Annotated in this window: 51 protein-coding genes (2 of these 51 only partly in view); 22 read left to right on the top strand and 29 right to left on the bottom strand. The window is 69.6% G+C overall.

Translation table 11 applies throughout. From position 1 onward, the window contains the following. Together EER30_RS23995 and EER30_RS23990 are read left to right on the top strand one after the other, a co-directional pair. Window positions 1-597, top strand: partial view of a YjaG family protein gene (locus tag EER30_RS23995; protein WP_127502756.1) — the 3' portion only. Its footprint begins 15 nt before the window's first position; 597 of the gene's 612 nt are visible here — the last part of the coding sequence; its start codon lies off the left edge, out of view; the stop codon is at window positions 595-597. A gap of 389 nt (window positions 598-986) precedes the next feature. Further along, window positions 987-1,250 carry a hypothetical protein gene (locus tag EER30_RS23990; RefSeq protein WP_127502755.1) on the top strand — a complete coding sequence of 88 codons (264 nt, stop codon included), beginning with the start codon at window positions 987-989 and terminating at the stop codon, window positions 1,248-1,250. Window positions 1,251-1,326: 76 nt separating this feature from the next. Here EER30_RS23990 and EER30_RS23985 read toward each other — a convergent pair whose 3' ends face one another. The 3 genes from EER30_RS23985 to EER30_RS23975 all read right to left on the bottom strand — a co-directional run bounded on the left by EER30_RS23985 (window position 1,327) and on the right by EER30_RS23975 (window position 4,924). Next, a complete protein-coding gene (locus EER30_RS23985; RefSeq protein ID WP_127502754.1) occupies window positions 1,327-3,285 on the bottom strand; it encodes a LysM peptidoglycan-binding domain-containing protein in 1,959 nt (652 codons plus the stop codon). 157 nt (window positions 3,286-3,442) lie between these two features. Further along, on the bottom strand, window positions 3,443-4,183 hold the full coding sequence (locus EER30_RS23980) for an esterase family protein (RefSeq protein ID WP_127502753.1): 741 nt from the start codon (window positions 4,181-4,183) through the stop codon (window positions 3,443-3,445). 27 nt (window positions 4,184-4,210) lie between these two features. Further along, window positions 4,211-4,924 (bottom strand): tetratricopeptide repeat protein, encoded by a 714-nt coding sequence (locus EER30_RS23975; protein WP_127502752.1) that lies wholly within the window; start codon window positions 4,922-4,924, stop codon window positions 4,211-4,213. A gap of 281 nt (window positions 4,925-5,205) precedes the next feature. Between EER30_RS23975 and EER30_RS23970 the strand changes: the two genes are divergently transcribed. The 3 genes from EER30_RS23970 to EER30_RS23960 all read left to right on the top strand — a co-directional run bounded on the left by EER30_RS23970 (window position 5,206) and on the right by EER30_RS23960 (window position 9,964). Further along, window positions 5,206-7,293, top strand: coding sequence for a transglycosylase domain-containing protein (locus EER30_RS23970; protein ID WP_432417563.1), 2,088 nt, complete (start codon window positions 5,206-5,208; stop codon window positions 7,291-7,293). A gap of 60 nt (window positions 7,294-7,353) precedes the next feature. Next, window positions 7,354-9,177 (top strand): alpha-amylase family glycosyl hydrolase, encoded by a 1,824-nt coding sequence (locus tag EER30_RS23965; protein ID WP_127502751.1) that lies wholly within the window; start codon window positions 7,354-7,356, stop codon window positions 9,175-9,177. Between the two features lie 124 nt (window positions 9,178-9,301). Next, window positions 9,302-9,964, top strand: a complete 663-nt coding sequence (locus EER30_RS23960) for a haloacid dehalogenase-like hydrolase (protein WP_127502750.1) — start codon at window positions 9,302-9,304, stop codon at window positions 9,962-9,964. Between the two features lie 168 nt (window positions 9,965-10,132). Here the strand turns inward: EER30_RS23960 and EER30_RS23955 are convergent, their stop codons facing one another. Both EER30_RS23955 and EER30_RS23950 read right to left on the bottom strand, forming a co-directional pair. Continuing rightward, the gene (locus EER30_RS23955) at window positions 10,133-10,642 is read right to left on the bottom strand and encodes a mycothiol transferase (RefSeq protein ID WP_127502749.1); all 510 of its coding nucleotides are present in this window, start codon (window positions 10,640-10,642) and stop codon (window positions 10,133-10,135) included. Window positions 10,643-10,872: 230 nt separating this feature from the next. After that, window positions 10,873-12,252 carry a GGDEF domain-containing protein gene (locus EER30_RS23950; protein ID WP_164842461.1) on the bottom strand — a complete coding sequence of 460 codons (1,380 nt, stop codon included), beginning with the start codon at window positions 12,250-12,252 and terminating at the stop codon, window positions 10,873-10,875. 156 nt (window positions 12,253-12,408) lie between these two features. On the opposite strand from EER30_RS23950, the gene EER30_RS23945 reads away from it, so the two are divergent. Then, complete coding sequence (locus EER30_RS23945) at window positions 12,409-14,025, top strand: RecQ family ATP-dependent DNA helicase (protein WP_127502747.1); 1,617 nt, start codon at window positions 12,409-12,411, stop codon at window positions 14,023-14,025. Window positions 14,026-14,072: 47 nt separating this feature from the next. Next, on the top strand, window positions 14,073-15,557 hold the full coding sequence (locus EER30_RS23940; protein WP_127502746.1) for a DHA2 family efflux MFS transporter permease subunit: 1,485 nt from the start codon (window positions 14,073-14,075) through the stop codon (window positions 15,555-15,557). 1 nt (window position 15,558) lies between these two features. On the opposite strand, the gene EER30_RS23935 is transcribed toward EER30_RS23940, so the two are convergent. The 5 genes from EER30_RS23935 to EER30_RS23915 all read right to left on the bottom strand — a co-directional run bounded on the left by EER30_RS23935 (window position 15,559) and on the right by EER30_RS23915 (window position 19,815). Continuing rightward, window positions 15,559-16,500, bottom strand: a complete 942-nt coding sequence (locus tag EER30_RS23935) for an ABC transporter substrate-binding protein (protein ID WP_127502745.1) — start codon at window positions 16,498-16,500, stop codon at window positions 15,559-15,561. A gap of 12 nt (window positions 16,501-16,512) precedes the next feature. Beyond that, on the bottom strand, window positions 16,513-17,280 hold the full coding sequence (locus EER30_RS23930) for an ABC transporter ATP-binding protein (protein ID WP_127502744.1): 768 nt from the start codon (window positions 17,278-17,280) through the stop codon (window positions 16,513-16,515). After that, window positions 17,277-18,254 carry a FecCD family ABC transporter permease gene (locus tag EER30_RS23925; protein ID WP_127502743.1) on the bottom strand — a complete coding sequence of 326 codons (978 nt, stop codon included), beginning with the start codon at window positions 18,252-18,254 and terminating at the stop codon, window positions 17,277-17,279. The genes EER30_RS23930 and EER30_RS23925 overlap by 4 nt, the downstream gene beginning before the upstream one ends. Further along, entirely contained in the window at window positions 18,251-19,240 is a 990-nt protein-coding gene (locus EER30_RS23920) for a FecCD family ABC transporter permease (protein ID WP_205650383.1), read from the bottom strand. Before EER30_RS23920 ends, EER30_RS23925 begins: the two co-directional genes overlap by 4 nt. A 203-nt stretch (window positions 19,241-19,443) precedes the next feature. Continuing rightward, window positions 19,444-19,815, bottom strand: coding sequence for a hypothetical protein (locus tag EER30_RS23915; protein ID WP_127502742.1), 372 nt, complete (start codon window positions 19,813-19,815; stop codon window positions 19,444-19,446). A gap of 244 nt (window positions 19,816-20,059) precedes the next feature. Here EER30_RS23915 and EER30_RS23910 point away from each other — a divergent pair, with 244 nt between their 5' ends. Together EER30_RS23910 and EER30_RS23905 are read left to right on the top strand one after the other, a co-directional pair. After that, window positions 20,060-20,536, top strand: coding sequence for a hypothetical protein (locus EER30_RS23910; RefSeq protein WP_127502741.1), 477 nt, complete (start codon window positions 20,060-20,062; stop codon window positions 20,534-20,536). 149 nt (window positions 20,537-20,685) lie between these two features. Next, window positions 20,686-21,504, top strand: a complete 819-nt coding sequence (locus EER30_RS23905; protein ID WP_127502740.1) for a hypothetical protein — start codon at window positions 20,686-20,688, stop codon at window positions 21,502-21,504. A 96-nt stretch (window positions 21,505-21,600) separates the two neighbouring features. Here the strand turns inward: EER30_RS23905 and EER30_RS23900 are convergent, their stop codons facing one another. Then, complete coding sequence (locus EER30_RS23900) at window positions 21,601-21,942, bottom strand: DUF1330 domain-containing protein (RefSeq protein WP_127502739.1); 342 nt, start codon at window positions 21,940-21,942, stop codon at window positions 21,601-21,603. 145 nt (window positions 21,943-22,087) lie between these two features. On the opposite strand from EER30_RS23900, the gene EER30_RS23895 reads away from it, so the two are divergent. The 4 genes from EER30_RS23895 (at window position 22,088) to EER30_RS23880 (ending at window position 26,875) form a co-directional block, all read left to right on the top strand. Further along, window positions 22,088-23,425, top strand: coding sequence for a TrkH family potassium uptake protein (locus EER30_RS23895; RefSeq protein WP_127502738.1), 1,338 nt, complete (start codon window positions 22,088-22,090; stop codon window positions 23,423-23,425). Beyond that, window positions 23,418-24,089 (top strand): potassium channel family protein, encoded by a 672-nt coding sequence (locus tag EER30_RS23890; protein WP_127502737.1) that lies wholly within the window; start codon window positions 23,418-23,420, stop codon window positions 24,087-24,089. The genes EER30_RS23895 and EER30_RS23890 overlap by 8 nt, the downstream gene beginning before the upstream one ends. 54 nt (window positions 24,090-24,143) lie before the next feature. Continuing rightward, window positions 24,144-25,538, top strand: a complete 1,395-nt coding sequence (locus EER30_RS23885) for a DHA2 family efflux MFS transporter permease subunit (RefSeq protein WP_127502736.1) — start codon at window positions 24,144-24,146, stop codon at window positions 25,536-25,538. A 143-nt stretch (window positions 25,539-25,681) separates the two neighbouring features. Beyond that, window positions 25,682-26,875: an epoxide hydrolase family protein gene (locus EER30_RS23880; RefSeq protein ID WP_127502735.1), complete on the top strand. Its 1,194-nt coding sequence runs from the start codon at window positions 25,682-25,684 to the stop codon at window positions 26,873-26,875. A gap of 72 nt (window positions 26,876-26,947) precedes the next feature. On the opposite strand, the gene EER30_RS23875 is transcribed toward EER30_RS23880, so the two are convergent. The 9 genes from EER30_RS23875 to EER30_RS23835 form a co-directional block, all read right to left on the bottom strand. Further along, window positions 26,948-29,341: a GAF domain-containing protein gene (locus EER30_RS23875; protein WP_127502734.1), complete on the bottom strand. Its 2,394-nt coding sequence runs from the start codon at window positions 29,339-29,341 to the stop codon at window positions 26,948-26,950. 240 nt (window positions 29,342-29,581) lie between these two features. Continuing rightward, complete coding sequence (locus tag EER30_RS23870; RefSeq protein WP_127502733.1) at window positions 29,582-32,626, bottom strand: TIM-barrel domain-containing protein; 3,045 nt, start codon at window positions 32,624-32,626, stop codon at window positions 29,582-29,584. Between the two features lie 257 nt (window positions 32,627-32,883). After that, a complete protein-coding gene (locus EER30_RS23865) occupies window positions 32,884-33,408 on the bottom strand; it encodes a hypothetical protein (protein WP_127502732.1) in 525 nt (174 codons plus the stop codon). A gap of 33 nt (window positions 33,409-33,441) precedes the next feature. After that, a complete protein-coding gene (gene manD, locus EER30_RS23860) occupies window positions 33,442-34,650 on the bottom strand; it encodes a D-mannonate dehydratase ManD (protein ID WP_127502731.1) in 1,209 nt (402 codons plus the stop codon). Further along, window positions 34,647-35,510, bottom strand: a complete 864-nt coding sequence (locus EER30_RS23855; RefSeq protein WP_127502730.1) for an ABC transporter permease — start codon at window positions 35,508-35,510, stop codon at window positions 34,647-34,649. The genes manD and EER30_RS23855 overlap by 4 nt, the downstream gene beginning before the upstream one ends. Further along, on the bottom strand, window positions 35,507-36,385 hold the full coding sequence (locus EER30_RS23850; RefSeq protein WP_127502729.1) for an ABC transporter permease: 879 nt from the start codon (window positions 36,383-36,385) through the stop codon (window positions 35,507-35,509). Before EER30_RS23850 ends, EER30_RS23855 begins: the two co-directional genes overlap by 4 nt. Next, window positions 36,382-37,437 carry an ABC transporter ATP-binding protein gene (locus EER30_RS23845; protein WP_127502728.1) on the bottom strand — a complete coding sequence of 352 codons (1,056 nt, stop codon included), beginning with the start codon at window positions 37,435-37,437 and terminating at the stop codon, window positions 36,382-36,384. Before EER30_RS23845 ends, EER30_RS23850 begins: the two co-directional genes overlap by 4 nt. Then, window positions 37,434-38,615, bottom strand: coding sequence for an ABC transporter substrate-binding protein (locus EER30_RS23840; protein WP_240670265.1), 1,182 nt, complete (start codon window positions 38,613-38,615; stop codon window positions 37,434-37,436). Before EER30_RS23840 ends, EER30_RS23845 begins: the two co-directional genes overlap by 4 nt. Before the next feature lie 37 nt (window positions 38,616-38,652). After that, window positions 38,653-39,624: a LacI family DNA-binding transcriptional regulator gene (locus EER30_RS23835; protein ID WP_240670264.1), complete on the bottom strand. Its 972-nt coding sequence runs from the start codon at window positions 39,622-39,624 to the stop codon at window positions 38,653-38,655. Window positions 39,625-40,315: 691 nt separating this feature from the next. Between EER30_RS23835 and fdhA the strand changes: the two genes are divergently transcribed. After that, complete coding sequence (gene fdhA, locus EER30_RS23830) at window positions 40,316-41,551, top strand: formaldehyde dehydrogenase, glutathione-independent (RefSeq protein ID WP_127502725.1); 1,236 nt, start codon at window positions 40,316-40,318, stop codon at window positions 41,549-41,551. Window positions 41,552-41,605: 54 nt separating this feature from the next. Here the strand turns inward: fdhA and EER30_RS23825 are convergent, their stop codons facing one another. After that, window positions 41,606-42,670, bottom strand: coding sequence for a M48 family metallopeptidase (locus EER30_RS23825; RefSeq protein ID WP_127502724.1), 1,065 nt, complete (start codon window positions 42,668-42,670; stop codon window positions 41,606-41,608). A gap of 47 nt (window positions 42,671-42,717) precedes the next feature. Here EER30_RS23825 and EER30_RS23820 point away from each other — a divergent pair, with 47 nt between their 5' ends. Next, the gene (locus EER30_RS23820; protein ID WP_127502723.1) at window positions 42,718-43,137 is read left to right on the top strand and encodes an ankyrin repeat domain-containing protein; all 420 of its coding nucleotides are present in this window, start codon (window positions 42,718-42,720) and stop codon (window positions 43,135-43,137) included. 7 nt (window positions 43,138-43,144) lie between these two features. On the opposite strand, the gene EER30_RS23815 is transcribed toward EER30_RS23820, so the two are convergent. Next, window positions 43,145-46,069 (bottom strand): ATP-binding protein, encoded by a 2,925-nt coding sequence (locus EER30_RS23815; protein WP_127502722.1) that lies wholly within the window; start codon window positions 46,067-46,069, stop codon window positions 43,145-43,147. A gap of 116 nt (window positions 46,070-46,185) precedes the next feature. Next, entirely contained in the window at window positions 46,186-46,914 is a 729-nt protein-coding gene (locus EER30_RS23810) for an alpha/beta fold hydrolase (RefSeq protein ID WP_127502721.1), read from the bottom strand. A gap of 107 nt (window positions 46,915-47,021) precedes the next feature. Between EER30_RS23810 and EER30_RS23805 the strand changes: the two genes are divergently transcribed. Next, complete coding sequence (locus tag EER30_RS23805; protein ID WP_240670263.1) at window positions 47,022-47,975, top strand: pectate lyase; 954 nt, start codon at window positions 47,022-47,024, stop codon at window positions 47,973-47,975. A 6-nt stretch (window positions 47,976-47,981) separates the two neighbouring features. Here EER30_RS23805 and EER30_RS23800 read toward each other — a convergent pair whose 3' ends face one another. After that, a complete protein-coding gene (locus EER30_RS23800) occupies window positions 47,982-49,325 on the bottom strand; it encodes a radical SAM protein (protein ID WP_240670262.1) in 1,344 nt (447 codons plus the stop codon). A gap of 113 nt (window positions 49,326-49,438) precedes the next feature. Here EER30_RS23800 and EER30_RS23795 point away from each other — a divergent pair, with 113 nt between their 5' ends. Next, window positions 49,439-49,777: a hypothetical protein gene (locus tag EER30_RS23795; RefSeq protein WP_127502719.1), complete on the top strand. Its 339-nt coding sequence runs from the start codon at window positions 49,439-49,441 to the stop codon at window positions 49,775-49,777. A 22-nt stretch (window positions 49,778-49,799) separates the two neighbouring features. Here the strand turns inward: EER30_RS23795 and EER30_RS23790 are convergent, their stop codons facing one another. After that, window positions 49,800-50,300, bottom strand: coding sequence for a hypothetical protein (locus tag EER30_RS23790; RefSeq protein ID WP_127502718.1), 501 nt, complete (start codon window positions 50,298-50,300; stop codon window positions 49,800-49,802). A gap of 119 nt (window positions 50,301-50,419) precedes the next feature. Between EER30_RS23790 and EER30_RS23785 the strand changes: the two genes are divergently transcribed. Continuing rightward, window positions 50,420-50,710, top strand: coding sequence for a hypothetical protein (locus tag EER30_RS23785; protein ID WP_127502717.1), 291 nt, complete (start codon window positions 50,420-50,422; stop codon window positions 50,708-50,710). Here the strand turns inward: EER30_RS23785 and EER30_RS23780 are convergent. Both EER30_RS23780 and EER30_RS23775 read right to left on the bottom strand, forming a co-directional pair. Next, a complete protein-coding gene (locus tag EER30_RS23780) occupies window positions 50,700-51,434 on the bottom strand; it encodes an SDR family oxidoreductase (protein WP_127502716.1) in 735 nt (244 codons plus the stop codon). The two genes, EER30_RS23785 and EER30_RS23780, sit on opposite strands and share 11 nt — an antisense overlap. A 12-nt stretch (window positions 51,435-51,446) precedes the next feature. After that, window positions 51,447-52,316: a universal stress protein gene (locus EER30_RS23775; RefSeq protein ID WP_127502715.1), complete on the bottom strand. Its 870-nt coding sequence runs from the start codon at window positions 52,314-52,316 to the stop codon at window positions 51,447-51,449. A 137-nt stretch (window positions 52,317-52,453) separates the two neighbouring features. Between EER30_RS23775 and EER30_RS23770 the strand changes: the two genes are divergently transcribed. From EER30_RS23770 to EER30_RS23760, 3 genes are all read left to right on the top strand, one after another. Beyond that, window positions 52,454-53,584, top strand: a complete 1,131-nt coding sequence (locus EER30_RS23770) for a baeRF2 domain-containing protein (protein ID WP_127502714.1) — start codon at window positions 52,454-52,456, stop codon at window positions 53,582-53,584. A gap of 65 nt (window positions 53,585-53,649) precedes the next feature. Next, complete coding sequence (locus EER30_RS23765) at window positions 53,650-54,534, top strand: serine/threonine-protein kinase (protein ID WP_127502713.1); 885 nt, start codon at window positions 53,650-53,652, stop codon at window positions 54,532-54,534. Further along, entirely contained in the window at window positions 54,531-55,823 is a 1,293-nt protein-coding gene (locus tag EER30_RS23760) for a VanW family protein (protein WP_127502712.1), read from the top strand. Before EER30_RS23765 ends, EER30_RS23760 begins: the two co-directional genes overlap by 4 nt. A gap of 34 nt (window positions 55,824-55,857) precedes the next feature. On the opposite strand, the gene EER30_RS23755 is transcribed toward EER30_RS23760, so the two are convergent. Continuing rightward, window positions 55,858-56,151 (bottom strand): hotdog fold thioesterase, encoded by a 294-nt coding sequence (locus EER30_RS23755; protein WP_127502711.1) that lies wholly within the window; start codon window positions 56,149-56,151, stop codon window positions 55,858-55,860. 215 nt (window positions 56,152-56,366) lie between these two features. On the opposite strand from EER30_RS23755, the gene EER30_RS23750 reads away from it, so the two are divergent. Further along, entirely contained in the window at window positions 56,367-56,993 is a 627-nt protein-coding gene (locus tag EER30_RS23750) for a dihydrofolate reductase family protein (protein WP_127502710.1), read from the top strand. 268 nt (window positions 56,994-57,261) lie between these two features. On the opposite strand, the gene EER30_RS48855 is transcribed toward EER30_RS23750, so the two are convergent. Next, on the bottom strand, window positions 57,262-57,671 hold the end of the coding sequence (locus tag EER30_RS48855; RefSeq protein WP_127502709.1) for a M28 family peptidase. It continues 1,195 nt past the right edge of the window; the window shows 410 of its 1,605 coding nt (coding positions 1,196-1,605); the start codon falls outside the window, past its right edge; the stop codon is at window positions 57,262-57,264.

Below are 57,671 nucleotides of genomic sequence, written 5' to 3'. Positions count from 1 at the left end.
CAGGAGATCGAGGGCCGTGACTCAGTTCGGGCCGTCGTTGTGTTCGCCCTGTGCTGTGGCGAGCGATCCTTGCCGGTGTGTCGGCTGGGTGTGAGTGACCCGGCCTGGCTCAGGGCCTGTTTGGACAGGTCCTGGGCCGCGCTGGCTGACGGTTCCAAGGTCGACCTGCAAGAGTTGTCCAGTGTCGGGAGTGACATTCGCGATAGTCTGGAGGACGCAGACTACGGGCGCTACCACATGGCTGTTTTCGATGCGATAACTGTTATCGGGCATGCCGTCTCGTGCGCTGGCCAGGCGACGCCCGGAATATCGCGGGAGGAAGCCAAGATGGCCTCTGCTGGGATGCTCCGTATGCTTCAAGGCGTGCATTTCGAGCAGTACGGAAGGTTCGATGGCTGGCAACTCCATGAATCCGTCAGCCGTGAACTGGCGTGGCAGAAACAGGACTTGGCGCTAAGCAGCGCAGAAACCGGTGCGAGGTCCGTCGAGGCGACCCGCATCAGAGCGTCGCGGCAAGGCCAGATGCTCGTGGACGGCGTGGTCAGCGGTGAGTGGTCTGGCTTCGTTCCGCCGGACGATTGGCCGACGCTATTTTAGCTTGTGTTATTTATCGGGGCCGAAGGTCAGGAGTCTGGCCGCCGACGTTCACCTGTAGTTGTCGGCCATCCGGTGAAGTGATTTTAGCGAGTCCTGGTAGCGGTCTGTTGTAGACACGGGCATTACCGGGTCAGTCCTGATGGTGCTGGATATAGGCGTGGAGCCATCGATAGACAAGTTCTTGCGACGGAATCGGTGGGCGGCATGCGAATGAGAATCGGGATCGCCCTGGGGGCGGTAGCCCTGGCCGGTGCGGGTGTCAGCTACGCGTACGGGCGAGGACCTAAGCCGCTGGCTCGGGTCGCCCCGGTCACAACTTCGCGTACGAGGTCACCTCGCGCGGTTGCGGGGCCACGCTCCGCGGCGCGAACCCCAAGGGTTACTTCTGCGTGGTCGGCGTAGCTGTTCGCAACCTCAGCGGCACCCCGCGAAAGCCCGGCATATCCTTTGCCCGGACCGTCGACTCCTCCGGTGCGACCCACCTGGCCGACGCCGTGGCCCAGATCGGCAGCAGCTCGGGCTTGCTTGACGACCTCGCCCGGGGTGGCCGCGTCATCGACCGCCTCTACTTCGACGTCCCCGCCTCCGCGACCCTCACGTCGGTCGTCCTGCGCGAGTCAGCGAACTCGGAGCCGACCACCGTCTCCCTGTAGTTCCGCGGTGGCAGCGCAACGCGTGTCCAGCATGGTCGCCCGGCTGGACACGCGTTCCTCGCAACGGACAGGAGGTCTATGCCGGGAGGATCAGCACCTGGCCCGGGATGATGCGGTCGGGGTTGGTGATGATCGCGCGGTTCAGGGCGAAGATCTCGGGCCACCGGTTCGCGGCGCCGAGCTGGGCGGCTGCGATGCCGCTCAGGGTGTCGCCGGGCTGCACGGTGTGCAGGCGCGGGATCGGGCCGACCGGGGTCTGCGGCGGCAGCACGAAGACCTGCCCGGGGAAGATCCGGTTCGGGTCGCGGATCAGCGCCTGGTTCAGCGCGTAGATCTGCGGCCACCGGTTGGCCGCGCCGAGCTGCGATGCCGCGATGCTGATCAGTGTGTCGCCGGCCTTCACCGTGTACGTCTTGGGCTCGACCACGCCGCCGCCCAGCACCCCGGCGAGCCGCAGCAGGTCGGCCAGCTCGAATTTCCCGGGCTTGGCCGACGGCAGCGACGGCGTCCAGCCGGGCTGCGCGAGGATCGAGTCGGTGCTGCGCCGCACGAGCCCGATGAGAACCTCGGCGACCAGCGTGCTGCCGACCGGCCCGAGGTGCGCGCCGTTGTTCCCCAGCGCCTTGGCTTCGGCCAGAACATAGAACCAGAGGGGCGTACGCGTCTCGAAGCCCCCGGCCTCAAGGGCGGCTCGCTGCTGGTCGTTGCCCGCGGCGGCCAGCACCTCGTCCTTGGTGAGCACCCGCAGTCCGAGGTGGTCGGCGAGGGCCTGACCGGTGGGCAGCCGCAGCCGGTAGCCGCGCAGCAGGTTGCGGACGGCCAGCCGGGCGGCCAGGTCGGGCGTCTCGGTCTCGCCGTTGAGCTGCTTGAGGGCGAACAGCGCCTTCAGCTCGCCGGCCTTGAGCGAGGCCAGGTTCGGGTCGAGGCGGCGGGCCTTCCCGACCGACGGTCCGTCGCCGATGATGTTGTCCCACTGGATGATCCAGTTGTCCGGGAGGGTCGGGGTGCCGCCGAGCTCGCCGCTGAGCGCGGTGAAGGTGAACAGCCGCTCCAGCGAGGCGTCGAACGGCGTACCGATGCGGAAGTTGACGTTGAAGTTGTACTCGGCCCGGACCATCGTGTGGCCGAACCGGTAGCCCGCGACCGAGAACTCGAGGGGCATGAAGGTCGGGTCGGACAGGGCGTCGAACCACCGGTTGCCGTTGGTGACGATGTCGTCGACGATCACCGGGTCGGCGACGCGCTTGAGGAAGTCCTCGACGACGACGTGCTGGTAGTGCTGGCGCAGAACCCGCCGGGCCTCCTCGAACGACAGGCCCTTGTCGACCAGCGCGTTGTGCGCCCGCAGGAATGCCACGTGCAGCTGAGCGATGATCAGGTTCTCGTCGTTGCGGGGGTCGCCGATGACCGCGGCCCGGTCGTGCTCGATGTTGCCGGGGTTGGCCGGCTCGCGGGGCAGGTCGTGGAAGTCGTCGCCCTCGGTGCCCGGCGGCCGCAGCGTCGGAACCCGCGTGCCGTTGAGCCGGGTGACCTTGCCGAGCTGCATCTTCTTGCCGTCGGCCGGGTCGTGCGGCGCGGGCAGGCCATAGACGCTGTCCAGGTCGAGAGTGGGCGTGCGCTGGTTGAGCAGCGCGTTGCGGATCGCCGTCACCGCCAGCGGGGCCATCTCGGGGTCGAGAAGCTGCTCCATCGTGGCCGAGCCGAAGCCCTGCCCGATCTCCAGGGTGATGTCGTGGTCGACGAACTGCCCGAAGTAGGTGTAGGCCGCCGGGATCGGGCTGTCGTCACCGGCCACATCGGTGTCGACCATGGCCGAGCCGAGCGCCTTGAGCTGCGTGAGCGTGCCGGCCGTCTGCGGCAGCAGGTTGGCCTCGTCGTCCTGCAGGGCCGGGAACAGGAAGTCGAAGCTATGGCTTTCCACCGGCTGCACGAGCGCGAAGGCGGCCCGGCTCTCGGTGGCGGCGCCGGCGAGCTGCTGCTCGGCCTGGTCGAGGTCTTTCTGAGTGATGGTCCGTCCGTGTCCAAGACGCGGCATGCGTGCTCCCCCGTGACAGATGAGTGGCCGGGCGTGCGACGGCGTCGGCGATCCGGCCGATTTCAGATACGGTCACAATAGGTAACGGCGTCAACCCTGTGCAGGCAAGTACCCGACAGTGCGTCACCCGCTGGTGATCACTCTGCGTCGTACCGCCTCAGCTGAAACGTGGCAGGTGGTGGGCGAGTTGAGCCCGCCAGGACGGCCAGTCGTGCGGCACGTCGGCGCCCCACATGTCGAGCTCGTGCCGGATGCCCCGGTCGCGCAGGATCGCGGCCATGTGCGGGGTCGAGGCGAGGGCGCCGGTCGTGTCCTCCCACTGGCCCTGACCGCACACCAGCAGCACGGACAGCCTCGACCGCAGCCAGTCGAGATGGTCGCCGTGCAGGTTGGCCACATAGTCGGCCGGGCTGTTGAAATAGGTGGCCTCGCCGCGCTCGCCCCACCCGTTCCAGGCGCTCGGGTCATAGTTGCCCGAGAAACAGAGCGCCAGCGGGAACAGGTCGGCCCGCCGGAACGCGAAGTTCAGGGCGTGGAAGGCCCCCAGTGAACAGCCGGCAGTCGCGATCTCGACACTTTCGCCGGAGTCGGCACGGATGTGCGGCACGACCGCGTCGGAAATCCACGACTCGTAGGCCGCGTGCCGCCGGGCCCGCTCCTCCAGCGGCAGGTGTTGGGCCGACCACGTGCCCTCGTCGAACGAGTCGACGCAGTAGAGCTTCACCCGCCCGGCCTCGATCAGCGGATCGATGGTGGCGACCATGCCGTTCTTCGCCCACTCCCAGGCGTCGCCCTTCTCGGTGGGGAACACCAGCAGCGGCCGCCCCCAGTGCCCATAGGCAGCCAGCGTCCCGCTTGCGCCGTCCGGCGACTGCAGGCGTACGGAGTAATGGCGCATCGCCGTACGATAATCGCACTCGACTGATCAGAAGGCCTCGTCGGGCGTCCAGGCCTTTCCGTCCTCGTACGCCCCGGCGAAGCGCTCGGCACCCAGGGCGGCCCCGGCCGACGCGCGGATCGCGTTCAGTTCGGCGGCGTCGTCCGGATCGGGCACCTGACCCAGGGCCGCGAACGCGGCGTCACTGAACCCGGCCATCGCCGCGGCGCGGGGAGCATCGTTCTCCGCCGTCGCGATCGCCGCCGCGGCCACTCCGACGTACGGGAGAAGGGTCTTGTCGTTCTTGCCGAGGACCCACTCGCGTACGGTCGCCGACAGTTCGCGGGCCTGGTCGACGTCGCCGAGGCGCAGGGCGGTCATAGCCAGGTTGTGCTTCTCGGTGATGACCGTCTCATCGTGACCCAGCTCGGCGTTGAGCTCGATGCTGGCCAGATAGCGGTCCCGGGCCAGCGGATAGTCGCCCGCCAGACGCGCGACGGCGGCCAACACGTGGCGCGGCCGTTCCTCCAGCAGCCGCGAACCCGAGCCGATCGCCACGTCGAGGGCCTCGCCGGCCAGCTCTGAACCGCGGGTGAGATCACCGCCGCGGATCGCGACGCGCGACATCGCGTACAGGGCCTCGACCTCGCCGGCCGCGTCGCCCGCACCCCTCGCCCGCGCCAACTCGGCCGAAGCCATTCGCAACACTGCGTCACTGTCGCCGCGCCGGAACGTGCTGCGGACGTCGTCCTGGAAACTCATCCCGAAACCCTACGGGGAGATCGAGTCGGTTTCCCCAGCGTGGATCAAGGGCATGGATCACACGTCCGGGAGGGACGAAAAGGGATCGATCGGCGAAGCCTAGGCTTGACGCCGGGGCACATCATGATCACGTACGCTTCCCGGGCGTTCCGGACGGCGCTCGGCGCTCCCGGACGTCCCGCCCTCGCGGCGACGAAGGCTGCAACCCGTCGAGAAAGGTGGTCTGGAGCTCCGTGACTATGGGTAACCGGACGAAGGATCGATCGCTCAGCCGCAAGGCCGTGCTTCTGCTTACGTGTGGCCTGCTGACCGGGGTCGTGGTCTCGGCCGCCTCGTTCCCCGCGGTCGCCCTCGGCGGCCTCGTGGCCAAGGCCGGCTCGGAGGGCTTCGCGGCGCTGCCGAGCACGATCGAGCAGCAGTCCGCCCCGCAGGTGACGCGGGTCTTCGCCAGCGACGGCAAGACACAGATCGCGGTCCTCTACGACGAGTTCCGCAGCGACGTGCCGAACAGCCAGATCTCGAAGAACATGCAGGACGCGATCGTCGCCGCCGAGGACCACAAGTTCTACGAACACAACGGCGTCGACTTCAAAGGCATCGCCCGCGCGGTCGTCAACAATCACCAGGGCGGCTCCCAGCAGGGCGCGTCGACCCTGACCATGCAGTACGTACGCATGGCGCAGGCCTACGGGGCGAAGACGCCGCAGGAGGCGATCGACGCCACCAAGGACAGCCCCGAGCGCAAGGTCAGCGAGATCAAGTACGCGCTGCAGGTGGAGAAGGACCTCGACAAGAAAGAGATCCTGACCCGGTACCTGAACCTCGCGCCGTTCGGCAACGGGGCGTACGGGATCTACGCCGGCAGCCAGGTCTACTTCAAGAAGAAGCCCAAGGACCTCACGATCGCCGAGTCGGCGCTGCTGGCCGGCATGGTGAAGGCGCCGACCGCGTTCGACCCGACGACCAAGACCGGGTACCCGCAGGCCCTGGACCGGCGCAACTACATCATCGACAACATGGTGGCGCTCAAGCAGATCACCAAGGAGCAGGGCGACGCGGCCAAGAAGGTCAAGCTCGCCCGCACCACGAACCGGCCCGGCAACGGCTGCACGTCGGTCGCGAACAACAGCTGGGGCTTCTTCTGCGACTACGTCTACCGCTGGTGGATGCAGCAGAAGGCCTTCGGCAACAACGCGTACGAGCGGGAACGCCAGCTCAAGACCGGCGGCTACACGATCGTCACGTCGATGGACGTCAAAGCGCAGAACGCGGCCCGCAAAGAGATCACGAAGAAGATCAAGGACAAGGACAAGAACGCCGTCCTGATCGCCGGGATCGAACCGGGCACCGGGCAGGTCAAGGCGCTGGCGGCGAACCGCAAGTTCAAGCTCGACGACGGCAAGAACCCGAAGAGCTCAAACCCGCAGACCCGCAAGTACGGGGCCCGCGCGACCTACCCGAACACCACGAACCCGATCATCACCGGTGGCGGCGACATCAACGGCTACCAGGCCGGCTCGGTGTTCAAGATGTTCACGATGGTCGCCGCGCTCGAGAACGGCCTCGAACTGAGCCACAACATCACCTCGGGCTCGACGTACCACTCGAACTACCCGATCGCGGCCGGAGCACCCGCGGCCTGCCCGGGCACGACCGACTACTGCCCGAGCAACGCGTCACCGAACGAGAAGGGCACGTTCAACATGTGGACCGGCTTCGGCAAGTCGGTGAACACATACTTCGTGCCGCTGCAGGAACAGATCGGCGCCGAGAAGGTGGTGGACGTCGCGAAGCGGTTCGGCATGACGTTCCGCTCGCAGGCCGAGCACGACCTGGTGGCGACCCCCGAGGCAGCGCACAACTTCGGTGCGTTCACCCTGGGTGTGACCACGTCGACCCCGCTGGACATCGCGAACGCGTACGCCACCCTGGCCGGCGACGGCATGTTCTGCGCGCCGACGCCGATCAAGCAGATCACGGCGGCGAACGGCTCCAAGGTCAAGGCGGGTCAGCCGTTGTGCAAGCGCGTGACGGACAAGGACGTGGCCCGCAAGGCCCTCGACGCGGCGCGCTGCCCCGTCGGCGACCACGCCCAGCTCGGCAACTGCGCCGGATCGACCGAACCCAACGCGTACGGCACCATCAAGCACCCGATCTTCGGCAAGACCGGCACGACCGACGCCGACAAGACGGCGTCGCTGGTGGTGGGGTCGCGCAACATGGTGGTGGCGGGCTACATGGTGAACCCGGACTGGGCGAACCACACCGACCACATGCCGCACGGCATCGTGAACCCGGTCGTATACCGCACCCTGGCCGACTACATGAAGGGCCAGGACAAAGAGGAATTCCCGAAGCCGGGCGAGTAGAAGTCAGATCTCGGATGCAACAGAGCCAATCCTCGTACGGTGGGGGTTGGCTCTGTTGCTATGAGCTTCCGAGAAGTCGCTGAAATCAACTTCCTGCAGTTGGTCGCCGGCCGCGACTTTCATCCGTCGCCGGCCGCCTGGGAGGACGAAGTCCTCTACTTCCTGATGCTCGACCGTTTCTCGGACGGCAACGAGCAGGGCTACCGGGACAATTCGGGCGCGGTGGTCACGTCAGGGTCGACCCCGTTGCTGTCCCCGGCTGATCATGACGCGGCCGACGACCCGATGTGGCACGAGGCGGGCGCCACCTGGGCCGGCGGAACCCTGTCCGGGCTGCGCGGCAAGCTCGGCTATCTGCACCGGCTCGGCGTGACGGCGGTCTGGGTCAGCCCCGTCCTGAAACAGACCAGCGGCCACAGTTACCACGGGTACGCCACCCAGAACTTCCTCGACGTCGACCCGCACTTCGGGACGGCATCCGACCTTCGTGACCTGGTCACTGAAGCCCACTCGCTCGGCGTCCGCGTCATCCTCGACGTGGTGCTCAACCACGCGGGCGACGTTTTCGGGTACGACCCCGACCGGTATCCGACGGCGTCGGGCTTCGACGCCCGCTGGGACGGTCGGCCCTATCGCGTGGCCGGCTTCCGCGACGCTTCCGGGCGAGCATCCCTGCCGTTCGGTTCTCCTGTGGCCGATCTCGACGCGGCCGTGTGGCCGGCCGAACTGCAGCGCCCCGACACGTTCTCGGCCAAGGGGCGCATCGACAACTGGGACTGGTATCCCGAATACCTCGAGGGCGACTTCATCGGGCTGAAAGACATCTCGCTGGGAGCCGGGACAACCGAGGGCTACCGGCCGTCGCCGGCCCTGCGAACGCTGACCCGCGTCTACCAGTACTGGATCGCGTACGCCGACCTGGACGGCTTCCGGGTCGACACGGTCAAACACATGGACCCGGGCGCGGCCCGCTACTTCGCGTCGGCCGTCCACGAATTCGCGCAGTCGCTCGGCAAGGAGAACTTCTACCTGATCGCCGAGATCACCGGCCCGCGCGACTTCGCGTACCGAACCCTCGAAGAAGTCGGCATGAACGCGGCGCTGGGCATAGCCGACGTCCAGGACCAGATGGAATGGCTCGTGAAGGGCCGCCGCGACCCGCGCGACTACTTCGGCCTGTTCCGAGACGCGCTGCAGCTGGGCAAGGACTCGCACACCTGGTTCCGCAATCGCGTGGTGACAGCCTTCGACGACCACGACCAGGTGCGCAAGGGCGAGAACAAGGCCCGCTTCGCCGCCGACGAGGCCGGCAAGAAACTGGGGGTGGCGGCGATCGCGCTGAACGCCCTGACCCTGGGCATCCCGTGCCTGTACTACGGCGGCGAGCAGGGCTTCGACGGCCACGGACCGAACGACCGCTACCTGCGCGAGGCAATGTTCGGCGGTTCGTTCGGGCCGTTCCGCAGCCGGGGAGCACACGCCTTCGACGAGGACAACGAGACCTACCGCCAGGTGTCCCGAATCCTGTCCCTGCGCCGAACGCAGCCGGCGTTGCGCCGCGGCCGCCAGTATCTACGCCAGATCTCGGGCGACGGCGTGAACTTCGGCTACCCGCAGCTCTTCGGCGGTGAGATGCGCTCGGTGGTCGCCTGGTCGCGGCTCTTCGCGGGAACCGAGGCCGTGGCGGCCATCAACACCGACCCCGACAACGCCCGGACGGCGTGGGTCACGATCGACGACGAGCTGCATCCGCTCGGGGCGAAGCTGACGTGCTTGTTCAGCACCGACCGGGGGCAGGAGGGGCAGACGCTGGACGTGGAACCGCGCAACGGCAAAGCGGTCGAACTGACGGTTCCTGCTGGTGGGTGCGTCATCTACAGCTGACTGACGGTGGTTGCGCTGGGACTACCGTCACCCGGGCGCAGCCGAGTGGTGGGTCAGGCGTTCGAACCAGGCCGCTTGCGGCTGGCGCTGCGTGCCTTCGCGGTCAGGTACTTTGGCGATCCTGATGAGAACCGTGTTGTTCGACTTCGATGGCGTTCTGGTCCGCGGAGACTCGTTCGCCCTGTTCCTTCGGCGCCGTGCGCTGCGCGGCTGGAGAGCCGTGCTTGCTGTCCTGGCGCTGCCGGCCGTCATCTTCCTCGCGCTGCTTCCGGGTCAGTGGGCCCGGGCGGCCCGGCTGGTGACCAGGATCGGAACGTTCGGCCTTCGCTCCGAGGTACTGCACCAGCGACTCGCCGACTTCGGACCGGCTTTGGCCCACGAGCCCGGACGTATCATCGCAGCCGGCGTGAACGCGCTTCAGCAACACCTCGCCGACGGCGACCGAGTCGTTGTCGTCACCGCGTCCGAAGAGACCTTGGCGCGCTCCGTACTCGACCAACTCAGGTTGTCCACGGCGGAACTCATCGGGTCCCGTCTGCTGAGCCCGAGCGGAAGCGTTCACAACCGCGGGGCCGAGAAGCTGCGACAACTCGCCGCTCGGGGCATCATCGCGCCCTGGGACATCGCGTACAGCGACTCTCCGGTCGATCTCCCCCTCCTGAGCGGCGCACGCCGTCCAATCTTGGTCAACGGACGCCCGGCCGACATCGCGAAACTCAACGCAGCGCTCGGCGGAAAGTTGGAGGCAGTCGTCTGGCCCGCGCAAGCAGCCAACACCGACGACTGAGACCATCCAGATGCGTAACTATGTTGATCCGCTTCCGCCCTGTATCACCCCAGACGCGGGCCGGGAGGTCGGGCAGCGGTCGGGGGCCCATCATGGGTAAAGGTCTTGCAGCGCGGCGTCGCCTCTGGTTTCGACCCGGAAGAGTTCTCGTCAGGTCGACGGAATGCGCTACTCGCCGACCGGCCCATCGGCGAGTTCAGCAACGATGTCGAGGTGCCCGAGATGACGGGCGTACTCCTGCACGAGGTGGAAGAGCACGCGCTCCAGCGTCGGTGGCGCCGCTCCGTCCCATCTCGGACCGGGAGCTCCGACCGTCTCAAGGTCGTTGCTCGTGACTACGGACGCGGTGTGTCGTCCTTGAGCACGGAGTGACGATGTCAGGCTGTCGCGTGTCTCGTCGGGCTCCACGTACCAGCGATCCTCGCGCCGGTCGGCCCATGGCTTGTCTATGTCGATGCCCTCGAAGCCCCACTCGATCCAGCGGAGCTCGACGTAGCGCAGATGTTTGATCAGCTCGAGGGGAGTCCACCCGGAAGGAAGCCGGCTGCGCCGCAACGCGTCGTCAGGTAGTGCGGACACCTTGGACAGCAGTGTCTCCCGAAAGTATTCGAGGTAGCCCAGGAAGATCTCGGCACGTCCTGATGCGGGGGTCGTCGGCGAGGGGAACGGCAATGTCATCTCCCCATTGTCCGGGAGTCGACTGGGGGTTGAGCGTCGTGTCCGTCGTGCCGGCGCGCCGGGGCCTCTGTACCGTGCCTGCGGCAGCTCGCAGTGGGGTAACCCCTTCGGCGTCTGGCGACTGAGTGCCGAGGGAGGCGTCGCCGAGAAGCGGGGCGAACTGAAACCCGCGTTCATCCCACCGCTGGTCGCGATCCTGTCCGAGCTGGCCTGGGCGAAGTGGCAGGTTGTCAGGCGCTGAGGGCGTACTCGACGATTTTAGTGCCGCCGCCGTCTCGCTTGGCCTCGTACATCGCGGCGTCGGCCGTACGCAGTAGGTCGCTGATCAGGTCGTCGGCGGCGGAGGGATCGGCGGCGGTGTGCGGCAGGGTCAGGATGCCGATCGAGGAACCGACGGTTACCGGGCCGCCGTCGCCAGCGATCGGCGAAGACAGGGTGCGTTCGATGCGGGCGGCCAGGGCGGTTACCTCGTCGGGGCCCAGGCCTGTGCAGACCACGACGAACTCGTCGCCGCCCAGGCGGGCCACGCTGTCGGTGCTGCGGACGATGCTGGTGAGGCGTTCGGCCACTGCCTTCAGCACTATGTCGCCGGTGTGGTGGCCTCGGGTGTCGTTGATCGCCTTGAAGCCGTCCAGGTCGACGAAGAACAGGGTCGGGGACTTGGTGACGGCGTGGCGCATCTCGTCCATCAGGCGGGCTCGGTTGGCGACGCCGGTCAGCTGGTCGTGGGTCGCCTGGTGGCGCATGGTCTGTTCGGCGCTGGCCAGGTCGGCGACGGCGCGCTGGAGCCGGGAGAGGATCACCGCGATCATGATGAGCATCGCCGCCGCGGTCTGCAGCCGGTTCCAGCCGGAGTGCGGCATCAGGATCACGCTGAGGCCGACGGCGCTGAGCGCGCTGCCGAGCAGGATCATCCGCCAGCCGCGCATGCCGGGGGTCGCGCCGGCCTGCAGCACCGGCCCGGTCACGCGGCTGCGGCTCGGGTGCAGCACGGCGGCGGCCATCAAGCCGTTGATGATCATGTAGCTGGGGATGTACCAGGCGAAGCCGGCGTCGGGGGCGACCATCGGCAGCACCACCTGCGTGATGTCGACCGTAAGGCAGCCGGCGAAGCTCCACAGCATCAGCCGTTCGGCGGTCGACGGCCGTCCGGGGGTGAGCAGCAGGGTCAGGCCGAGCACCAGGACGGTGATGTCGCCCAGGGGATAGCAGAACGCGGCGATCAGCGCCCACTCGTCCGCTGTCACGTTGCCGTCCAACGCCGGCTCGATCAGCACGTGCCAGGCGAAGACGGTCGCGGCGGCGACGACCACACCGACGTCCTTGGCCAGCGCGATGCGCTCGGAGCGCGGCAGCGCCCGCTGCTTGATCATGCAGACGATGGCCACGGCCAGCCAGAAGTAGACGCCGGCCCAGAGGGGGACCGCCAGGTTGCCGATGGTGGCCGACATGCCGAGCAGGCTCGTGGCGGCCCACGGCAGGTAGCCGATCAGGGCGCAGCTGACGCCGATGATCCACGGCACCCAGGCGCCGCGTTCGCCGGGTTTCAGCGATCGGGCGCCGGTGGTCAGACCGGCCGCCAGCACGACGGCGCCGGTCAGGAAGGCCACCGCGGACGGGACGCCTGGGGCAGCACCAGGACCGGAATCGCCAGCAGGGTGATGGCACCGAGAACGACTTGCCATGATCGAACGCGTGGACGCGGCACACCACACGTATCGGCATTGCCGTGGCGATTTTGAGGGCACCGAGCCAGACTCGGACAGGTGCCGGACATCAACAGCATCGCGCAGTCGGTTCTCGGCTTCACCCTGCGGCCCGCCCAGCAGGAGCCGGCAGCCGCGGTCGCCGGGGGTCGCGACACCCTGGCCGTGCTGCCGACGGGCAGCGGCAAGAGCGCGATCTACCAGGTGGCCGGTCTCGCCCGGGGCGGGACGACGGTCGTCGTGTCGCCGCTGCTGGCCCTGCAGCGCGATCAGTTGCGCTCGCTGACCGCGCGGCAGATCAAGGCCCGCATGGTCAACTCGGCGCTGCACCGGGCCGAACGCACCGAGGCGCTGACGGCGATTCGGGACGGCGAGGCCGATTTCGTGCTTCTCGGGCCGGAACAGCTCGCGAACGCCGAGACGGTCGCGGCGATCTCCGACGGCGTACGCCCGATCACGCTGGTCGCCGTCGACGAGGCGCACCTGATCAGCCAGTGGGGGCACGACTTCCGGCCCGACTACCTGCGGCTGGCCGACGTCGTCGACGGTCTGGGCCGTCCGCCGGTGCTGGCCCTGACCGCGACCGCCGCCCCGCCCGTGCAGGCCGACATCACCCGCCGGCTGCGCATGAGCGATCCCAAGGTCGTGGTGGCCGGGTTCGACCGGCCCAACCTGAGCCTGGCCGTGCGGCTCACGCGTCAAGACGTACCGGAGGCTCAGGCTCTTGAGGACCGCACGGTCGAGGTGATGCTCGCCCAGCAGACCCCGGCCCTGGTGTACGCCCTCACGCACGCCCACTGTGAGGAACTGGCCGACCGTCTGTGCCTGGACGCGTACAAGGTCGCCGCCTATCACGCGGGAGTGCCGTCGGCCGAGCGTGCGCGGATTCAGGACGCCTTCTTCGCGGGCGAGCTCGACGTCGTGGTCGCCACGAGCGCCTTCGGCATGGGCATCGACAAACCAGACATCCGTACGGTGGTGCACGCGGGCGTCCCGGGCAGCCTCGACGAGTACTACCAGGAGATCGGGCGCGGCGGACGGGACGGGCAGCCGGCCGCCGTCGTGCTGATCCACGACGCCCGGGCCGTACGCATCCCGCGTCTGCTGGCGTCGCGGGCGCGTACGCCGGTGGGAACGGTGACGGCCGTTGTCGACCATCTGGAACGCGCGCACGGCCGGGTCGAGCTGGGCGGGCTCGCGAAGGCGGCGGGGGTCAGCCGCACGGCGGTGCAGCGCGTGGTCGAGGAGCTGATCGAGCTGCACTTCCTGACCCCGGACGGGCACGACGGCGTGGTCATCGGCACCCCGGTCCCGGCGACCGCGGCCGACTCGGTGCTGGCCTCGGGCGACCGCCGCCAGACCATCCTGTCGAGCCAGATCGACGCGGCCCGCCACTACGCCGAGACCGTGCAGTGCCGCCGGGCCGAGCTGCTGGCCTACTTCGGCGAGCACTACCCGGCCCCGTGCGGCCACTGCGACAACGACGCGGCCGCGCCCTCACCGGCCCGCACGTGGACTCCGACGGGCGGTGAGGGCGTGCGCGTGGAACACAAGTTGTGGGGTCCGGGCGTGCTGCTGACCCGCGACGAACACGAGCTGACGGTACTGTTCGACTCGGTTGGCTACCGCCACCTGACCCCGGCCGTCCTCACGAACGGCCTGCTGGCGATGGTCTGACCTCGGCCGGATTGTCACGAGTGCGGATCGTGTCCGGTCGTTACCGCGTGAAACAAACTTCCCCTGCGTTGACCTTCGGCAGCAGTCAGGGCCGCTGGGTGCTGGCCGCGACGGTGGGTGGCTCGGCGATCGCCTCCATCAGCACCACCGTCGTCGGCATCGCCCTGCCGGCCATCGGCCGCGACTTCGGCACCGGCCTGGCCACCCTGCAGTGGGTGGTCACCGCCTACACCCTGACGTTGGCCGGCCTCCTGCTGGTGGCCGGAGCCCTGGGTGACCGGTACGGTCGCCGGCGCGTCTTCACTGTCGGTGTCGTCTGGTTCGCCGTCGCCTCCCTGCTGTGCTGCGTGGCGTGGGACCCGTCGACGCTGATCGGGGCACGGGCGCTGCAAGGAGTCGGCGCGGCGCTGCTGACACCGGGCAGCCTGGCCATCCTGGAGGCCGTTTTCGTGCCGGCCGACCGCGGCAAGGCCATCGGCGCCTGGTCCGGCCTGAGCGGGGTGGCCGGCGCCATCGGGCCGTTCCTCGGTGGATGGCTCGTCCAGGCGGCGTCCTGGCGATGGATCTTCGCGATCAACCTGCCGATCGCCGTGGCCGTGGTTCTCGTGGCCCGCAGATACGTCCCGGAGTCGCGGGACGCGGCAACCACGGGACGCGTCGATCTGGTCGGTGGCCTGGCCGCCACGCTGGGTCTGGTCGGGCTCACCTACGGACTCATCCAAGGGTCCGCCCACGGCTGGAGCAGCGGTCCGGTGCTCGCCGCGGTGGTCCTGGGCGGCGCCCTGCTGGTCGCTTTCATCGGGTGGGAACGGCGCGCCCGGACGCCGATCCTGCCGCTGCACCTGTTCTCGTCGGCCCAGTTCAGCGCGACCAACGTGGTGACCTTCATCGTCTACGGGGCGCTCGGCGGAGCCCTCTTTCTGCTGCCGCTGGAGCTGCAACAGGTCTCCGGCTACACGCCGCTGCAGGCCGGGCTCTCCCTGCTTCCGGTAACCGCCGCCATGCTTGCGCTGTCCGCCCGCTCCGGTGCCCTGGCCGCCCGCATCGGGCCGAGACTGCAGATGAGCCTCGGCCCCGTCCTCATCGGGCTCGGCCTGATCCTGTTCACCCGGATCGGATCGGCCGGGTCCTACCTGACCGAGGTGTTGCCGGCCGTCACCGTCCTGGGGATCGGGCTGGCCGTCACCGTGTCGCCGCTGACCTCCACCGTTCTGGCCGCCGTCCCGGCGCGGCACGCGGGCGTGGCGTCAGCGGTGAACAACGACGTCGCCCGCGCCGCCGGCCTGATCGCGGTCGCCGTGCTACCGGCCGCGGCCGGCATCACCGAAGCCGCCTACGCCCGTCCCGCGCAGTTCGTGACCGGTTTTCACACGGCCGCCGTCATTTGCGCCGCCCTGTGCGTGGTGGCCGGCCTGCTCGCCGCCGTAACGGTCAGGAACGGCGTCAGGCCGGCCGGGCAACGAGTGCATCCACCGCACGGCGACCTCGACGTCCCGGCGCCGCGCAGTGTCCACGCCCAGCTTCACCCGTAGGTCAGGCCTTCGGCAGGTTCTTCTCGACGTCGTCGAGGATCTGGCCGGCCGCGGTCACGCCGATGCCGGTCATCCACACCTCGGCCGGGACGTCGTACGCCTGGCCCGCCTTGACGGCCGACAGCTCCTTCCACAGGTTGCCGTCGACGACCTTCTTCTTCTGCGCCTCGGCCGTCGGGCCCTGCGCGGTCACGAAGATGACGTCGCCGTCGAGGTCGGCGATCCGTTCGGGGCTGACCTTGTCGAACCGCTTGTCGTCCTTGTTCGCGAGCTTCTGGCGCTCGGGGCGGCCCAGGCCGACGTCGCCGATCACGATGCCGCTGAAGCCCTCCGGCCCGTAGACACGGATCTCCGACGGCATGAACCGTACGATGGAGACCTTGACGTTCGCGGCGTCCGGGATCGTCTTGCCCAGGTCCTTGGCGCGGGTCTCGTACGTGTTGAGCAGGTCCTTGGCCTTCTGCTCCTGGCCGAGAGCCTTGCCGTCGAGCAGGAAGTTCTCCTTCCAGGTGATGCCGACGCGCTCGGTGAAGACGGTCGGCGCGATGGCCGACAGCTCGTCGTAGAACTTCTCCTGCCGGAACTTGCTGCCCAGGATCAGATCGGGCTTGAGCGCGGCGATCGCCTCGAGGTCGGGCTCGGAGATCTCGCCGACGTTCTTCACGCTGGAGAGGTCACCGAGGTACGCCGGGAAGGTGTCGACCTCCGGCGGCTGGGTGGCGCCGACCAGGGGCACGCCGAGGCTGACCGCGGTGTCGACCTTGTCGGTGTCGAGGACGACGACCCTCTTCGGGTGCGCGGGGACGGCGGTGGTGCCCATCGCGTGGGTGATCTGCTGGGTCTCGCCGCCGGCCGATTCGGCGACGGGGTCACTGGAGCACGCGGCCAGGGCGGTGGTCGCGGCGAGAGCCGCCGCGACCAGGAGGGTGGCGCTACGGCGCACAGGGTTTTCCTTTCAGGCGGGCACCACGAGGGGCGCACCGGTTACGGGGCACGGCACGACCACACAGTCGAGCCCGAAGACATTCCGTACGAGTTCCGCGGTGACGATCTCGCGCGGCGCACCGGAGGCCACGACCCGGCCGTCGCGCATCGCGACCAGGTGGTCGGCGTAGCGGGCGGCCTGGTTGAGGTCGTGCAGCACGGCGACCACGGTGCGGCCGTCGTCGCGCATGCGGCCGAGCAGGTCGAGCACCTCCACCTGGTGGGCCAGGTCGAGGAAGGTGGTGGGCTCGTCGAGCAGCAGCGCCTCGGTCTGCTGGGCGAGCGTCATCGCGATCCAGACCCGCTGCCGCTGACCGCCGGAGAGCTGGTCGACCGCCCGGGTCGCGAGGTCGCCGACGCCGGCCTGCCCCATCGCCTCGTGAACGGCGGCGCTGTCCTGGTCGGACCACTGCCGCCACCAGCTCTGGTGCGGCTGACGACCCCGCCCGACCAGGTCGCGCACGGTGACGCCCTCGGGCACCAGCGGGCTCTGCGGCAGCACGCCCAGTCGCCGGGCGACCTCACGCGTGGGCAGCGAGTGGATGTCGGCGCCGTCCAGCAACACGCTGCCGTGGCGCACCGGGAGCAGGCGGGCCAGCGTACGCAGCAGGGTCGACTTGCCGCAGGCGTTGGGCCCGACGATCACCGTGAACGCCCCGGCCGGCAGTTCGACGCCGAGGTTCTCGAAGACGGAGCGGGGGCCGTAACCGGCGGACAGATCCCGGGCGATCAGCTTCACGACTTCCTCCGGACCAGCAGGAACAGCAGGTAGGGGCCGCCGATCGCGGCGGTGATCACGCCGGCCGGCAGTTGGGTCGGCGCGAACAGCAGACGCCCGGCCAGGTCGGCCAGCACGACCAGCAGCGATCCGGTCAGCGCGGCGGCGATCAGCGGCGGACGTTCGGCCCGCACGAGGCGACGGGCCACCTGCGGCGCGACGAGCGCGACGAAGTCGACCGCACCGACCTGGGCGGTCACCATCGCGGCGAGCAGCACGCCGACCGCTGCGAGACCCGCCCGGCGAGCCACCGGCCGTACGCCCAGGCCTTTGGCGGTGTCGTCGTCGAGCGCGCTCGTTCTCAAGGCCCAGCCCGCCCAGGCCAGCACGGGCAGCAGCACCAGCAGGGTGATCGCGAGCCAGGACGTCTCGGTCCAGCCGCGCCCAGCGAGCGTGCCGACCAGCCAGATGTGCGCCCGCTGCCCGTCGATCGGCTCGGCGGTGAGCATGACGATCTCGGTGAGGGCGCGCAGCGCGATGGCGACCGCGACCCCGGCCAGCACGAACCGTTGAGCGGCCAGCCCGTGCCGCGCACCGAGCCCGAGCACGACCGCCGCGGCGAGCAGGCCACCACCCAGAGCCGCCGGGGCGATGACGACCGCCGCCGCCCCGCTGGTCAGCGCGATCGTGGCGGCCAGGCCCGCACCTTGCGTGATGCCGACGACGTCCGGGCTGGCCAGGGGGTTGCGGGCGACGCTCTGGATCAGCGCACCGGCCACCCCGAAACACGCACCCACGACGACGGCCAGCACCACGCGCGGCAGCCTCAACCGTTGAACCACCACGTCGTACGGCGTCACCTCGCCGAACAGGGAGCGCAGCACATCACCCGGCGCCACGTACGGCTTGCCCAGGCACAACGCGACCACGAAGGCGACGACCAGCAGCACCAGGATGATCGCCGAGACGGCCACGGTCCGGCCCTTGACTCTCACGCGGCGACCACCTTGGCCCGGGTGACCAGCAGGGCGAGCAGCGGCGCGCCGACCAGCGCGGTGATGATGCCGGCGGAGACCTCGCCGGGCGGCGCGACCACGCGCCCGATCACGTCGGCGGCGAGCAGCAGCACCGGCCCGAGCAGCACCGACACGGCCAGCACCCAGCGCTGATCGACGCCGACCAGCGCCCGCGCGAGATGCGGCACCGCGAGCCCGACGAACGCGATCGGCCCGGCGGCGGCAACGCCCGCGCCCGTGAGCACGACCGCGGCAAGCCCGGCGCCGACGCGTACGAGACCGACCCGGGTTCCCAGACCGCGGGCCACGTCGTCGCCCAGGGAAAGAGCATCCAGCCCCCGCGCGACCACGGCCGCGAGCAGCAGCCCGGCCAGCAGGAACGGCGCTACCTGGGCGGCGATGTCGGCGTCGCGTCCGGACAGTCCGCCGACCACCCAGTAACGGAACTCCTCGAACGTACGGGCGTTCACGCTGAGAATGCCCGCGGTGATCGCCCCGAGGCTGGCGTCGAGGGCCGCCCCGACCAGGGCGAGCGTGACCGGTGAGTTGCCCTGGCCGGCGCGGGCCGCGATGCCGGTGACCAGCAGGCCCGCGCCGAACGCTCCCGCGATGCCGAACCAGACGTAGCCGGTCAGGCTGCCCACCCCGAACAGGGTGATCGCGGCGACGACGCCGAGGGATGCGCCGGCGCTGATCCCGAGAATGCGCGGCTCGGCGAGCGGATTGCGGGTGAGAGCCTGCAGCAGCACCCCGGCGGCGGCCAGCGCCGCGCCGACGGTGAGGCCGAGCAGCGTACGGGGAACTCGCAGATCCCAGACGATGGTCGAGGTCTCCCCGCCGTCCGGTGAGACCAGCGCGTGCCAGACCTTCACCGGCCCGATCGGGTTGCTGCCGACCGCGAGACTGGCCACCACCACCAGAACGAGCAGGATCACCCCGCCCAGCACCACAACCCGCCGCCGCACCCGAACCTCAACTTAGGCTTACCTAATAGACCGGGGAGACTGTAGCGGCCTACCCGGCTCTCGCGGCGGTTCTCGTGACACAGAGCACTCAGGCAGCGTCCTTCCTCAACAGGACCGTCGAATCGGGCAGGTAGGCCGCCTGGTCTCCTCGGCCTGCCATACCGTCGTGCGCTCCGTACAAGGAGCGCCGTGGGCCGGTCGTTTCACCGGCCAGTTCGTCGAGAGCCCGGTCGCCGACCGCCACGCGCGGGCCCGGAACTGCGGGGTCGCGACGGCTGATCTGACGGGCCGTCCACGGCGCCGGGGCTGGAGAACGACACCGAAGGCGCCGCAGGCCGGGAGGACGTGCGTGGCGGCCATTGCGACGCTGTGAGCTGCGCTGCGGTGACCGGCAGCGGGGGCGAGATCTGGTCGAGCAAGCGCTGCGCCAAAGCGGCGTCGATCTCGAGGTCAGCGCTGATACGAACATCAGCGGCGGTCGCCAGGTCGACGACGTCGCCACTGGTGAACGCGTCAGCTCCGAGATAGCTCAGTCGCCGCGCGAACTCCTGCATATCAATCATCTGCAGCCTCATCCTCGGATTACTGATGATCCACCGTAACCCCTGCATTGCTCGGCAGTTGCTGCGGCCACCGCCTGAGCTCCTGCGGCCGACAGCGATGCCGGCTGCTCGGGGTCTCCATCTTTTCAGTGAGCTGATCGCCGCCGCTATCGGTGCAACCCGTGCCGGCCCGCGACGCGCTGAACTGCCCATGAGCGGGCATCCGCCGGCCATGTCCTCCGCGCGAGATGGCGCCGCAGGTGAATATCATCGCCGCGTGGACGACGACAGCCTCGTGGTCGCGGCCCGAGACCTGGTCACGCGGCCGGTCCCCACTGATGGTCCCAGCAGCGGGGCGTGGCTCGTCGGCGAGACCGAGTCCGTGCCGGGCGGCCACTTCCTGCCGATCGCCTCGAGCCCGAGTCTGTACGAGACGCCGGCCGACGACGATGGCACGATCGGCGACATCTACGAGCGGGTGTACGCCGACCTCGAGAGTCGGCGCCGGCGGGCAGCCGACGCGCTGGCGGCGATCTGGGGTCCGCCCCGACCGTACTCGTTCTCGGCGGAGCTCGAACGGTTCTGGGCAGATCACGAAAGCCTCTCGCCGTTCGAGTACGACTTGGCCCTGTTCGCCGGCGACGAGCCATTCCCGTCCTGGCGACGCCACGACCGGCTGGTGGTACTACTCCTGGGGCAGATGGACAAGGAGTTCCCCATCGTCCTGACGCTGGCCGTCATCGCCCGCCCGTGACGCCACGCGGTGTGACGCCAGGCGAACTGTTTGGTACGCACCCTTTCTTCGTATTGGCTCGTGAGGAAGCCCGCTATCGTGTCGGTCGTGTGCCACCCAGAGTCGCTGTGGAACGGTCGGATGGATCGTGGTGTGCTGAACTGGTTGGCATGCAGATGCGTCCCGCGGAGCTGGCGGCGATCCGGGCCGGTGATGTCGATGTGGCGTTCCGCCGGTGGGAGCGCCCTCGGCTCAGGGTCGGCACCCGCATGCGCACCGCGGTGGGCCTGATCGAGGTCACGTCCGTCGACCGCGTGCCGGTGAGCTCGTTGACCGCCGCCGATGCCCGCCGGGCCGGCGCGGCTTCGTTGGTCGCGCTGCGGCAGGGCCTGTACCGCCTGCACGCCGACCGCCCGGTCTACCGGATCGGCCTGCGGTACGCCGGCGCCGACCCACGCCAGGCGCTGCGCGAGGCGATCCCCGACGCCCAGGAGCTCGACGCGATCGGAGCCTGGCTCGACCGCCTCGACCGCGCCTCACCGACCGGCCCGTGGACCCGCCCGACCCTGCTGCTGATCGACGAACTCCCCGCCACCCGAGCCCCTGACCTCGCCCAGCGGATGGACCGCGACACCCCGTCGTTCAAGCAGAACGTACGAAAGCTCAAGGAACGAGGACTGACCGAGTCCCTGGACATCGGCTACCGGCTCTCACCGCGCGGTGCCGCCCTGCTCGACCACGAGGGCCTTCCACGCCCCGACGGCCCTCGGCCGGCACCGGAACCAGGCACCCCACTGCCCCACCTCGGCGCCCCCGCGACCCGAGCGTTGACCGCCCGCGGCGTCCTCCGCCTGGAACAGGTAGCCGGCCTCACCGCCGGCGAGGTGCGGGCACTGCACGGCGTCGGCCCGTACGCGCTTCGAAACCTCCGCGCAGCATTGGACGCAGCAGGCCTGACTTTCCGCGACGACCCAGCCGATTCCCCCTGACAGGCGCGCAGCGCCGACCGCAGGCGGCACGGTTCGAACGCATGACCCACCCCGGCCTGGGGCACCTCGGCCGTGGCCGTCCCACCGCAACCACCGTCAGGCGGCGGCCGCCCGAAGCCGCCCCGCGGTGACCCGCGCCGAGTACCCCGAAGGAACCCCCTCGACGATCAGGGTGTCCCCGTCGATGTGCCGGGTCCGCAACGGCAGGATCTCCTGATAGGCAGGCGACGCATACCAGCCACGGGCTGCCTCCACGTCAGGGAAGGACAGGATCACGACCGTCCCTGGCCACGCCCCTTCGAGGACCTCGACCTCCGCCCCGTGAACCAGGAAGACCCCTCCATACGGATCCATCGTCTCCTGGATCCTCTCGATGTAGGTGAAGACGTCCTCGTGGGCTGTAGGGGTCCGCAGGTGGGCGATCGCGTAAGCAGTCATGCCCCGATCGTGCTAGCCGGCGCGGCGCGCGGCGATTACCTCTGAGGTAATCGGTCGTGGGACGCGTAGGGCCAGTTTCCCGGCAGTGGATGTGACGAGAGCGCCAATTCGAAGAGCAAGATCGGGCCTGCGGTATAACTGCCTGATGCGATCGGCCCGTCCGCGTCCGGCGCGAACCGTGACGGTGGCGTTCGTGGGGGCCGTCGTGGTCGGGACCGCGCTGCTGTCGTTACCCGCCTCCCGCGCCGAGCCCGGCGCCGCGCCCCTGCATACCGCCCTGTTCACCGCCACCTCGGCCATCACCACGTCGGGCATGTCGACGGTCGACACCGCCACCTACTGGTCCGGCCTCGGTCACGTGCTGATCGCCGTTCTGACCCAGACCGGCGGCTTCGGCATCACCACGATCGCGACCCTGCTCGGCCTGCTCGTCTCTCAGCGGCTCGGCCTGCGCGGCCGGATCATGGCCGGCGTCGAGACCAGCAGCGGCCTGGCCCACGGCGACCTGCGGCAGGTGCTCATCCTCGCGGCCGCCGTCATGTTCGCGACCGAGACCGTGATCGCCGCGATCGTCACCGCCCGTCTCACGCTGTTCTACGACGTACCCCTCGGAAGTGCCCTCTGGCAGGGCGTGTTCAACGCTGTCCAGGCGTTCAACAACTGCGGCTTCTCCCTGCGCAGCGACGGTTTGACCAGCTTCGTCAGCGACTGGTGGATCTGCGTCCCGCTGACCCTCGGCGTGATCGTCGGCGGCATCGGTGTGCCCGTGCTCTACGAGGTCGGCCGTCGCATGCGCCGCCCCGCCTCCTGGTCGACCCACACCCGCCTCACCGTGTGGGGTTCGCTCGTTCTGCTGGCGCTGGGCTTCGCCACCGTGCTCGCGCTCGAGTGGAACAACGACGGCACGCTCGGCCCCCTCGGCGTACCCGGAAAGATCCTGGCCGCCTTCGTCCAGGGCACCATCCCTCGCTCGGGCGGCTTCAACACCGTCGACTACGGCGCGATGAACGAGGACACCCTCGCGATCACCATCGGGCTCATGTTCGTCGGCGGTGGCAGCGCGAGCACGGCCGGCGGCATCAAGGTCACCACCTTTTTCCTTCTCGCGTACGTCATCTGGACCGAGGTGCGCGGCGAACGTGACGTCGTCATCGGGCGCCGCCGCATCGCCGAGTCGACCCAGCGCCAGGCCACCGCCGTCGCCCTGCTCGGTGTCGCCACCGTCGCGATCGGCACCCTGCTCGTCCTCGGCATCACCTCGGGGGTGGCGTTCGACCGCGCTCTGTTCGAGGTGATGTCGGCGTTCAGCACCGCCGGCCTGACCACCGGGCTCGCCGCCGAACTGCCGCAGTCGAGTCAGTTGGTTCTCAGTGCGATGATGTTCATCGGCCGGGTCGGGACGATCGCCGTCGCCTCCGCGCTGGCGCTCAGCACCCGCCACCGGCGATACCGCTACCCGGAGGAGCGACCCCTCGTTGGCTGAGAAAGACATCGCGCGCGACGAGAACGTCGTCGTCATCGGCCTGGGCCGCTTCGGTGGGCAGGTCGCCGAGTCGCTGCTGGCGCTCGGCCACGAGGTGCTCGGCATCGACGAGAACGCCGACATCGTGCAGCGCTGGTCCGACCAGCTGACCCACGTCGTGCAGGCCGACTCGACCGACGAGGACGCGCTGCTGCAGGTCGGCATCAAGGAGTTCACCCGGGCCGTGGTCGGCATCGGCAACGACATCGAGGCCAGCGTGCTGACCGTGCTCACCCTCAGCGAGCTGGGCCTGCGCGACATCTGGGCCAAGGCGGTCTCGGCCAAGCACGGCCGCATCCTGCGCTCGGTCGGCGCGCATCACGTCATCTACCCCGAGGCGACGATGGGGGAGCGGGTGGCCCACCTGATCGCCAGCCGCATGCTCGACTTCATCGAGTTCGACGACGGCTTCGCGATCGCCAAGACCCGGGCGCCGCGCGACTCCGCCGGGCGTACGCTGACCGACCTCGCGCTGCGCTCCAAGCACGGCGTGACCGTCGTCGGCATCAAGACGCACGGATCCGATTTCGTCTATGCCGCGCCGGAGGCCGTCGTCCCCGAGAACTCCGAGCTCGTCGTCGCCGGCCCCACCGAAATGGTGCAACGCTTCGCCGCCACGACCTGACCCCGTGACTGCGATCACCGTGTAAGCACGCCGTCGCGGTGGAACGTTCCGCGGGTGAGCAACCGGCGTTACACGGTCCTGGCGGTCTGTTGCAGCAGTCTGTTCCTCGTCTCGCTGGACAGCACCATCGTGAACGTCGCGCTGCCCTCGATCGCCCGCGAGCTCGACTCGAGCGTCTCGAAACTCCAGTGGACGGTCGACGCCTACCTGCTCGTCCTGGCCTCGTTGCTGCTGCTCTCGGGCTCGCTGGCCGACCGGATCGGCCGCAAACGTGTCTTCGCCGCCGGGCTGGCCGTCTTCACCAGCGGCTCACTGCTGTGCAGCGTGGCCCCCAGCGACAACTGGCTGATCGTGTTCCGCATGTTCCAGGCGGTCGGCGGTTCGGCGATGACCCCGGTGGCGCTGGCCATCATCACCAACGTGTTCGTGGCCCCGGCCGAACGTGCCCGTGTCATCGGCATCTGGGCCGCGGTCAGCGGCGCGGGCATCGCCGCCGGACCACTGCTCGGCGGCTTCCTCATCGACTCGATCGGCTGGCGTTCGATCTTCTGGATCAACGTGCCCACGGGCATCGCGGCGTTCGTGCTGACCCTTCTGCTGGTGCCCGAATCCCGCGCCGCCAAGCCTCGGCCGCTCGACCCGCCCGGTCAGATCGCCGTGATCGTCCTCCTGTCCACGCTGATCTTCGCCATCATCGAGACCCCGCGCTTCGGTCTGGTGTCCCTGCCCGTTCTGGGCTGCTTGGTCGTCGCCGTCGTGGCGCTGCTGTTCCTGCTCTTCGCCGAACGTCGCCGGCCCCAGCCGCTGGTTCCGCTGCCGTTGTTCAAGGTCCGCTCGTTCACGGTCGCGTTCGTCATCGCCGTGCTCGGGTTCCTGGCGTTCGGCGGCCTGCTCTTCGCCAACACCCTCTACCTTCAGGAGGTACGCGGCCTGGCCGCCTCGATGGCCGGCGTGCTGACCCTGCCGTTGGCCGTGGCGACCGTGATCGCGGCACCCCTCTCGGGCCGCATGATGGGCAGCGTCGGCGCCCGTTCCCCGCTGCTGATCGCGGGCACGTCGATGGCCGTGGGGTCGCTGCTGCTCGTGCTGCTGACCCCGACCGCGCCCGTCCTGCTACTGCTCATTCCGTACGCCGTCTTCGGGGTCGGGTATGGCATGTTGAACGCGCCGGTGAACGACACGGCCATCTCCGACCTGCCCGACGACCGGGCCGGGGTGGCCGCCAGCCTGATCTCGACCGCGAAACAGGTCGGCTCGGCGTTCGGCGTGGCGATCGTCGGGACCGTCATCGCCGCCCGGCCCGGCGACCCGCTTCCCGCAGCCTTCGACGCCCGCGGCTGGATGGCCTGGCTGCTCCTCGCGGCGTGCGGCGCCGGGATCGTCGCGCTCGCTTTTCCGCGGGGCGCCACCGCCGCGGCCGCGCCCCGGACCCCGGCCTCGGCGAACTAGCGCGTCCTCGAATCACCAGGTCGGCCCGCAGGACCAGTCACTTCACGGGCGCGACCGGCGTGGCCGGCGCGCGACCATGACCGGGGACCGACCAAGGTCGCCGGAACCCCGGCGCCGGTCGCCCTACCGTGAGGTGGGAAGAGATGGCCGACAACGAGATTCGTCCCTTCCGGCTCGACACGCCGGAGGAAACGATCGCAGACTTGCGCCGCCGGATAGCGGCCACCCGCTGGCCGACCCGGGAACTGGTCGACGACCGCTCCCAGGGCGTGCAGCTCGCGACGATCCAGGAGCTGGCCCGCTATTGGTCGAGCGAGCACGACTGGCGCGCCTTCGAGGCGAAGTTCAACGCCCTGCCGCAGTTCACGACCACGATCGACGGCGTCGACATCCACTTCATCCACGTACGCTCCCCGCACGAGGACGCCCTCCCACTGATCATGACGCACGGCTGGCCCGGCTCGGTCGCCGAACTGCTCGGCGTCGTCGGCCCGCTCACCGACCCCACCGCGCACGGCGGCCAGGCATCCGACGCGTTCCACCTCGTGCTGCCGTCACTGCCCGGGTACGGCTTCTCGGGCCAGCCGACCGAGCTCGGCTGGGAGAACGGCCGCATCGGCCAGGCCTGGAACGAACTGATGAACCGACTCGGGTACCCGCGCTACGTCGCGCAGGGCGGTGACGTCGGGGCCGCGGTCACCGACGCGATGGGCCGCATGGGCCTGCCCGGTCTGCTCGGCATCCACGTCAACCTGCTTGCGAACGCGATAGGGATCAAGGACATCCTGCCCGCGAACACGGAGGCGGAGAAGGCGGCGCTGGCCAAGCTCAACGAGTTCACCACGGACGGCTTCGCCTATTTCCTCGAGCAGTCGACCCGGCCGCAGACGATCGGCTATTCCCTGCTCGACTCACCGATCGGCCTGGCCGCCTGGATGCTCGACCACGACACCGACAGCTACTACAAGATCGCTCGCGCGTTCGTCGACAAGGAGCCGGTCGGCGGTCTCACCCGCTCCAGCGTCGTCGACAACATCACGCTCTACTGGCTGACCGGCACGGGCGCGTCGGCCGCCCGCTGGTACTGGGAGTTCGGCCGTTTCGTCGCCGCGGCCACGGCGTCCGGCCAGGCACCCCCGCCGGTCACGGTCCCGGTCGGCTTCACGACCTTCCCCGGCGAGATCTGGGCCGCCCCGCGAAGCTGGGTCGAGACGGTCTACCCCGGCGCCGCCTACTTCAACGAGGTCGGCAGCGGCGGCCACTTCGCCGCCTGGGAAGAGCCCGCGATCTTCGCCGACGAGGTGCGCGCCTGCTTCCGCCCACTGCGCACGGCCTGAACGCGTATGGCCTGAACGCGTACGGCCTGAACGCGCGCCACAGATCGGCGGCGGCGGCCAGGTCGGCGCGGTTCAGGAACTCGCCGCGTGAGTCTCCTCGTGGCTCGGGGACGATCGCCGGGCCGGCAGGTGGGCGGTCAACGTGGTTCCCGAGCCGCGCGGGCTGGTGACGGACAGGTGGCCGCCGAAGGCCTCCACCCGGTCGGCTATGCCGAGGAGCCCGGTGCCCTGGGCCGGGGAGACGCCCCCGATGCCGTTGTCGCTGACGGTGATCGTGATGCCGCTGTCGTCGAGTTCGAGCGCGACGTCGGCCTCGGTGGCGCGGGCGTGTTTGGCGATGTTGGTGAGGGCTTCGGCCGCCACGTAGTAGCAGGCGGTCTCGGCCTCCTCGTCGGCGCCGGTCCAGGTGGGCGGGGTGGACAGCCGCACCGGCGTGGGGCACCGGCGGACGAGCAGCCGCAGGGCAGGCAGGAGTCCGCCCTGGGACAGCGCGACGGGGTGAAGTCCGCGGGAGAGTTCGCGCAGGTCGGTGAGGATGGCATCGAGCTCGTCGGCGACGGCACCGCGGTCGGGGCCGTCGACGTCGGTGAGGGTACGAAGCTCGAGGGTCAGGGCGACGAGGCGTTGCTGTGCGCCGTCGTGCAGGTTGCGTTCGAAGGTGCGGCGGGCCTGGTCGGTGGCGGTGACGATGCGCTGTCGGGAGGCGCGCACATGTTCGTCCGCCTCGGCCTTGCGCACGGCGGTGGCGACGAGGTCGACGGCGTCGGAAAGCGGTGGCAGGGCCCGCTCAGGGATCGGCCCGGGTTGCACCGACCCCGCGATGAGAGCGCCCCACAGGCGGTCGCCGAGTCGTACGGGTGTGGCGATGACGCATTTCAGGTGGGCGTCGCCGGTGATCGTCGGGTCGTCGAGGCGGATGATCCGGTGTTCGCGGTGCACCCGGGCGACGGTGACGTCACCGGTGACGCTGTGGGTGGATCCGACGGGGTAGCGGCCGGCGAGTATGCCGTGGCTGCCGAGCACGGTCATCCGGTCGCCGGGATCGAAGCGGAAGAGCCGGACGTCCTCGATGTCGAACAGCTCGGCGAGCTCCTCGGTGACCGTCTGGCAGATCTCGTCCAGGGCCGCTTGCCGCGCGACCTTGGTGGCGATGCGGCGAATGCTGGCTTGTTCGTCGGCGAGACGCCGTACCTCCGCGCGGGCGGTGGCGTGGGCCAGGGAGGTGCCGACCAGTTCCGCGAAGGCGGTGAGACGCCGGTCGGTGTCTTCGGCGAGAGCGGTGCCTCGGGGCGAGTGCGCGGTCAGCCCGCCCCACAGCTCTCCCTGGGCGTACACCGGCGCCATGATCGACGTGCCGAGGGTCGTCTGCTCGCGGATGTATCGGCCGACCTCGCCCTCGACCTCGGACCAGTCGATGCGGGCGACCGCGCCGGTGGCGGCCATCCGGCTCGACAGTGTGTCGCCGGTCACCGGCCACCGGGTTCGAGGAGCCTCGATGGCGGCACCGTTCTTCGACCACACGGCGACGACGTTCGCGGAACCTGAGGCGTCGTACTGGGACAGGCTCGTATGGTAGGCGCCGCAGAGCTCGCCCAGTTCCGCCGCGACGGTCTTCCAGACCTGCTCGGGTTGGGCGCCGTTGGCCACCAGCACGGCGACCCGGCGCATGGCGGCGTGCTCGTCGACCAGCCGCCCCACCTGCTCGCGCCGTTGCGCGCTGGAGATCGCCGTGGAGGCCAGCGCGGCGAACTGCGCGACCTGCGACTCGGTGTTTGCCGGCAGGGGCTCGGCCCAGTCGGCGACCACCACGGCCGAACCCCACAGTTCGCCGTGCACGGTGATCGGCACGGACAGCGACGACGTCGCCTCAATGGTGTTCAACAGGCGGGAGATCGATCCGGTGAGCGGGATGCCGCCCTCCAGGCGGGCCGGTCTTCCGGTCCGGTACACCCGGGCGTTGGCGCTGTCACCGTCCAGCGGCCACCGGGTTCCGAGCAGGGCACTCCAGTCGAAGCGGCCGCCCGAGCCGGCGACCAACGTCGCCTCTTTGTCCGGGTGGAACTGCCAGACACTCGCCACGGCCTGCCGGGCCAGGCCTGTCTCGGTGTCGACGATGCGGCCGAGCTCCTCGGCCATGGCGTCGAACAGCTCCTGTATCGGCGCGTCGACGGCGAGTTCCCCCAGCCGCAGCAGGGCATTGCGCTCGGCTTCGAGGCCCCTTCGATCGGTGCTTCGCCCCGGCAGCCAGCGGCCGAGCACTGCCGCCCGTGCCGACGGTTCCCTCCAGAACCGGCCGCGCCGCATCAGGCGTTGCACGAAGATCGGCATCGGGGCGACAAGCTTGCCGAGCATGAACTCGCCGGCCTGGAGCTCGGCCAGAATCTCGCTGATCGACCGTCCGGACCTGTCCTGGCGGATCGGCGATCGGCCGGGCGAGCCCGAGTCGTTCTGTGTGCCGTCGGTCAACTGCCGCTTCCCTCCAAGGCGTTCGAGTTACCGCCTGTCACCGCGCTGTGACGCGCGGCCCGCTTCTCTGTCAAAGTCGAACTGACTGGGACTGTAGCCCGCGGCAGGGCAGTCAACTATGTCGGCAGAATCTCGTTTGCCGGGCGCGTGGCCACCGGGCAACCGGTCGAGCGCCGGGCGCAAAGACGCCGCGCCCGCCACCGGCCGTGAGGCGGGTGGCGGGCGCGGCGGTTGCGGTGGTCAGAACGTGACCGTTGCCGGGCCACGGGCCGAGACCGTCAGGGTGCCGGCCGTGTAGGTCCACTTCGAGGTGGGGCGGCCGTCAACTCGTACGGTGTGGGGCTTGGTGGTGTTGGTGATCTTGATGGTCCAGGACCGGTGGGCCTTGTCGGCGATCTTCACGCGGTGGGTGCGGTAGGTCACCGAGGTGCCGTCGGTCAGGGACGCGTTGCCGTTCGCGCCGGCGTAGATCGTTGCCGTGGCGTCGGTCAGCGCGGTGTCCTTGCTGATGTCGGCGGTGTGGGTGATGACGACCCCGCCCGAGCGGACGAAGACCGGCATCGTGTCCAGCGTCGTCGTGATCTGCTGGGTGGTGCCGCCCTGATAGACGTGACCGGTGAAGTAGTCGGTCCACGTGTTGCCGGGCGGGAACCAGACCGTCGTGGTGGCGGTCGGGCCGGGGGTCGTCACGGGGGCGACCAGCAGGTCAGGGCCGTACATGTACTGCGAACCCGCGGTAGCGTACGCCTCCTGCTCGCCCGGATAGGCCAGGTAGAGCGGCCGCGTGATCGGCGTGCCCGTGCGGGTCGCCTCGGCCGCGGCGGCGTACGTGTAGGGCAGCAGCTTCTCGCGCAGGTTCAGGAACTTCTTGGCCGACGCGTTCGCCTCCGGACCGTACTGCCAGGGCAGCCGGTCGCTGTGGTTCGAGTGCAGCCGGTCGATCGGCTGGAACGTGCCGAGCTGCACCCAGCGGGCGTACAGGTCGTCGGGCAGCTTGGTGCTGTCCGGCTCGGCGCCCTTCTCGGTCGACAGGCCGCCGGTGTGGCCGCCGATGTCGTGGCTGACCGCCGCGAGACCGGTCGCCGCCGACTCGCCGGGCGTGTAGCCGACCTGCGCCTGCAACGTCTCCCAGGTCGAGACCGTGTCACCGGTGAAGTGCAGCGTGGTGCGCTTGTCGGCCCACGGCCCGGTCGGCACGGCGGTCGGGCTGCTGTAGCCGCCGGCCTGCAAGCCACCGTATGCCCGGGAGAACGCGAAGCCATCCCGGTCGGCGTACTGCTGGTTGATCCACGCGTCCGGCGTGACCTGCGCCTTCGTCGAGCGTGACGCGTCACAGCACCAGTCGAGCCACCAGAAGTCTGGTTGCGCGCCCATCTGCGAGTGCAGGTCGAAGTACGCCTTGAGCTGGTTCGGGTCGCCCCAGTCAAACGTGTAGCAGTCCGGGCCGCTGTTGCAACCCGTACGCTGCAATTTGCCCTTGGCGGTGGCCTGCGCCTGCGCGAAGGCCGGGTCGTCGCCGCGGATGCTCGGGTGGATGTTCAGGCTCGTGTGCAGGCCCTGCTGGCGAGCCCACGCGAAGAAGGCCTTCGGGTCGGCGATGCGGGTCGGGTCGATGCCCCAGCCGTTCCACTTGTCGGTCGACTTGAAGTCGGTGTCCACCACGAGCACGTCCAGCGGGACGCCCTCGCTGCGGAAACGGTTCACGATGGCCTGGAACTCGGTGTCCTTGCGGTCGTAGTACTCCGAATACCAGACGCCGTACGCCCACTTCGGCAGCAGCTTCGTCGGGCCGGTCAGCGTGGCCAGCTCGTTCAGGGCGTGGGTGTAGTCCTGGCCGTACGCGAAGACGTAGCCGTCCTGGGTGCTGGCGCCGGACGCGGTGTCGTCGAGCAGCGACCAACCGTCCTGGTAGAGCAGGCCCGGCTCGGTCAGCGCCGCGCCGTTCACGCCGTCGAGGCCGCGCCGATATCCGCCGAGAGCGGCGTGCGGGGCGAGCATCGGAGCGTTGGCCGGGGCGACCGCGATCGTGTCCACGTTGACGTTGCAGCTGTCATCGGTCGGGCACCCGAGGGCCACCGTGTTGACGCCCTTGTCGAGAGACACCGGCACAGCGACCGTACGCCAGTAGTCCCAGCCACTCGTGGGCTCCAGCGTGGCGGTCTTCCCGTTGACGGTGATCGTGCGCGACCGTAGCGGCTGCGCGCCCGCCTTGCCGTTGGCATAGCGCAACTGCACGGCGTACGTCCCCCGCGCGGGCACGTCCGTCACGGTGATCGCGGCACCCGCGCCGGTGCGCTCGAGCCGGGCCAGGAAGCCGGCACCCGAGGCGCCGTTGTGGTCGGAAGCGCTGGTCGCGCCGCCGGACAGCGTGCCCTGGTCGGCCTCGCACACGGTGTCGAAGGCGCACGGCTGCGGCGCGGGCGGCGTCGGAGCCGGATAGGCGGCACCGGGCTGCACGAGCGCCAGGCTGTCGACGTTCACGTTGCCAGAGTCGGTCGCGGTGCGCACGACGCTGACCTCGTGACGGCCGGCGCTGAGCGTCACCGGCACGCGGGCGACGCCCCAGGTGTCCCAGTTGGTCGTGGGCGGCAACGACAGGGTGCTGGTCTTGCCGTCGGCGACGACCGAGAGCGTACGGGTGGTGTTCTGCCCGTCCCCGCCGGTGCTGTTCGCATAGCGGAGGGCCAGCTCGAAAGTGCCCCCGCTCGTGGCGGTGAAGACCAGGCCGTCGCCGGTGTTCGCGAAGCCCGCGGCGAAACCCCGGCCGGTGAAGTCGCGGTGGTCGGTGGCCAGGCCCGGTCCGCGCAGGTCGAGGGCCTCGGCCTCACAGAGCACGCCGGCGGCGCAGTCGGGCGGGTAGTGCCCGGCCCACGGGGCGGCGGTGACCGTCTGACGGCCGTTGCGTAGCTTGACGTCGAGGTTGTCCGCGGTGAACGGGCCCGACCCGACTTTGTAGCGCAGCGTGACCGCGCCGGTGTCGATCGTGAGCCAGCCCTTGGCCGTACGCTTCGTGAAACGCGCGGGCCCGAAGTCTTCGCGGCCGATCACGTTGAACGTCGACGCATCCACGAAATGGCGGTCGTTGGCGTACTCCGTGCGGATCAGCGTCGGCGACAGCACCTGGAAGCGGGCGTTGCCGGAGACCACCGTGGAGTTTTCGGGATGCGCCTGGGCCGGCGCTGTTGCAGCCAGGACGAGACCGCTTGTCACGGCCGCCCCGGCAACGACGGCAAGACTCCGTCGCAGGGTGAATCGACTGAGCACGTCACTCCTCGTGTCGATCATGACTTGAACGTGACAACGTTGTCACCGCCCAGAAACAAAGTCAAGATCACGGATGTGCTCGTTCCGCAATCGACAAACGGTCCTACTTAGACGAATTTCAAGAGCTCGATGCGTCCTCTCCCCGGTTGGTCAGCGTGGCGCCACGCAGTCGCGGCACGGAAAGAACCCGAACGGAGAGCACCGGAACGGATCTCTGACCGGGGTCCTGCGCGGCGTGGCCGCCGGGGAACGACGTGCGCCGGTGAAGGGCGACGCGGTCAGGCGGTGAAGAGTCGTTCGTACACGTTGCCCTCCGGGGTGAAGACCAGCGTGTAGTCGTCGCCGACCTCGGCCGTCGCGGCGCGCAGCCGGGTCACGACCTCGGCCTCGGTGGGGAGCTCGAGGCCGAGCGCGGCGGCGGCCCGGTCGCGGCGTTCGTCGAGGTCTGGTATGTCCGCGCGATATTCAGCGGCCAGTTCGGAGCGTTCCCGCTCGCTGAAGTCGTAGTAGCTCGTCCACCAGGGCGCGACCATAATGAGCTGCAGCAGCTGTTCCAGGCCGAAGGCGACCAGGGCCGCGCCGCCCTCGGAGTCGGCGTAGAGGACCGGGCGTTCCTCGCCGCCGGGGCCGCAGAAGAAGAACGTGCCGCCGGAACCGTCGCCCGCGAAGCCCTCCAGCAGAGCGCCCGACGCCAGGTGCACCTCTTCGACATGGTCTTTGCGGTCGAGCTCGAAATCCCCCGGCCAGCACAGGTAGTCGGCCGTCTCGGCGTGAGAGGCGATGGCAGCGAGAAGCGATGACATGCGAAGCACGATAGCGGCCACCACCGACAGGTTTCACCAGCTGTGAAGCGTCCCGTCCTCGAGGCGGTTGACCGGCAGCGACGCCGGCCGGTACGGGTATCGGGCCGCCAGTTCCTCGTCGATGTCGACGCCGAGCCCGGGCTCCTCCGACGGGTGCAGCAGGCCGTCGGCGAAGTGGTAGCCGTGCGGGAAGACGCGGTCGGTCTCAGCGGTGTGGGGCATGTGTTCCTGCAAGCCGAAGTTCGGGATGGCCAGGTCGAGATGCAGCGCCGCGGCCATGCAGATCGGCGAGAGGTCGGTCGCCCCGTGCGAGCCGCTGCGCACATGATGAAGCGCGGCCAGGTCGAAGATGCGCCGCAGGTGGGTGATGCCACCGGCGTGGACGACCGAGCAGCGTACGTAGTCGATCAGCTGCGACTGGATCAGGTCCGCGCAGTCCCAGATCGAGTTGAACACCTCACCGACGGCGAGCGGGGTCGTCGTGTGCGAGCGGATCAGCCGGTAGCCGTCCTGCAGTTCGGCCGGCACCGGATCTTCGAGCCACGTCAGGGCGTACGGCTCCAGGCTGCGCCCCAACCGAGCCGCCTCGATCGGGGTGAGCCGGTGGTGGACGTCGTGCAACAGCTGCAGATCCGGCCCGAACTCGGAACGCACGCGCTCGAAGACCGTCGGCACGAAGGCCAGATAGCGCGAAGTGGACCAGCTCTCGACGGACGGCACCGCGGAATCGGCCGGCTCGTAGGAGCCGCCCGACGCCGACACCCCGTACGTCTTCGAAAGCCCCGGAATGCCGCACTGCACCCGCACAGCGCGATAGTTCTGCGCGACGAGCGACGCAACCGCAGCCGGAACCTCGTCGAGCGAAGCAGCATATGCGTGACCGTACGCCGTAACTCCGTCCCGGGACCGCCCGCCGAGCAGTTGATAGACCGGCAGCCCGGCATATTTGCCTTTGATGTCCCACAGCGCCGTGTCCACAGCGGCGATCGCCGTCATCGTCACCGGTCCGCGCCGCCAATACGCTCCCTTGTAGAGGTATTGCCACGTGTCCTCGATGCGCGCCGGATCACGTCCGATCAACGCGGGCACGACATGTTCACGCAGATAGGCCTCGACCGCCAGCTCGCGCCCGTTGAGCGTAGCGTCCCCGACCCCCGTCACCCCGTCGTCGGTGACCAGCTTCAACGTCACGAAGTTGCGCCCGGGGCACGTCACGATCACGCGGGCGTCGACGATCTTCACGTCGGGTCCTCCTTGACCCGGGCCACGAGCTGCGTCGGGTTCACGAAGCGCAGCGCGATGACCAGCAGCACCAGCATCGACGACGTGTAGAGCACGGCCATCGCGTCGACCGACTGCTGCGCCCGGATCCCCGCCGCCGACATCGAGTAATACAGCGCCACGACCAGCGTTTGCGAGTCGGGCCCGGCGGTCAGGAAGGTCAGCTCGAACATGCCGACCGTGCGCACCAGCACGAGGATCGACGCGGCGAGGATGCCGGGCACGAGCAGGGGCGCGAGGATGCGTACGAAGACCTGCCGGGTGTTCGCGCCACACATGCGGGCGGCGCGTTCGACGGCGGGGTCGATCTGCTCGATGAACGGCGTCATCGTCAGGATCACGAACGGGATCGAGGGCACGAGGTTGGCCAGCACGACCCCGGCGAGATGCCCCGCGAAGCCGTACTTGTAGAGCACCGTGGCCAGCGGGATCCCGTACGTGATGGGCGGCATGAGGATCGGGAGCAGGAACAGCAGATAGACCAGGCGGCGCCCGGGGAAGGAGCGACGAGCCAGCACGTACGAGGCCGGGACGCCGACGAGCACCGAGATGCCGACGACGAGGATCGCCACTTCCAGGGTCACCACGAGTACGTCGAACAGGCCGAACTCGGTCCACGCGGAGGCGTACCAGCGGGTCGTGAAGCTCTCGGGCAACCAGGTGTCGAACCAGCGCGTGCCGATCGAGTTGACCACCACCGAGCCGATGACCCCGGCCAGGTTGACGAGGAAGAACACGACCGCGCCCCAGACGATCCATGAGGCCGGCGAGGCGACGATCTTGCGGCGAGCCGGTGCCGGGCGATCCAACGTCGTCGTCACCCTTTGCCTCCCGTGGAGCCGGTGTAGAGCAGGGACCGCAGGCCCAGCACGATCGCGACGACGGCCAGCTCGACCACGCCCATCACGACCGCGATCGCGCTGCCGAGCGGATAGTCGTAGACCTCGTACGCCGCGTGGTAGGCCGCGATCGAGATGACCCGGGTCTCGCCGGCCGGGTCGCCGACCAGCACGGCCGACGGGAACACGCTGAACGCCAGCACGAAGGTCAGGCAGAACGTGGTCGCCAGCCCGGGCGCGAGCAGCGGCAAAGTGATCCGCTGGAAACGCTGCCACCAGCCGGCGCCCAGCGTCGCGGCGGCCCGTTCCAGGGTCGGGTCGATGCCCGACAGGTAGGACAGGATCAGCAGGAACGCGAACGGGAACCCCGTGATGACCAGCGAGAAGAAGACACCCCAGTAGTTGTTGGTCAGCCGGATCGGGTCGTCGATCAGCCCGATCGACATGAGTGCGCGGTTGAACCAGCCCGCCGGGCCCAGATAGTTGAGCAGGCCCTCGGCGGTTAGCACCGTGCCCAGCGTGATCGGCACGACCAGCACCGTCGTGAGCAGCCGCTTGCCCCGGAACCGCCCGCGCATCCGATACGCGATCGGCACTGACGCGGCCACGTTGAGAATCGCCGCCGGCAACGCGAGCCCGAGCGTCGTCGCGATCGTGTCCCGCTGGTAGGCGTCCGCGAAGAACGTGCGGTAGGCGCCGAGGAACCCGCCCTCCGACGGTTGGAAGGACAGGCCGATCCCGTACGCGAAGGGGTAGACGAACAGGGCCAGCACACAGGCCAGGCCGGGTACGAGCAGCCACAGTTGCCGGTCGACGCCGCGCTCGGCCAACCGGTGCCGCAGCGCCGTGCGGGTCACGCCACACCCCCGGGGAAGACCAGCACCCGCGCGGGATCGGCCGACACCGTGATGCTGTCTCCCGATGCGGGCCGCTCGCCCGCCATGATGTGCAGGGCGACGCCGTCCGCCGTCCGCGCCTCGACGGCCAGTTCGCGCCCCTGATACTCGACGACCTCAACGGTGACTGGTACTCCGTGCACCCCGATGTGCAGGTCCTCCGGACGGATGCCGGCCACCACCTCGTCGCCCGCGGCGAACTTTCCCACCGGCGTGCCCTCCAGCGTCATGCCCGAGCCGTCGACGGCCACCGTGCTTCCGTGCACCGCCTTCACCCGCATCGGCAGCAGGTTGCGGTAGCCCATGAAGTCGGCGACGTGCCGGTTCGCGGGCCGCTCGTGCAGCTCCTGCGGGGTGCCGGTCTGCTCGACACGGCCGTCACGCAGCACGACCAGGCGGTCGGCGAGCGACAGAGCCTCCTCCTGGTCGTGGGTTACATAGACGGTGGTGAGGCCAAGAGTCTGGTGCAACCGCCTTATCTCCGTACGCATCTCCAAGCGCAACTTGGCATCCAGGTTCGACAGTGGTTCGTCCATCAGAACCAGCGACGGCTCCAGCACGACGGCACGGGCGATCGCGACGCGCTGCTGCTGCCCGCCGGAGAGCTGGCCGGGCAGTTTGCCCGCGTGGTCCTCGAGCCGGACGAGCCGGATCGCCTCGTCGGTGCGGCGCTTCACTTCGTCACGCGGCACGCGCTGCATCTGCAGGCCGAACGAGATGTTCTTGCGGACGGACAGATGGGGGAACAGTGCGTAGTTCTGGAACACCATGCCGAAGCCGCGGCGCTCCGGCGGCAGCGTGTCGAGGCGGGCACCGTCCTGCCAGATGCTGCCCTCCGACAGCGGCAGCAGCCCAGCCAGGCAGTTCAGCGCGGTCGACTTGCCGCAGCCGGACGGGCCCAGCAGGGCGATGAACTCGCCCTGCCGGATCGTCAGGCTCAGCCCCGACAGCGCGTCCCGGCCGCCGAAACGACGGCCCACCCCGTCGAGGCGCAGCTCCTGGAACGCGGTCACTTCTTCACCTTCGCGCCGCCGATCTCGCGGTCCCATCGGTCGAACGCGGCCACCAGCGATTTCGCGTCCAGCGGCACCTCGAGGGGGTTGTCGGCGATGAGCTTCTCGTACTCGGGCCGGCCGAACTCGGCGAGCGCCTGCTGACTGTCCGAGGGCGCCATGCTCAACGGCACGTCCTTGATCGCCGGGCCGGGGTAGAAGTACCCCTTGTCGTACGCCTTGGCCTGTTGCTCGGGGGTGAGCATGTGGGCGAGCAGGTTGAGGACGGCGGCCTGCTTGTCGGCGGGGACGCCACGCGGGATGACGGCGTAGTGCGCGTCGGTCACCCAGTGGAACCCCTGCAGCGTGCCGACCTGCGCCTCCTTGGGCACGGTGCCGAGCACGCGCGGGTTGATGTCCCACCCGGTCGTGCTGGCGATGATCTTCGCGGAGCCGTTGGCGAGGTTCTTCATCGTCTCCGACGTGCTCGACGGATAAAGCGTCACGTACTTGTTCAGCTCGGCCAGGTAGGCCCACGTCTTCGCCCAGCCGTTGACCGGGTCCTTCGGGTCGGAGTCGCCGAGCAGGTAGGGCAGCCCCATCAGGAACGTACGCCCCGGCCCCGAGTTGGACGGCCGGGCATATTGCACGGCGCCCGGGTTGGCTTTCGCGTACGCCAGCAACTCCTCGGCGGACTTAGGCGGGCTGGGCACCTTAACGGGCAGGTATTCGATCAGCGGACCGGACGGGTAATACGTGATCGTCACGCCGAAGTCGCCGGCCAGCTTCTGCATCTCGGCCGCGCCGGGCAGGTAATCGCTCATCCCGGTCAGACGCGACTTGTCGACGGCTGTCCACAGGCTCTGGTCGACGCCGGCCGCCAGCCCGTCGACGCCGGTCAGCACCAGGTCGATGTCGACGCGGTTCGCGTTCTGCTGCGCCTTGATCTTGCCGACCAGCTCGGGCGCGGTGGCCTTGGAATAGGTGACCCGCTCGACCTGATCCTTGTTCTTCGCCACGAAGTCGTCGATCATCCCCTGCGTGAGCTGCAGGTTTCCGGCCACGTCGAGGACGTTGAGGGTTATGGCCTTGCCGGGCTTGGCGGGTACGGGTCCGGTGTCGGTCGGAGTTTTCGGACCTTCGGGAGCTCCGCAGGCACCTGCGCCCGCGGCGAGCAGCAGGACGGCTGCCAGAACCACTTTTCTCGTTGCCGCTTTTCTCATATCGCGACCCTTCTCAGCGGGCGGAACCGGTGGAGCCCCGCACCATCAGTTGGGTGGGCAGTTCACGCCGGACCGCCCGGTCTCGCTTGTTCAGCAGGTCGAGCAGCAGGTCGACACCGGCCTGACCGGCCTGGCCCTGGGGGAGGGCGACGGTGGTCAGCGCGGGATGCACCATCGCGGCGAGCGGGATGTCGTCGAAACCGAGCACGCTGATGTCGTCCGGCACCGCGACCCCGCGCGCCGCGAACCGGTGGAGCAGACCCAGGGCGACCAGATCGTTGTACGCGATGACGGCGGTCACGGCGGCGGCCAGCACCCGGTCGGCGACCGAGACGCCACCCTGGAACTGCGGGGTGACACTGCCCAGCTCGACCAGTTCGACGCCGGCCTGCTTGGCGACGGTGCGCAACGAACGCACCCGTTCCCGGTTGGCCCAGCTCGAGCGCGGCCCGGCGACGTACGCGATGCGCCGGTGCCCGAGAGCGACGAGATGGCTCAGCGCCTGCCGCATGCCGTCGAGGAACTCGGCCGTGACCGAGGGGACGCCCGCGATCCGTCGATAGACCAGCACCATCGGAACCTCACGAGCAACCGCGCGCAACTCCTGTTCGGCCATCCGCGGCGAACACAGCACCAGCCCGTCGACCTGCTTGGCGAGCTTGCGCACCAGGCCGGCCTCGGCGTCCGGGTCCTCGTCGGTGTCGGCGAGGAAGACGGCGTGGTCGGCTTCGAGGGCGCGCGCCTGCACGCCCTTCACGATGCTCGGGAAGAACGGATTGGCCAGGTCGGGAACGAGCAACCCGATGTTGCCCGTACGCCCGGTGATCAGCCCTCGCGCAGCCCGGTTGGGGTGATATCCGAGGCTGGACGCGACCTCGCGAACCCGCTCCCGCGTGGTCGGCCGCACAACCTCAGGGGTGGACAGCGCCCGGGTGACAGTGGCGACCGAGACGCCGGCCATGCGGGCCACATCCCTGATAGTCACCGCCACCCCGGCCTCCCGGTCACTCGACGTCCCGCTATCACCTACGACCACACGCGTCCCGTCGCCACCAGCGGCGGCGGCGCGCACCCGCGTCCCTGCAGCCGCGTGAGCAACACCCCCGAGCCTGGCGCGACGGACCCGTCATCGCCGCCCGCTGCTCCCGCCCAGCATCGACAAACTTGCATTTCTTATGTGCGAGCCAGTGTGAAATCCGTTTCAAGCAGGTGTCAACACATAGACCATGATCTTTGTAATGCCGGGTATCGCCATCTGAAAACCTTTACAGATCTTGATCAGTCGGCGACGAATGCCAGCCGCGGTCGACCGTTCCGTCACCCGGCCGCTCTTTCGCCCGCACGGCCGCCTCCCGCGCTCCGTGACGTGGCCCGGCCGTTCGCCCGGCGGGTTTCCGGGCTCCGGTAGCCACCGCCGGCGGATCGGCGGCGTGCCGCTCTGCATTCGAAACCGGTCTGCTCCCCGGCCAGGAGATCTGCCGCCCAGGTCAGGAAGTCCGCCGGTGGTCTTCGCCGGAACCTCAGCGGGGCCGGAGCCCGCCGGACCCAGATGTCGTAATCGACGGTTCTCGGGACAATTAACGGTTTGTCTCGGCTGTCGTGGGGAAGCATGGCGTTCATGGCGGCGTGACCACGGTCACTTTTCGCCGCCATCGCAACAACGATGGGAGGCAACGATGCCAGCCAATCGCGCGGTGGTCTACCAGGGCCCCGGCAAGGTCGAGGTCCGCGATATCGACTACCCCACGTACGAGATGAAGGACGGACCCGGCGTCAACAAGGAGAACGTCGGCCGCCGGACTCCGCACGGGGCGATCCTCAGAACGGTCGCCACCAACATCTGCGGCAGCGACCAGCACATGGTTCGCGGCCGCACCACAGCGCCCGAAGGTCTCGTGCTCGGTCACGAGATCACCGGCGAGGTGATCGACGTCGGGTCGGACGTCGAATACATCAAGGTCGGCGACATCTGTTCGGTGCCGTTCAACATCGCCTGCGGCCGCTGCCGCAACTGCAAGGAGGGCAAGACCGGCGTCTGCCTGAACGTCAACCCCGATCGGCCCGGTTCGGCGTACGGTTACGTCGACATGGGCGGCTGGGTCGGCGGCCAGGCCGAGTACGTGCTGGTCCCGTACGCGGACTGGAACCTGCTCCGATTCCCCGACCGCGACCAGGCGCTCGAAAAGGCCCTCGACCTCGCGATGCTCGCCGACATCTTCCCGACCGGCTACCACGGCTGTGTCAGCGCGGGCGTCACCACCGGGTCGACCGTTTACATCGCGGGTGCCGGCCCGGTGGGCCTGGCTGCGGCCAGCTCAGCCTGGCTGCTCGGCGCGGCGGTCGTGATCGTCGGTGACCTCAATGAGGAGCGGCTCGCGCAGGCCCGCAGCTTCGGCTGCGAGACGGTCAACGTGGCCGACGGCGACCCGGCCGAACAGGTGCAGCAGATCCTCGGCCACGACGCGCCGTCGATCGGTCAGCCGCTGGTCGACTCGGCCGTCGACGCGGTCGGTTTCGAGGCCCGCGGCCACGGCCAGGACGCGCAGACCGAGATGCCGGCCACGGTGCTCAACTCGCTGATGGAGTTGACCCGGGCGGGCGGCGCGATCGGCGTACCCGGCCTCTACGTCACCGGCGACCCGGGCGGCGTCGACGAGGCGGCCAAGGTCGGCTCGCTGTCGCTGCGCCTGGGCCTCGGCTGGGCCAAGTCGCACTCGTTCGTCACCGGCCAGTGCCCCGTGATGAAGTACAACCGCCAGCTCATGATGGCGATCCTGCACGACCGTGTGCAGATCGCGAAGAACGTGAACGCCCAGGCCATCCCGCTGTCCCAGGCCCCGCAGGGTTACCAGGACTTCGACCAGGGCGCGGCCAAGAAGTACGTGATCGACCCGCACGGCCTGATCAACTGATCGCGGGTTCCCCGCCGCCACGGCCTCACCGGGTTCGTGGCGGCGGTGAACTTCTCAGTCGTGCACGATCGCTTTCAGCATGGTGCGGTGCAGCGCCTCGGCGTATGGCTTGATCTCCTGCTCGAGGGTTTCGGCCTCGCCCTCGGTGACGAATACCGACGCTGACTGGGCGGGACGCGCGGCCAGCCACTGATGGCGTCGTCCGGGTGCCGGATGAGAGGCGAAGAGCGAGGCCCCCGTACGGATGGAAAGCTGGCGCCGTGCCGGAGCGCCCGCCGATTCGCGTTCCTGCACCGTCCTGAGCATGCGGCGCCAGCGCATGGCCGCCTCGCCCTTGGGCACGTGGTGCTGCACGTACTCGCTGAGTTCGGGCAGCATGGCCAGGACGTCGGCCAGGTACAGCGCCGCCTCGCTGCCGGCGGTCCGGGCGGGCATGGTCAGCATCAGGCGGCGGGTGTCGGAGTACTTCAGGTGGCCCAGTTCGTGGCCGAGCAGCGCAACCACCTCCTGCGGCCGCAGGGCGAGCAGCAGTCGCACGCCGACGATCAGCACCCGCTGCGGTCGCGGTCCGACCGTCAGGACGCCGGCGTTCCAGCCGAAGTCGAACAGCACGATGTCCGGACGGGGAGCGTCCACCCGCTCGGCGATGCGGTCGATCAGCGCGTACACGGTGGGCGCGTCTGTCCGCTCCACCCGATAGCTGTTCTCGAGCAGCGGCTTCAATCGATTGAAGCGTGGACGGAGCACCGCCGCGAGTGCCAGCAGCACCAGCCCCGACACGACCGACCAGAACGAACCGCCCGCGATGATCAGCCACAGCCCTCCGGCCACCCCCGCGACCACGACCGCCATGAGTACGGCCGACACCGCCAGCAGGAAGCGAAAGCCGGTGCGCCCGACCGGCTCAGCGTCCGTCGATTCGGCGAGCAACCGGTCCGACCGGAACCCGGCCCGTCGGTCCGCGGCCGCGATCTTGTTCCAGAACCAGCTGTATCCAGGCTCGTCCGGGAAGTGGTCGAGGTTCCACTCGCACCCGGCGCACCACGGAGCCTGCTCCGGGGCGCTGGTCAGCACCGTGCCGCACGTCGGGCACGGCCCTTCAATGATCGTCGAAGTCACGGCGGACATGATGATCTGTGGGAGGGCGGGGGACAACAATGGGGGACGTGAATAGGCGGCGGCGTAAGAAGTTGCAGCGGCGGCTGACCGAGGCGGCCGGTTGGGGCGACGTTCAGCAGGTCGAGCGGTGGCTGGTGGCCGGCGCGGATCCGGGACGGCCGGACCCCGACGGGACCACCCCGCTGTACCGGGCGAGCGTCCAGGGCCGAGCCGACAACGTGCGGCGGCTGCTCGCGGCCGGCGCCGACCCCGACGCGGAGAGCGGCTCGGGGGACGAGGGCCTGCCCCTGTGCGCGGCCGCGTGCTGGGGGCACCTCGACGCCGTGCGTGAGCTGCTCGTGGCCGGGGCCGACCGGCAACGGCGCGAGGACGACGGCCAGGGCCGTACAGCGGCCGAGTGGGCCGCCGCGGGCGACCATCACACCACCCTCGCCCTGCTGCAAGGCCACGACGGGTCACGGCACTGACGTCACATCACGCGGGCCCGTCGCCGTTCTCGGAGCGGCCCAGGATTGTCGCTCTCAGCAGCATGGCCTGGGCGACGAGCTGTCGCAGCTTCGGTGACTCCTCCTCGCCGTACCGGGTGATGAACCTGTCCAGAACCTCGAGCGCCTCGTCCCATTGCTCCAGCCGTGCCGCCTGCTTCGCGAAGTCCAGCATCGCCGCCGGCGCCGAGGCGCGGATCTGCTCGGCCAGGCGTGGCGCCTTGGCCGCGAGTTCCGAGAAGTTGTCCGGGTCCTCCGCGCCGAGCCGCTGATAACGGATCGAGGCCTGTTCCGCGGCGTCCACGCTCTGATCGGGGTCCCAGGCGGCGGAGATCGCCTTGTTGTTGAACGAGTGCGCGACGAGCACCCGGAGCACGGGCGAGTCCTTGCCGTCGTAGCGGCCGATGAGTTCGTCGTACACGGCGACCGAATCTCGAACCTTGTCGTTCTTCCCGAGCAGGAGGGCTTTCTGGAACATGCCGTCGGCGACGGTCTCGACGATGCCGGGCGTGGTGTCGTCGCCGAAACGCTTGATCAGAGCGTCGAAGGCTTCGAGCGCCGCCTTGGGATTGGTCTCGGCCATGGCGATTACCTTCCTCAAGGTCATGGCGGCCAGCTCGTTGTTCAGGTAGGGCGAGCTGATCACGGACAGGACGACGAAGTCGTCGGCGCCGAAATGGCGGCCGGACAGGATGTGATCGGCGCCGAGCGTCTTGCGCAGGTCGTCGTGCAGCCGGCGATCGTCGCCGTCCGCCTCGGCCAGACGTTTCCGGTGCCTCAGCAGCGTGTGATAGTTACGGCGGGCCACCAGCGCGACCAGGTCGTTTCCGCCGTAGGCCTCGACCGCGTCGGCCGCCAGACGACGGAGCAGATCTTCGGCCGCCGGCCAGTCGCCGGCCGCTCCGACCCGGACGGCGATGACCTGGCGGGTCGCCAGCGTCACCCGGAAGTCCGGGCCCAAACTCACTTCCTCGGCCTCGAGCAGAGCCTGGAACGAGGGCTGAACCTCGCTCCACGGCAGACGCCGGCTGCGGACCTCGAGGATGTTGTGCCGGGCGGCCAGCACGAGCGGGCTGTCGGCCGGCCAGTGGCCCAGCCGGATGGTCAGGATCTCTCGCCAGATCCGTTCGGCCGCCGCCGGGTCGAGCAGGTTGGCGAGATGCTGCCGGGCTCCCAGGCGCGTCTCCGCGACCGGGCCGGTCCACGTGCGGCGGGCTTTCAACAGCCAGGTGAGCAGCATGATGCCGAGCTCGGCCCGGCCCATGTATCCGTACGCCCCGGCCACGCTGCTGGTGGTGCCGGCCAGCGTCGTCAGGGCCGGGTCGGGCAACCGCGGCGCCGAGTTGAGCAGCAGGGCCTGCAGATGCGGTGTGAGCAGCCGGAACTTCGCCCAGGCGGACGGCCGGTCGGCTGTCAGTCCGTCGAGCTCGGTCGCGATCAGGCCGACCGCCGTCGTACGGATCAGCTTCTCGAACGGCTCCTCCGTCAGGTGCAGGCGGCTGGTGTCGGCCACGACCGCGTGCACCCGTACGCCGGGACCGGTGAGTCCGCCCTCGGTCGACCCGGCCGTCGAGCTGACCAGCCCGAGGTTGTCAAGTCCTTCGAGGATCGGGCGCAGCGCCGGTGGTTCGACGCCTTCCACACAGGCGCCCAGGAAGCCCTCGAGCCGGTCGCGGAGCAGTGCGAGCGGCACCGGCAGACCGGGAGCGAAGCAGCTCAGCAGTCGCAGCGTCGGCCGGGCCTGCGGCATCCCCCGCTGGGCGAGCGCGTTCAGGGAGAGTTCCCAGGTCTTCATCAGCACCGTACGGTCGAGGCGTTCGGGATCGTCCCGGCTCAGCTCGATCGCCCGCAGGAAACCCGGGTCGGCGTCGAGCGCGGCCCGGTAGGCGTCGAAGCTCGTGTGATCGGTGTAGGGGCTGGCCAGATAGAGCCCGGCCAGCCGTAATGCCAGCGGCAGCAGGCCGAGCCGATGGGCCAGGTTCTTGGCCGCCCGCCGGCTGCCGGCCCGCGGCGCGAGGTCGAGCAGGAGGTCCGCGGCGCCGTCCTCGTCGAGCTGGTCGACCCGGATCACCGTCGCGTCCGGCGGCCAGCGGTCCTTGTCCCGGTGCCGGCTGGTGACCAGGACGAGACCGGGTCCGCTGCCACGGATCCAGCCGGTCGAGTTGCGCACCGGTTCCGGCTCGCGGCCGCCGGTCCGTCCGGGGCGGCCGAGATGTTCGAGGTCGTCGGCGTTGTCGACGATCAGCAGCCAACCGGCCGGAGCGTCGCCCAGCAGCCGCCACAGGTGGTCTGGGCTCTCCGGCAGGCCCGCGCCGACCGCGGCGCTCTCGTTCCGGTCGGCCGTCAGGTTGGCGGCGACCGCTCGCAGGCCGTCGACGAATCCGCCCGCGGTAGCCGCCGATACCTCCCAGGCCGGGGCCTCGCCCTCGGACCTCCGCACGAGTTCGCGAGCGAGGGTGGACTTGCCCATGCCGCCGGGACCGGCGAGCACGACGAGACCGCCCTGCCGCCACTGTCGCGTCAGGACTGCCAGCAGGTCGTTCCGGCCGCGGACGACCGGTGGCAGGCTGTCGATCAGCACCGGTGCGCTGTAGAGCGGCCGGAAGCTGTCCTCCGGTGACGGCTCGGCATCGTCGTCCTCCTCTGAGCCGGCGCCGGCCGAGGGATCGACCATCCGATAGAAATCAGGCGGCAAAGGCTGCGGCGCCGGCTGAGCCTGAGGAACGTACGTGGCTACCGCGATGACGCCGAATACCGCGACCGCGGTCCAGCTCACCCATCCCTGGCGCAGGAAGTCGGGGACGTTCCCGCCGGTGGCGATGTTTGTCGAGATCGGCAGCAGCACGAGCATGCAGACGGCGGCCACGGCGGAGGCGATGAGACGCGTTTTTCGCCACCGCTGGTCGCCGGGCATGACGCGCCTACTCGACGCAGACGGGGAGTTTCGGGGGCATGGGCGGGGCTCCCTCCAAATGCGACCGGTCGCCCCGCCAGCATCTCACCCGGACGGGTGAAGGGCGACCGCTCACGTCAGGAACGAAGGAAGTCGTCGATCAGGGGGGTCAGCTCGAAGGCGAACTCGTCGAAGAAGCCGTGGCGGCCGCCCTCGTGCAGGTGGAGCGTGGCGCCGGGGATGCGGGCGGCCAGCAGCGGGGCGTTGGCCGCCGGGACCATGAGGTCGTCGGTGCCGTGCAGGACCAGGGTGGGCGCCTTGATCTGGGGGAGCACGTCCCACGCGTCGTGGCGGTTGCTGGCTCGCAGGTGCGCCCGGCTCTCGGCGGGGGTCATGGTCGGGTCGCCGAAGAGGTGGCTCTCGCCGGTCCAAGCTGGGGTGTAGAAGAGCTCGCGCAGCGTGTCGATCCGGGCCGTGGACAGGCGACGGCGTATGTCGGCGGAGCGCTCGACGGCGTGGGCGCCGCCGGGGGAGGTGCAGGCCAGCACCAGCCGCTCGACCAGGGACGGGTGACGGGCCGCCAGGTGCTGGGCCACCCGGCCGCCCATCGAGGTGCCGTAGACGAAGGCCGGACGGTCCCGCAGGACAGCGGCGGCGTCGTCGGCGAAGCCGGCCGTGGACCATTCGCCGACCGGGCCGCGGCTGGAACCCGTACCGCGGTAGTCGAAGGTGACGACTCGGAACCGGTCCTCGAAGAGCTCGCGCAAGCCGGTCCACCACGCGTGGGAGTTGGCCTGGCCCGCGAGCAGGAGCAGCAGGGGCCCGTCGGCGCGGCCGGTGGTCTGCACGGCGAGGGGGGCGGACATCGCTCAATGATCACATCCCCGGTTCGGGAGCGCTCCCGAACAGCTCGAAGAGCTCGACCACCTTCTATCGCCTGGCCCTGCTGTCGGGCGCGGCCCAGTTGCAGGCCGTGAACAGCGGCAGCGTCACCGTGCTGGCCAGCTCGTCACGCACGATCGCGACCGGCACGTGGTATTCGCTGAGCCTGGCGGTCAGCGGCTCCACGATCAACGGCAGCGTCAACGGCACCGCGATCGGCTCCGCGGCCAGTTCGGTCAGCGCCGGCGGCCGCGTCGGTCTCCAGACCGCGTACGCCTCGGCCGGTTTTGACGATGTAGCGGTGAACACGGGTGGGGGCAGCACCCCGACGACACCGCCTCCCACTACCACGCCTCCCCCGTCCGGAGGGCAGCCCACCTGGCCGAGCGCGACCGGCTCGATCAGCCTGTCCAACGGCACCATCGCCGTCTCCGGCACCTACGACGGCGGCATGAAGCGGGTCTGCTGCATCGGCGACGGCGGGCAGAGCGAGAGCCAGGACCCGGTCTTCGACCTGGCCGCGGGCGCGACGCTCAAGAACGTCATCATCGGTGCCCCGGCCGGCGACGGCGTGCACTGCGCGGGCAACTGCCGGCTCGAGAACGTTTGGTGGGAGGACGTCGGCGAGGACGCGGCGACGTTCCTGGGCGGCACGAACTACTACGTGGTCGGCGGCGGCGCGAAGTCGGGCACCGACAAGGTGTTCCAGCACAACAGGCCGGGCACCGTCCACATCAGCGGCTTCTACGCGCAGAGCTCGGGCAAGCTGTACCGCGCGTGCGGCAACTGCTCGTCGAGTTATCAGCGGCACGTCGTCATGGACAACATCTGGGCGACGTCGACCAAGGTGCTGGCCGGCATCAACACGAACTGGGGCGACACCGCCCGGTTTACCAACATCAACATCCTGAACGACAGTTCGCGCAGCACGGTCATCTGCGACAAGTACAAGGGCGTGCCGAAAGGCAGCGAACCCGACCACATCGGTAGCGGTGCGGACGGGGTCAACTGCCTTTACTCGGCGTCCGACATAACTTGGCGCTAGAACAGCTCAGTCCTTGGCGGGCAGGCTGTCCATGAACGAGCTGACCGAGAACACGGCCCGTCCGGGTCCGGGAGGACCGTACCCGGGCGGGCTCGAAAGACCGTTGGCCTCCATCACGGCACGGTACGTCTCCAGCAGCCGCACGTGATATTCCAGCGGCGCGCCCTGCGGGTTGGTGCGGCCCAGCGGCGTGGTCGGCTCGGGGCACCAGGTGGTGAACCGCGGTGTGATCCCGCGCGACATGAAGTACTGCAGGCCCTCGGCGGTCGAGTCGATGGCCTCGTCGACGGTGGTGAAGCCGTGCGGCGCGGCCATCTCGACCCCGGCGACGAAGTTCGGGATCACGTTGCGCGGCCCGAAGATCTCGGCCGAGTCGAGGATGCGTCGGTGCCACTCCTCGCGGCCCACGTAGCGCTCCTTGCCGGGGCAGTAGAGCTCGAACAGCTTCTTGTCCCACACCTCGTAGTTGGGGTGGTAGATCTGGATGCCGTAGTCCTTGAACCGCTGCACGTCGGCCTTGGGCAGCGCCTGCGCGACGACCTTGCCGATCCAGCGCCCGGGGAACCGCTCCTCGATCGCCTGGGCGTACTGGCCGTAGAAGTCGGCCTCGGTCTTGCCGCCGATGTGCGACGTGATGCTTCCGCCGGTCAGCGTGTAAGCCTGAGACGTACGGGCGGTGTCGTGCTTGTCGATGATCTCGAGTGCTTCGAGGATCTCGTCGACCGGCTTCACCCCGGTGTACGGGCGTCCGGCCGCCTTGTGCTGGCGCCAGTTGTGGTTGATGTCGCAGTACTGGCACTCCTCCTTGGCGCCGAAGTACTGACAGACCCGGAACGCGGTCAGATAGATCAGGTAGCCCCACTGGATCGTCGGGGCGACCTCCATCACCGACTTCCCGTTCGGGAGCGTGTGGCGGTAGTAGTCGGGCATCGGTGGTAGCCCGATGTCGGCGATCGGCTTGCCGTCCAGATAGAGGCGCAGCATGCCGTCGTCGTCGGCCTTCGCGCGGTACGGCGAGTCGGGGTTGACGCGCACCGACACGACCGTGCGGCGAAGCTCGTACGGCCCGCCGGTGAGCACGATCTCCTCGGGTGGGCGGCGCAGCGCGGCCTGGCCCAGCTCGGGCAGGGTGCGGTGGTCGAACGAGAAGATGAAGTACGACTTCGGCTTGACGTCGCCCCGCTCGTTGTCGGTCAGGGCCGAGTCGTCGAAGGCGAGGCCTCCCCGGAGCAGGTCCTCCTTGATCACCGCCTCGCGCGGAACGTGCGGGAACCGGCTCATCAGATCTTCAACGACGTCGGTGCGCGACGGCATGTGCCCCTCCAGATCCACCACGACTTGACGATTCATCCTCCCCCTTGCGTCCGCAACCGTCCACGCGACCCGTCCCGGATGCGCGATCGGTCACGATCATGGCCGTTCGGGTTTGCTGTCGATCAATACGATGAGCCGGGAGGAAGCGCATGCTCGATGTGATCTCGGCCGGCGTGGTGTTCGTCGGTCTCATCCTGATGATGACGTCGATCGCCATGATGGTGCGGTGGTGGTGGGAAGGGCGAGGCCGGTCGACGCGCCGTCCGGACAGCCCGCCCTGGGTTCCGCTCGCCTTTCTGAGCATCGGAATGATTCAGCTCGCCGGCGTGATCGTCGGTGTCAGCCCGTGGTGGAGGCCTGCCATCTGGCTGCTTCTGGCCGCCGCCACCGGCGCGAGAATGCTCTCCCAGCGTCGGGCGGCGACTCCCGGACGTGACACGCCACGGTCTCAAGAAGGGACCTCGACCGGGCCGGCGTCCGGGGAGTGACCCGCGACGGCCGCGGTGCCGGTCAACGGCCCCGCAGCAGGGCCAACACCCCCAGGCCGAGCTGGGTGGCGGCCAGCCCCGTGGTGAACTGCGTCAACACCGTCGCGTACGGCCCGTGAGCGTGCCCGATCCACTGATGGGTGAGCAGCATCAGCGCGCTCAGCACGACCATCGTCACCTGTTCACCCCGGGAGCACCGCCCCCGCCACCCGCCGCGCGCGCAGACCGCGCAGACCAGCGACAGCGCGAGCATCGGCGCCGCGGCCGCGCCCGCCACCCCGAGCAGGGCGACGTGGGCGACGAGGCAGGCCGCCGCCACCCCGGCGGAGAGCCGGGCGACCTGCGGCGCGGGGGCAACCCGGGCGATCAGTGACAATGCTCGGCCTCCGTCGGCGGTACGTCGAGCGCCGTGCACCGCCACCACCTCCCGGGCCGTGAGATCGACGACCGCGACGACGCCCTCGATCGGGTGGGCGTAACCGTTGTCGTCGGGAACTCGCGATAGTAGGAGACCGACCCGCACATGCGCCGCCCCTCGACCGGCACGTCGGTCATGGTGCCCACCGCGGCGAACCCCGGCCGCTTCCCACCGATGCGCTCGGCCACCCCGGCTACCATTCACGTCGTCGAAAGGTGGGTTTCATGGAGGCGACGCGGTCGCTGCGGTGGTACGCCGGAATCGCCGTGCTGGTGTTCGGCATCGTCCCGACGGTGATGATCACACTGCTGGTGAGCGGCGGTCACACCCCGGGCTCGGTCGGGCTGCTGCTGATCGGCGGCATCCCGCTGGTGCTCGCGGGCCTGTTCTTCGCCGTGCGCGGCGCCCGCGGCACCGACCCTGAACAGGCCTCGCGGCACCTGCACCTGAGCCTGGCCCTGATCGCCGGGGCCGACCTGCTCATGCTGGGCGGCAACGCGCTGATCAGGATGTGAGCCAGTGCCGGAACGTCGTCTCCGTCAGTAGCGTGCTCTCGTCGGCGATGAGTGCGACGCCGTTCGCCACCGAGAAGAAGCCGGCGTCCGGGTCGGTGATCACCGGGCGCTCGTCGCCGCGGGCGGCCAGGGTCATCCGGCCGAGGTTGTCGAGCGGGTGCACCTCCGGGCCGGCGATGTTGCGGGTCTCCTCGAGCGGGCCGGTCACCGCGACCGCGGCCACGGTGCGGGCCACGTCGGCGGCGGCGATCGGCTGCATCAGGACGGCCGGCAGGCGTACGGCGGTGTCGTCCGACGTCCACGAGAGGACCGTCTCGATGAACTCGAAGAACTGCGTGGAACGCACGATCGAGTACGGGATGTCGCTCTGCTCGAGGATCTTCTCCTGCAGCACCCGAGCCTGGTAGTAGACCAGGTCGGGCACCTTCTCGGCGCCGACGATCGACAGGATGACCAGGTGGCCGACCTCGGCGTCCTCGGCCGCCAGCAGCAGGTTCTCCATCGTCTCGCGGAAGAAGACGAGCGCGCTCTCGTCGAACTTCTCCGGCTTGGTCAGGTTGACCACGACGTCGGCGCCCTTGAGGGCCTGCGGGACGCCCTGGCCGCTGCGCAGGTCGACCCCGGTGGCCCGCGAGTGCGCCACCGCGTCGTGCCCGTTCGCCTTCAGGATGCCGACGACACGCGACCCGATGAGTCCGGTGCCGCCGATGACTGCGATCTTCACGAAAGGGTCCTCTCAGAGCGTGGTGCCACGGACGACGGCGACCGGGCAGCCGGCGTGGTAGACGAGGGACTGGCTGACCGATCCGAGCAGCAGGCCCTTGAACGTGTCCCGGCCGCGCGCCCCGGCCACCACGAGCTGCGCGGTCTTCGAACGCTCGACCAGCACCTGCCGCGGGTGCCCACGTACGGCCTCGGGGTTTACCTCGACCTCGGGGAACTTCTCGCGCCAGCCGGCCAGTGACTCGCTCAGCACCCGGCGCGCCTCGTTCTCGAAGATCTCGGCCGAATACTCGGCCGAGCGCCACTCGTGCGCGCCGGCCGGGTCGGCCTCGTGCCAGGCGATCACGGCGTTCAGCGGGGCCGCGCGGCGAGCCGCCTCCTCGTACGCGAACGCGACGGCCAGCTCGGAGGACTCGGACCCGTCCACACCGACCACGATCGGCCCGGACGGCGTCACCGCCCCCCGGACGATCAGCACCGGGCAGTGGGCGTGCGCGGTCGCGTGCACGGCGACCGACCCGACGATCAGGCCGCTGATGCTGCCCAGTCCTCGGTCGCCGAGCACCAGCAACGTGGCGTTCCGCGACGCCTCGATGATCACGGGCGTCGCCGCGCCGTCGACCAGGTCGGTGGTGATCTCCAGCGCGGGGGCGACCTCGCGGGCGACAGCGGCCGCCTCGCCGAGCAACTCCTCGGCGTGATGCTCCAGACCCGTACCCGGCATGTCGTCGGCGACCGGCCCGACCTTCACGTGCAGCAGCGGCCAGACGAAGGCGTGCACGATCCGCAGCGGCAGATGCCGCCGGGCGGCCTCGACGGCGCCCGCCCGCACCGCCACCAACGCCTGCTCGGACCCGTCGATGCCTACGACCACCCGCGCCATGTCCCGCCCCTCTCAGTCCTTTCATTAGGGACCACGAGCAGGCCCTCGATGTGACACAGGTGGGCGCGGTCACAGATCCGGGCGGGCTCTTCCTGGGTACGGCGGGTACTGATTACTCCCAGCGGAAGGTGCACGTCATGAACCTGGCATTCCTGCGCCCCCTGTACGAAAGCCCCGGCCCGTGGGTCTCCGTCTATCTCGACGCGACCCGCTCCGAGCAGAAGGCCGATCACGAGGTCGACCTGCGCCTGCGCGCCATGCGGGAGCACCTGGTCGCCAAGGGCGCCGACCCGGCGACGATCGACGCGATCGAGGACACCATCCGGCAGCGACCGTACGAGCATGGCCGCTACGGCGTCGCCGTCTTCGCGCGCGGCACCGACGTAGCCCTGGTCGAGACGCTGTCCGAGCCGCCGGTCTCAGAGAACGCCTTCGTCGAGCCGTTCCCGCACGCCATGCCGCTCATCGCCGCCCGGGGAGAAGAGGTCCCGTACGTCCGGGTGCTCGCCGACCGCGCCGGCGCCGACCTGAACGCGCTGACCGTGGGCGGCGCACCGCGCAGCGACAAGGTCAAGGGCTCCGACCCCTACCCGATCCACAAGACGAAGGTCGGCGGCTGGTCGCAAGCGCGCTACCAGCGCTCGGTCGAGGAGAGCTGGCGCCGCAACGCCGGTGACGTGGCCGCGGCCGCAGCCGAGCTGGCCGAGCAGGTAGGCGCCGAGGTCATCGTGGTCGGCGGCGACGTGCACGCCGTCGACGACCTGGTCCCCAAGCTGCCCAAGCGCTGGCACGACCACGTGGTGCGCACCGAGGCCGGCTCGCGGGGCGCCGGCGCCGACGAGACCGCGCTCGACGACGTCACGATGCGCGCGATCACCGACACCGCCCAGAAGCACGTGCGGGACGTCATCGACCGGTTCCGGGTGCAGCAGGGCGAGGGCAGCGCCAGCACCGGCCTGAGCGACGTGGTGACCCGGCTGCAGCGCGGCCAGGCCGACACGGTGCTGCTGGTCAACGACGAGTCCTCGACCGACAAGCTGTGGATCGCCCCCGACGACGTCACGCTGATCTCGGTCGACGACCAGCCCCTGCGCGAGGCCGGCGTTACCGACCCCCTTCTCGTACGGGCCGACGCCGCCCTCGTGCGGGCCATCGCCGGGACCGGCGCCCAGCTCATCCTGATCGAACCCGGCGAGGTCGACCTCGAACACGGCATCGGCGCCGTCCTGCGCTACGCCGACGCGAGCAGCGCGGCTTCTTCCAGTTAGCCGGTAGTCGGGTTGGGTGCTCGCCAGGACGACACGCCTCGGCTGTTTCGGCAGAGTCAACTGCCATGAGGACTCTCCCGCACGCACCCCGGCCGGCGGCCGCTGAGCAGGACGAACGGCTGATCGCCGGCCGCTACCGGCTCGGCGCGCTGCTCGGCCGCGGCGGGATGGGTTCGGTCTGGCTGGCCGACGACGAACTGCTCGATCGCCCGGTCGCGATCAAGCAGGTCACGCTGGACGAGGGCCCCGGCGCCCGGGTGCGGGCGCTGGACGAGGCCCGCGCCGCCGCGAGCGTCGTGCACCCCGGCACCGTACGGATCCTCGACCTGGTTCGCGACGCGGACGACCCGTGGATCGTCATGGAGGCGCTGACCGGCCGCACCCTCGGCGCGACGATCAAGCAGGACGGCCCGCTGCCGGTCGAGCAGGTGCGCCGCATCGGCCTGCGACTGCTCGACGCGCTCGAGGCCGTGCACCGGGCCGGCGTCGTGCACCGCGACGTCAAGCCCGGCAACGTGCAGCTCTGCGACGACGGCCGGGTGGTGCTGATCGATTTCGGTATCGCCTGGACCCCCGACGACGCCTCGGGCCCACCGGCCGACGGCTTCCAGGGCAGCCCCGCTTTCGTCTCGCCCGAGCAGCTGTACGGCTCCCGGCCCGAACCGGCCAGCGACCTGTTCTCGCTCGGCGCGACCCTCTACGCCGCCGTCGAGGGCCGGTCCCCGTTCGACCGGGGTGACCTGTTCGCCACCGTGCTGGCCGTCACCGAGGCGACACCGGCCCCGTTCCACCGCGCCGGACCTCTCGCCCGGGTCATCGCGGGCCTGCTCGCGGCCGACCCGGCCCAGCGCTGGACCATCGCCCAGGCCCGGTCCGCCCTGCTCAGCAGGGGCGACGCCGGACACGATCACGTGGCGAAGAAGCCGGCCCGACGCATGATCGGTTCATGACAACATCGCAGCGCTGGACGGGCACCGCCGCCGTCCCGCCGCCACGCCGGCGCCGCGGCCGGTGGCCGTTGTGGGCCGGCCTGGCCGTGCTCGTGGTTCTGGTCGGTGTCGGCGTGCTCGTCGTGAGGCCCTCGCCGGTGACGCCGGCGAACACGTTCGTGGCCGGCGTCGCGCTCGGCGGCAAGGACGACGCCCAGCTGCGCGCCGCTCTGGACGGGCCGGTCCGAGGCAAGGTGGAACAGCCGGTCGCCGTCTCGGCCGGGTCCGAGCAGTTCACCGTACGACCGGGGGAGCTGGGCATCCGACTCGACGCGGACGCCACGGCGCGCGAGATCGGCACGACGCGGCTGCGTTTCCCGGCCGGTGGGCGGCACGACGTTCCCGCGGTGCTGACCGTCGACTCGGCCGCGGCGCGCGCCAGGCTCGACACGCTGCTGCGGCCGGTCAACACGCCGGTGCGCGACAGGTCGGTGCGACTGGCCCGGCCGGGCACCGTGCTCGATGGCAAGGGCGACGTGTCGTACACGGCTTCTTCCCGGGGTGTGACGGTCGACCGCGGGGTGGCCGGCCGGGGCGTTTCGAGCGACGACGCCGTACGGCTTCTGACCGCCGCCGTGCAGTCGGGGAGTGCGCGCGTCTCCTTGCCGGTGCGCGATCTTGCCCCCGGTGATGCCACGCCTCGATTTGCCGGCGTCGACCAGCTTGTTGGGACATTTACCACTTATCACCCGTGTTGCGCACCGCGGGTCACGAACATCCACCGGATCGCCGCTCTGATCGACGGCACGGTCGTCCCCGCCGGCGGCACCTTCTCGCTCAACGACGCGGCCGGGGAGCGTACGCGGGCCCGGGGTTTCGTCCCGGCCCCCGCGATCGTCGACGGAGAGCTCGAGGACCAGCTCGGGGGTGGCGTCTCGCAGTTCTCGACGACGCTGTTCAACGCGGCCTGGTTCGCCGGCCTCGACATCCGCAAGCACCAGCCGCACTCGCTCTACATCAGCCGCTACCCACCCGGCCGCGAGGCGACCCTCGACTGGCGCGCCATCGACAACGTCATCCACAACGACACGTCCGCGCCGTTCGTCATCCGAACCCACACCACCGACACGTCGGTGACGGTCGGCATCTACGGCCACACCGGCGACCGCACGGTCTCGTCGGTCACCAGCCCGCGCCAGCCCCGCGGCGACAACGGCGGCTTCCGCGTGACCGTGACGCGAACGGTCACGCAGGACGGCGCCGCCGCGGGCCGCGACACGCTGAGCTGGACCTACCAGGGCCTCGACTAGGGTCGATCGACCCGCGGGCCGCCGGTTGCGGTGATCAGTTGGCTCCGGCCTTCCCCGACTCGAGGAACGTCACGTCGAACCCGGCCGCGACCGTGATCTCCCCGTACGAGTTGCAGGCGACCGCGAACGCGGTGTCGGCGAGCGATGCCATCAGGCCGCCATGACACAGCCCGTACCCGTTGACCATGTCCGCGCGTACCCGCATGGTCAGCACAGCCCGCCCGGGCGCGACCCTTTCGAGCTCGATGCCGAGCGCCCGGCTGGCCGCGTCCCGCCCCAGCATGATCTCGGCGCTGCGCTGCGCGATCTTCTCGGCATCCCCAGACATCGAATGAAACCCAACACTCCGCCGGCGCGCGCTTCGCTCATGCCCGATGCCCGGTGATGGCGAGCCGGGCGTGGCTGGCGGCCGCGCTGGATGTGAGTCTCAAGGTGAGGGTTCGAGCCGCGCGGCGCGGTTGCCTGATCAGTTTTCGGTGATCGGCCGATGAGTTCGTCCCCGCGCGACAGTCTTACTCACGGCCGAGACACGAGGAGGACACCATGGGAACGATCCAGATCGACCTGTTCACCACGCTGGACCTGGTGGCGCAAGCGCCCGGCGGCCCCGAGGAAGACCCCGAGGGCCACTTCAACTTCGGCGGCTGGCAGGCGCCGCTGTTCGACGAGGCCGTAGGCGAACAGGTCTGGGCCGGCATGCAGGGCCTAGATGCCCTCCTGCTCGGCCGGCGCACCTACGACATCTTCGCCGGCTACTGGCCCCACCAGGAGGACGGCCCCGACGGCGGGATCGCCACCCTGTTCAACCGCATTCCGAAGTACGTGGCCACGCGCGGCGACAAGCAGCTCGACTGGGCCGGCTCCACGCGCCTGGGTCCTGACCTGGTCGACGAGGTGCGGGGCCTGCGCGACAAGCACGACGACATCCACGTCATCGGCAGCCTGAACTTCGTGCAGACCCTGCTGCGGGAACGGCTTTTCGACCAGCTCAACCTGTGGGTCTACCCCATCGTGCTCGGCGTAGGTAAGAAGGTCTTCGACGGCGGCGCCGTTCCGTCGAACCTCGAGCTGATCGAGCCCGCTCTCACCTCGTCCAAGGGCGCCGTCTTCCTTCGGTACGGCCTGCGCGACGGCATCCCGCAGACCGGTGACATGGGCGGCCGCGACTGACCAGACGGCTCGCGTCGGCCCGCGGGGCGTCATGCGCTCTTCAACCGGGGCGCCCCGGATGCTGGGCCGATGGTCCTGTCCCCCGTCCGAAGGGGCGCGGCACCGGCATCCGGGGCTTACTCAAATTCTGGTACGAACCGCACATTCAGAGCAGAGGGCGAACGTCTCGATCCGATCTGACGAAAGCCCCGCAGCCGCAGCGAAACAGCCCGATTTCGCAAGATCATCGGCGGCCGTTCGTCCCCCTGCCCTACACTCGGCGATCCTCCTATCGGAGCCAGTCGCCGTGCGACGTCTGGCTCGCCCCGGCCGAACGGGCCGCCACCGCGGCGGCCCGCGGCGGGATCGACGACGTGTCCCGCGCGAACGTGCCCACCGCGGTCGCGACGGCGTCCGCGTTGGTCTCGAGTGCGAAGGTGTTCAGGTTGCCGACCAGCTGGTGCTTGTACGCCTTGCGGAGTTGCTTGTAGACGGCCGCGTCGGCCCCGTCGCGTTCGGGCGTCAGGCTGTCGCACTTCTGGTGGTAGCACGGGTCGTAGGCCAGACCCGCGACGCCGCCCCACTTCGTCACGTCCTCCGGGGTCTTGATGACCTCGGCCCCGGTGAACAGGCCGCCGGCCGGGATGCCGGTGGCGATGAACGGGCCGTAGTCGCTGCGCCCGGTGAAGTCGGACTGCG

Origin of the sequence: Actinoplanes solisilvae (assembly GCF_003999975.1) — a bacterium.
Lineage (GTDB): Bacteria > Actinomycetota > Actinomycetes > Mycobacteriales > Micromonosporaceae > Actinoplanes > Actinoplanes solisilvae.
This window is presented reverse-complemented; position numbering and strand designations above follow the sequence as displayed.

Bases quoted from the DNA above. Each gene is read 5' to 3' on its own strand.
- EER30_RS23985 (WP_127502754.1), bottom strand. From the start codon at position 3,285: ATGCCGCGTCTTGGACACGGACGGACCATCACTCAGAAAGACCTCGAC.
- EER30_RS23980 (WP_127502753.1), bottom strand. From the start codon at position 4,183: ATGCGCCATTACTCCGTACGCCTGCAGTCGCCGGACGGCGCAAGCGGG.
- EER30_RS23975 (WP_127502752.1), bottom strand. From the start codon at position 4,924: ATGAGTTTCCAGGACGACGTCCGCAGCACGTTCCGGCGCGGCGACAGT.
- EER30_RS23965 (WP_127502751.1), top strand. From the start codon at position 7,354: ATGAGCTTCCGAGAAGTCGCTGAAATCAACTTCCTGCAGTTGGTCGCC.
- EER30_RS23960 (WP_127502750.1), top strand. From the start codon at position 9,302: ATGAGAACCGTGTTGTTCGACTTCGATGGCGTTCTGGTCCGCGGAGAC.
- EER30_RS23955 (WP_127502749.1), bottom strand. From the start codon at position 10,642: ATGACATTGCCGTTCCCCTCGCCGACGACCCCCGCATCAGGACGTGCC.
- EER30_RS23915 (WP_127502742.1), bottom strand. From the start codon at position 19,815: ATGAGGCTGCAGATGATTGATATGCAGGAGTTCGCGCGGCGACTGAGC.
- EER30_RS23905 (WP_127502740.1), top strand. From the start codon at position 20,686: ATGCAGATGCGTCCCGCGGAGCTGGCGGCGATCCGGGCCGGTGATGTC.
- EER30_RS23900 (WP_127502739.1), bottom strand. From the start codon at position 21,942: ATGACTGCTTACGCGATCGCCCACCTGCGGACCCCTACAGCCCACGAG.
- EER30_RS23895 (WP_127502738.1), top strand. From the start codon at position 22,088: ATGCGATCGGCCCGTCCGCGTCCGGCGCGAACCGTGACGGTGGCGTTC.
- EER30_RS23880 (WP_127502735.1), top strand. From the start codon at position 25,682: ATGGCCGACAACGAGATTCGTCCCTTCCGGCTCGACACGCCGGAGGAA.
- EER30_RS23870 (WP_127502733.1), bottom strand. From the start codon at position 32,626: ATGATCGACACGAGGAGTGACGTGCTCAGTCGATTCACCCTGCGACGG.
- EER30_RS23865 (WP_127502732.1), bottom strand. From the start codon at position 33,408: ATGTCATCGCTTCTCGCTGCCATCGCCTCTCACGCCGAGACGGCCGAC.
- fdhA (WP_127502725.1), top strand. From the start codon at position 40,316: ATGCCAGCCAATCGCGCGGTGGTCTACCAGGGCCCCGGCAAGGTCGAG.
- EER30_RS23815 (WP_127502722.1), bottom strand. From the start codon at position 46,069: ATGCCCGGCGACCAGCGGTGGCGAAAAACGCGTCTCATCGCCTCCGCC.
- EER30_RS23810 (WP_127502721.1), bottom strand. From the start codon at position 46,914: ATGTCCGCCCCCCTCGCCGTGCAGACCACCGGCCGCGCCGACGGGCCC.
- EER30_RS23800 (WP_240670262.1), bottom strand. From the start codon at position 49,325: ATGAATCGTCAAGTCGTGGTGGATCTGGAGGGGCACATGCCGTCGCGC.
- EER30_RS23795 (WP_127502719.1), top strand. From the start codon at position 49,439: ATGCTCGATGTGATCTCGGCCGGCGTGGTGTTCGTCGGTCTCATCCTG.
- EER30_RS23785 (WP_127502717.1), top strand. From the start codon at position 50,420: ATGGAGGCGACGCGGTCGCTGCGGTGGTACGCCGGAATCGCCGTGCTG.
- EER30_RS23775 (WP_127502715.1), bottom strand. From the start codon at position 52,316: ATGGCGCGGGTGGTCGTAGGCATCGACGGGTCCGAGCAGGCGTTGGTG.
- EER30_RS23770 (WP_127502714.1), top strand. From the start codon at position 52,454: ATGAACCTGGCATTCCTGCGCCCCCTGTACGAAAGCCCCGGCCCGTGG.
- EER30_RS23765 (WP_127502713.1), top strand. From the start codon at position 53,650: ATGAGGACTCTCCCGCACGCACCCCGGCCGGCGGCCGCTGAGCAGGAC.
- EER30_RS23760 (WP_127502712.1), top strand. From the start codon at position 54,531: ATGACAACATCGCAGCGCTGGACGGGCACCGCCGCCGTCCCGCCGCCA.
- EER30_RS23755 (WP_127502711.1), bottom strand. From the start codon at position 56,151: ATGTCTGGGGATGCCGAGAAGATCGCGCAGCGCAGCGCCGAGATCATG.
- EER30_RS23750 (WP_127502710.1), top strand. From the start codon at position 56,367: ATGGGAACGATCCAGATCGACCTGTTCACCACGCTGGACCTGGTGGCG.